General features: G+C 74.4%; 51 protein-coding genes and 1 riboswitch (1 of these 52 cut by a window edge). Of the genes, 47 read left to right on the top strand and 4 right to left on the bottom strand.

The genetic code is table 11. The annotated features are described in order from the left end of the window. From mltG (FRADC12_RS28070) to nusB, 10 genes are all read left to right on the top strand, one after another. On the top strand, positions 1-2,242 hold the 3' portion of the coding sequence (gene mltG / locus FRADC12_RS28070) for an endolytic transglycosylase MltG (RefSeq protein ID WP_052710677.1). Its footprint begins 641 nt before the window's first position; the window shows 2,242 of its 2,883 coding nt (coding positions 642-2,883); its start codon lies off the left edge, out of view; it ends in the stop codon at positions 2,240-2,242. Between the two features lie 79 nt (positions 2,243-2,321). Next, on the top strand, positions 2,322-3,176 hold the full coding sequence (locus tag FRADC12_RS04425) for a shikimate dehydrogenase family protein (RefSeq protein WP_045875667.1): 855 nt from the start codon (positions 2,322-2,324) through the stop codon (positions 3,174-3,176). 114 nt (positions 3,177-3,290) lie between these two features. Beyond that, a complete protein-coding gene (gene mltG / locus FRADC12_RS04420) occupies positions 3,291-4,406 on the top strand; it encodes an endolytic transglycosylase MltG (protein WP_045875666.1) in 1,116 nt (371 codons plus the stop codon). A 91-nt stretch (positions 4,407-4,497) separates the two neighbouring features. Next, positions 4,498-5,280, top strand: a complete 783-nt coding sequence (locus tag FRADC12_RS04415; RefSeq protein ID WP_052710676.1) for a prepilin peptidase — start codon at positions 4,498-4,500, stop codon at positions 5,278-5,280. A gap of 81 nt (positions 5,281-5,361) precedes the next feature. Continuing rightward, on the top strand, positions 5,362-6,561 hold the full coding sequence (gene aroC / locus FRADC12_RS04410) for a chorismate synthase (RefSeq protein ID WP_045875665.1): 1,200 nt from the start codon (positions 5,362-5,364) through the stop codon (positions 6,559-6,561). Continuing rightward, complete coding sequence (locus FRADC12_RS04405; protein WP_045875664.1) at positions 6,558-7,130, top strand: shikimate kinase; 573 nt, start codon at positions 6,558-6,560, stop codon at positions 7,128-7,130. Before aroC ends, FRADC12_RS04405 begins: the two co-directional genes overlap by 4 nt. Then, positions 7,127-8,245: a 3-dehydroquinate synthase gene (aroB, locus tag FRADC12_RS04400; RefSeq protein ID WP_045875663.1), complete on the top strand. Its 1,119-nt coding sequence runs from the start codon at positions 7,127-7,129 to the stop codon at positions 8,243-8,245. The genes FRADC12_RS04405 and aroB overlap by 4 nt, the downstream gene beginning before the upstream one ends. After that, a complete protein-coding gene (aroQ, locus tag FRADC12_RS04395) occupies positions 8,242-8,703 on the top strand; it encodes a type II 3-dehydroquinate dehydratase (protein ID WP_045875662.1) in 462 nt (153 codons plus the stop codon). Before aroB ends, aroQ begins: the two co-directional genes overlap by 4 nt. 133 nt (positions 8,704-8,836) lie before the next feature. Next, positions 8,837-9,400, top strand: coding sequence for an elongation factor P (efp, locus tag FRADC12_RS04390; protein ID WP_045875661.1), 564 nt, complete (start codon positions 8,837-8,839; stop codon positions 9,398-9,400). Beyond that, on the top strand, positions 9,397-9,804 hold the full coding sequence (nusB, locus tag FRADC12_RS04385) for a transcription antitermination factor NusB (RefSeq protein ID WP_045879074.1): 408 nt from the start codon (positions 9,397-9,399) through the stop codon (positions 9,802-9,804). Before efp ends, nusB begins: the two co-directional genes overlap by 4 nt. A gap of 261 nt (positions 9,805-10,065) precedes the next feature. Here the strand turns inward: nusB and bldD are convergent, their stop codons facing one another. Next, positions 10,066-10,563 (bottom strand): transcriptional regulator BldD, encoded by a 498-nt coding sequence (gene bldD / locus FRADC12_RS04380; RefSeq protein WP_013422852.1) that lies wholly within the window; start codon positions 10,561-10,563, stop codon positions 10,066-10,068. Positions 10,564-11,188: 625 nt separating this feature from the next. Here bldD and pyrR point away from each other — a divergent pair. From pyrR to FRADC12_RS04315, 13 genes are all read left to right on the top strand, one after another. Continuing rightward, the gene (gene pyrR / locus FRADC12_RS04375) at positions 11,189-11,782 is read left to right on the top strand and encodes a bifunctional pyr operon transcriptional regulator/uracil phosphoribosyltransferase PyrR (RefSeq protein ID WP_045879073.1); all 594 of its coding nucleotides are present in this window, start codon (positions 11,189-11,191) and stop codon (positions 11,780-11,782) included. A gap of 67 nt (positions 11,783-11,849) precedes the next feature. Next, positions 11,850-12,839, top strand: coding sequence for an aspartate carbamoyltransferase catalytic subunit (locus FRADC12_RS04370; RefSeq protein WP_045875660.1), 990 nt, complete (start codon positions 11,850-11,852; stop codon positions 12,837-12,839). Next, positions 12,836-14,176, top strand: coding sequence for a dihydroorotase (locus FRADC12_RS04365; protein WP_045875659.1), 1,341 nt, complete (start codon positions 12,836-12,838; stop codon positions 14,174-14,176). Before FRADC12_RS04370 ends, FRADC12_RS04365 begins: the two co-directional genes overlap by 4 nt. After that, a complete protein-coding gene (locus FRADC12_RS28065) occupies positions 14,173-15,768 on the top strand; it encodes a PH-like domain-containing protein (protein ID WP_052710675.1) in 1,596 nt (531 codons plus the stop codon). The genes FRADC12_RS04365 and FRADC12_RS28065 overlap by 4 nt, the downstream gene beginning before the upstream one ends. An 87-nt stretch (positions 15,769-15,855) precedes the next feature. Next, positions 15,856-17,007, top strand: coding sequence for a glutamine-hydrolyzing carbamoyl-phosphate synthase small subunit (gene carA / locus FRADC12_RS04355; RefSeq protein WP_045875658.1), 1,152 nt, complete (start codon positions 15,856-15,858; stop codon positions 17,005-17,007). Continuing rightward, entirely contained in the window at positions 17,007-20,330 is a 3,324-nt protein-coding gene (carB, locus tag FRADC12_RS04350; protein WP_045875657.1) for a carbamoyl-phosphate synthase large subunit, read from the top strand. Before carA ends, carB begins: the two co-directional genes overlap by 1 nt. A gap of 101 nt (positions 20,331-20,431) precedes the next feature. Beyond that, on the top strand, positions 20,432-21,217 hold the full coding sequence (gene pyrF / locus FRADC12_RS04345; RefSeq protein ID WP_045875656.1) for an orotidine-5'-phosphate decarboxylase: 786 nt from the start codon (positions 20,432-20,434) through the stop codon (positions 21,215-21,217). Positions 21,218-21,462: 245 nt separating this feature from the next. After that, entirely contained in the window at positions 21,463-21,783 is a 321-nt protein-coding gene (mihF, locus tag FRADC12_RS04340) for an integration host factor, actinobacterial type (protein WP_013422860.1), read from the top strand. Between the two features lie 469 nt (positions 21,784-22,252). Continuing rightward, positions 22,253-22,798: a guanylate kinase gene (gene gmk, locus FRADC12_RS04335; protein WP_045875655.1), complete on the top strand. Its 546-nt coding sequence runs from the start codon at positions 22,253-22,255 to the stop codon at positions 22,796-22,798. 168 nt (positions 22,799-22,966) lie between these two features. Then, on the top strand, positions 22,967-23,251 hold the full coding sequence (gene rpoZ, locus FRADC12_RS04330; RefSeq protein ID WP_045875654.1) for a DNA-directed RNA polymerase subunit omega: 285 nt from the start codon (positions 22,967-22,969) through the stop codon (positions 23,249-23,251). 2 nt (positions 23,252-23,253) lie between these two features. Beyond that, positions 23,254-24,501 carry a bifunctional phosphopantothenoylcysteine decarboxylase/phosphopantothenate--cysteine ligase CoaBC gene (gene coaBC / locus FRADC12_RS04325; RefSeq protein ID WP_045875653.1) on the top strand — a complete coding sequence of 416 codons (1,248 nt, stop codon included), beginning with the start codon at positions 23,254-23,256 and terminating at the stop codon, positions 24,499-24,501. Positions 24,502-24,654: 153 nt separating this feature from the next. Continuing rightward, positions 24,655-25,851: a methionine adenosyltransferase gene (gene metK / locus FRADC12_RS04320; RefSeq protein ID WP_045875652.1), complete on the top strand. Its 1,197-nt coding sequence runs from the start codon at positions 24,655-24,657 to the stop codon at positions 25,849-25,851. A 161-nt stretch (positions 25,852-26,012) separates the two neighbouring features. Then, on the top strand, positions 26,013-28,244 hold the full coding sequence (locus FRADC12_RS04315; protein ID WP_232303605.1) for a primosomal protein N': 2,232 nt from the start codon (positions 26,013-26,015) through the stop codon (positions 28,242-28,244). Between the two features lie 47 nt (positions 28,245-28,291). Here FRADC12_RS04315 and FRADC12_RS04310 read toward each other — a convergent pair whose 3' ends face one another. Both FRADC12_RS04310 and fmt read right to left on the bottom strand, forming a co-directional pair. Further along, positions 28,292-29,752: a transcription antitermination factor NusB gene (locus tag FRADC12_RS04310; protein ID WP_045875651.1), complete on the bottom strand. Its 1,461-nt coding sequence runs from the start codon at positions 29,750-29,752 to the stop codon at positions 28,292-28,294. Then, positions 29,749-30,687 (bottom strand): methionyl-tRNA formyltransferase, encoded by a 939-nt coding sequence (fmt, locus tag FRADC12_RS04305; RefSeq protein ID WP_045875650.1) that lies wholly within the window; start codon positions 30,685-30,687, stop codon positions 29,749-29,751. Before fmt ends, FRADC12_RS04310 begins: the two co-directional genes overlap by 4 nt. Positions 30,688-31,057: 370 nt before the next feature. Here fmt and FRADC12_RS04300 point away from each other — a divergent pair, with 370 nt between their 5' ends. Next, positions 31,058-31,309 (top strand): type II toxin-antitoxin system VapB family antitoxin, encoded by a 252-nt coding sequence (locus FRADC12_RS04300; protein WP_045875649.1) that lies wholly within the window; start codon positions 31,058-31,060, stop codon positions 31,307-31,309. Next, positions 31,306-31,722: a type II toxin-antitoxin system VapC family toxin gene (locus FRADC12_RS04295; RefSeq protein WP_045875648.1), complete on the top strand. Its 417-nt coding sequence runs from the start codon at positions 31,306-31,308 to the stop codon at positions 31,720-31,722. The genes FRADC12_RS04300 and FRADC12_RS04295 overlap by 4 nt, the downstream gene beginning before the upstream one ends. Before the next feature lie 30 nt (positions 31,723-31,752). On the opposite strand, the gene def is transcribed toward FRADC12_RS04295, so the two are convergent. Further along, entirely contained in the window at positions 31,753-32,304 is a 552-nt protein-coding gene (def, locus tag FRADC12_RS04290) for a peptide deformylase (protein ID WP_045875647.1), read from the bottom strand. A 113-nt stretch (positions 32,305-32,417) separates the two neighbouring features. Between def and rpe the strand changes: the two genes are divergently transcribed. The 22 genes from rpe to FRADC12_RS04180 all read left to right on the top strand — a co-directional run bounded on the left by rpe (position 32,418) and on the right by FRADC12_RS04180 (position 57,440). Then, the gene (gene rpe / locus FRADC12_RS04285) at positions 32,418-33,119 is read left to right on the top strand and encodes a ribulose-phosphate 3-epimerase (protein ID WP_045875646.1); all 702 of its coding nucleotides are present in this window, start codon (positions 32,418-32,420) and stop codon (positions 33,117-33,119) included. A 14-nt stretch (positions 33,120-33,133) separates the two neighbouring features. Further along, positions 33,134-33,604 (top strand): cytidine/deoxycytidylate deaminase family protein, encoded by a 471-nt coding sequence (locus tag FRADC12_RS04280; RefSeq protein WP_045875645.1) that lies wholly within the window; start codon positions 33,134-33,136, stop codon positions 33,602-33,604. 208 nt (positions 33,605-33,812) lie between these two features. Continuing rightward, positions 33,813-33,945, top strand: a riboswitch (FMN riboswitch). A gap of 158 nt (positions 33,946-34,103) precedes the next feature. Next, positions 34,104-34,877 (top strand): riboflavin synthase, encoded by a 774-nt coding sequence (locus tag FRADC12_RS04275; protein ID WP_045875644.1) that lies wholly within the window; start codon positions 34,104-34,106, stop codon positions 34,875-34,877. Further along, complete coding sequence (locus FRADC12_RS04270; RefSeq protein ID WP_045875643.1) at positions 34,874-36,412, top strand: bifunctional 3,4-dihydroxy-2-butanone-4-phosphate synthase/GTP cyclohydrolase II; 1,539 nt, start codon at positions 34,874-34,876, stop codon at positions 36,410-36,412. Before FRADC12_RS04275 ends, FRADC12_RS04270 begins: the two co-directional genes overlap by 4 nt. Next, positions 36,409-36,891 carry a 6,7-dimethyl-8-ribityllumazine synthase gene (gene ribH / locus FRADC12_RS04265; protein WP_045875642.1) on the top strand — a complete coding sequence of 161 codons (483 nt, stop codon included), beginning with the start codon at positions 36,409-36,411 and terminating at the stop codon, positions 36,889-36,891. Before FRADC12_RS04270 ends, ribH begins: the two co-directional genes overlap by 4 nt. A gap of 231 nt (positions 36,892-37,122) precedes the next feature. After that, a complete protein-coding gene (locus FRADC12_RS28060) occupies positions 37,123-39,600 on the top strand; it encodes a MinD/ParA family ATP-binding protein (RefSeq protein ID WP_157488688.1) in 2,478 nt (825 codons plus the stop codon). A 45-nt stretch (positions 39,601-39,645) separates the two neighbouring features. Continuing rightward, positions 39,646-40,533: an SseB family protein gene (locus FRADC12_RS04255; RefSeq protein WP_045875641.1), complete on the top strand. Its 888-nt coding sequence runs from the start codon at positions 39,646-39,648 to the stop codon at positions 40,531-40,533. 635 nt (positions 40,534-41,168) lie between these two features. Then, entirely contained in the window at positions 41,169-41,681 is a 513-nt protein-coding gene (infC, locus tag FRADC12_RS04250; RefSeq protein WP_502685226.1) for a translation initiation factor IF-3, read from the top strand. A gap of 56 nt (positions 41,682-41,737) precedes the next feature. After that, positions 41,738-41,932: a 50S ribosomal protein L35 gene (gene rpmI, locus FRADC12_RS04245; RefSeq protein WP_045875640.1), complete on the top strand. Its 195-nt coding sequence runs from the start codon at positions 41,738-41,740 to the stop codon at positions 41,930-41,932. Between the two features lie 237 nt (positions 41,933-42,169). Next, the gene (gene rplT / locus FRADC12_RS04240) at positions 42,170-42,553 is read left to right on the top strand and encodes a 50S ribosomal protein L20 (RefSeq protein WP_045875639.1); all 384 of its coding nucleotides are present in this window, start codon (positions 42,170-42,172) and stop codon (positions 42,551-42,553) included. Between the two features lie 68 nt (positions 42,554-42,621). Further along, positions 42,622-43,506: a TrmH family RNA methyltransferase gene (locus FRADC12_RS04235; protein WP_502685225.1), complete on the top strand. Its 885-nt coding sequence runs from the start codon at positions 42,622-42,624 to the stop codon at positions 43,504-43,506. Further along, on the top strand, positions 43,503-44,726 hold the full coding sequence (locus FRADC12_RS04230) for a sensor histidine kinase (protein WP_045875637.1): 1,224 nt from the start codon (positions 43,503-43,505) through the stop codon (positions 44,724-44,726). Before FRADC12_RS04235 ends, FRADC12_RS04230 begins: the two co-directional genes overlap by 4 nt. A 148-nt stretch (positions 44,727-44,874) precedes the next feature. Beyond that, positions 44,875-45,966 carry a phenylalanine--tRNA ligase subunit alpha gene (gene pheS, locus FRADC12_RS04225; protein ID WP_232303604.1) on the top strand — a complete coding sequence of 364 codons (1,092 nt, stop codon included), beginning with the start codon at positions 44,875-44,877 and terminating at the stop codon, positions 45,964-45,966. A 4-nt stretch (positions 45,967-45,970) separates the two neighbouring features. After that, on the top strand, positions 45,971-48,490 hold the full coding sequence (pheT, locus tag FRADC12_RS04220) for a phenylalanine--tRNA ligase subunit beta (protein WP_045875636.1): 2,520 nt from the start codon (positions 45,971-45,973) through the stop codon (positions 48,488-48,490). Between the two features lie 380 nt (positions 48,491-48,870). Beyond that, on the top strand, positions 48,871-49,953 hold the full coding sequence (gene argC, locus FRADC12_RS04215) for an N-acetyl-gamma-glutamyl-phosphate reductase (RefSeq protein WP_045875635.1): 1,083 nt from the start codon (positions 48,871-48,873) through the stop codon (positions 49,951-49,953). 99 nt (positions 49,954-50,052) lie between these two features. Next, entirely contained in the window at positions 50,053-51,237 is a 1,185-nt protein-coding gene (gene argJ / locus FRADC12_RS04210; protein WP_045875634.1) for a bifunctional glutamate N-acetyltransferase/amino-acid acetyltransferase ArgJ, read from the top strand. After that, positions 51,234-52,223, top strand: a complete 990-nt coding sequence (gene argB / locus FRADC12_RS04205; RefSeq protein ID WP_084010439.1) for an acetylglutamate kinase — start codon at positions 51,234-51,236, stop codon at positions 52,221-52,223. Before argJ ends, argB begins: the two co-directional genes overlap by 4 nt. Before the next feature lie 83 nt (positions 52,224-52,306). Further along, entirely contained in the window at positions 52,307-53,521 is a 1,215-nt protein-coding gene (locus tag FRADC12_RS04200) for an acetylornithine transaminase (RefSeq protein ID WP_045879066.1), read from the top strand. After that, the gene (argF, locus tag FRADC12_RS04195; protein ID WP_045875633.1) at positions 53,518-54,456 is read left to right on the top strand and encodes an ornithine carbamoyltransferase; all 939 of its coding nucleotides are present in this window, start codon (positions 53,518-53,520) and stop codon (positions 54,454-54,456) included. Before FRADC12_RS04200 ends, argF begins: the two co-directional genes overlap by 4 nt. Next, on the top strand, positions 54,453-55,181 hold the full coding sequence (gene argR / locus FRADC12_RS04190; protein ID WP_084010437.1) for an arginine repressor: 729 nt from the start codon (positions 54,453-54,455) through the stop codon (positions 55,179-55,181). Before argF ends, argR begins: the two co-directional genes overlap by 4 nt. A 137-nt stretch (positions 55,182-55,318) precedes the next feature. Further along, complete coding sequence (argH, locus tag FRADC12_RS04185; protein WP_045875632.1) at positions 55,319-56,794, top strand: argininosuccinate lyase; 1,476 nt, start codon at positions 55,319-55,321, stop codon at positions 56,792-56,794. Beyond that, a complete protein-coding gene (locus FRADC12_RS04180) occupies positions 56,787-57,440 on the top strand; it encodes a DNA-3-methyladenine glycosylase (RefSeq protein ID WP_045875631.1) in 654 nt (217 codons plus the stop codon). The genes argH and FRADC12_RS04180 overlap by 8 nt, the downstream gene beginning before the upstream one ends. Positions 57,441-57,671 lie beyond the last annotated feature (231 nt).

Raw genomic sequence — 57,671 nt, 5'->3', positions numbered from 1 at the left:
GGTCGGCCAGACCGGTTACCTGGAGCCGGTGCCCCAGACGGGGTATCAGGAGGCCGTGCACCCCACCGGCTATCAGGACGCGGCCCAGCAGACCGGCTACCAGCAGGGCGTCGGCTACCCGGAGGCCTTCGGGCAGCAGACGCAGGCCGGCGCCTACGACTATCAGACCGGTCGTCCGCAGACCGGGGTCAACCCGTCGACCGGCACGTTCTCGACCGGCGGCTACCAGCAGGCGGTTCCCGCCGTCGAACAGAGCGGGTACCAGCCGGCGGTCGAGCAGAGTGGCTACCAGCAGGTGGTGCCGGCCATCGAGCAGACCGGCGGCTACGGGCAGGCCGCTGCGCTCGACCAGCAGGCCGGTTACCAGGCCGGCTACTCGTCCGGGGCGCCGGCCGTGACTGGCGGTCACGCCGTAATGGGTGGCTACGCCACCGAGCAGTACCTCGCCGACCCGTACCCGCGGACCGGCGGCCTCGCCCGGCCCGCGCTTCCGGCGCAGCCGACGGCGCCCGGGCAGGACCCCAGCTACGCGGCCGCCGTCCCGGCCGGCTACCCCGAAGCGAGCTACCCGGCCGCGGTGGACCCGGCCGGTTACGACGCGAGTGGCCAGGCCGGCGCGTTCGGAACGGCCGCCGCGTTCGGAACGGCCGGCAGTGCCACCGGAGTCGAGGCCTACCCGGCCGCGGACTACCCGCAGGGCTCCGGCGGCTACCAGGCCGCGACGGCGCGCTACAGCGACGGGCTCAGGCCGGCTGGCACCGGGCCCCGTCGTCAGGCCGACCCCCCGGGCCCGGCCGCGGTCTCGCCGCCGGCGGCACCGCCGAGCGAGGGCACGCCCCGTCCGGCGCGCCGCGGGCGTCGTCCCACCGACCGGCGCACCGAGGCGCTGAACTTCCGGATCGACCCGCCCGAGGACCTGTACGGGCCGGCCGACGAGGACTACGCCGACGAGCCGCGTGGCCGGTTCGAGCAGGCCCCCGCGGCTGGCCAGCGCCGGAGCAGGGCCGGCGCGCGCAGCCAGAACGGCAGGTTCGCCGGCGAGCAGGACCACCTCGACAGCGGTCTGGACGACCTCGACGACGGTGCGCAGGACCCGCCGAAGGGCGCCGGCCCCCGGTTCGACCGGCCGCGGCGCGACGAGCACAGCGAGCGCGTCCAGCGCCGCCGCCGCGCGGCGCCGAAGCTGGTCGCGATGCTGCTGGTGCTCGCCGTGCTGCTCGGCGGGGGCATCTACGCCGGCGGCAAGATGCTCGGCCGGATGACCGGCTCCAAGGCGATTCCGGACTACCCGGGCCCGGGCTCCGGCAGCGCCGACGTGAAGGTCGCCCAAGGTGCGACCGCGACGGACATCGCCGGGGCGCTGTTCGCGGCCGACGTCGTGAAGAGCAGGCAGTCGTTCATCACGGCGGCGGCCAACGACCCGAACTCGAGGAAGATCCAGCCGGGCACCTACCGGCTGAAGAAGCAGATGACCGCGGTGGGGGCGCTCGCCGCGCTGCTGGACTCAGGCAACTCGATCTACCGGTTCATCCTGGCGCCGGGCAAGACGGCCGACTTCCTGATCACCGAGCTCTCTCAGCGGCTCGGTGTGCCGAAGCAGACCTACCAGGACCTCCTCGACCATCCGGACGGCAAGCTCGACCTGCCGACCTACGCGCACGGGCGCGTCGAGGGCTATCTGCTCCCGTCCACCTACGACCTCGACCCGACGGCGACCCCCGCGCAGACGCTGAACCTGTTCATCGACGCGTTCAAGGCGCAGGCCGCGAAGATCAACCTTGAGGCGGTCGCGCAGCAGGACGGGATGACGCCGGACCAGATCGTCACCGTCGCGTCCATCATCCAGATGGAGGTGCCGCGGATCGACGACGGGCAGAAGGTCGCCCGGGTGATCTACAACCGGCTCAACGACAAGACGGGCAAGTACCAGAAGCTCGACATGGACTCGACGACCCGGTACGCCGTGCAGAAGCCCACCGGGGCGCTCACCCAGAGCGACCTGAACAATCCCAGCCCGTTCAACACCCGACTGCACACCGGCCTGCCGCCGGGCGCCATCGCGAGCCCCGCCCTCTGGGCGCTGACCTCGGCCCTGCACCCGTACACCGGGCCGCAGGGGAGCGACGGGCAGCCGTGGTACTACTTCGTCGCGCTGCCGAAGTCCAACGTCACGATCTACGCCAGCGAGTCGGAATGGCCGGCGGCGCACGCCCGCTTCGTCGCCGAGGGCGGCGTTGGCTGATCCCGTCCCGGCAGGGCCGCCGGGGGCCGGGTCGCGACAGTCCGACCCGGGCAAGGCCCAGCCGGGACGACAGGCGGCGGTGCTCGGATCGCCGATCGGGCATTCGCTGTCCCCGGTGCTGCACCGGGCCGCCTACCAGGCGCTCGGGCTGGACGACTGGTCCTACACGGCGATCGAGACGGACGAGGCGGGGCTGCCGGGCCTGCTGGCCCGGGTCCGGTCACAGCCGGGCTGGGCCGGCCTGTCCCTGACGATGCCGCTCAAGACCGCCGCGGTGCCGCTGGTAGACCGGCTCGACGCGAGTGTCGAGGCGGTCGGCGCACTGAACACGATCGTCGTCGAGCCGGGCGCCTCGCTCACCGGCTGCAACACCGACATCGCCGGGATCCGGTACGCCGTCCGCCAGGTGCTCGGGGTGGCCGCGGTGCCGCCGGTACGTCCGCTGCTGCTCGGCGCGGGCGGGACGGCGCGGGCCGCGGTCGCGGCGCTGGCCGCCGTCGGGGTGCGCCGGGTCGGGGTGGTCGCGCGTCGCGCCGCCGCGGTCGTCCCGCTGACGGCGATCGGTGCGCGGCTCGGGATCGAGGCCGTCGCGCTGCCCTGGGAGACCGTCGCCGGCGGCCTGCCGCGCGGGGTGGACCTCGTCGTGGCCACCACGCCGGCAGGGGTGACCGACCAGCTCGCCGAATGGGCCTGGCCCGCCGGCTGCCCGCTCGTCGAGCTGCTCTACCACCCCTGGCCGACGGCGCTCGCGGTCACCGCCTACCGCGCGGGCGCCCGCGTCGGTGGCGGGATGGTCGTGCTCGCGGCCCAGGCCGCCGAGCAGGTCGCTCTGTTCACCGGCCGGCCGGTGCGGGTCGACGTCCTGCTGGCCGCCGGGACCCGGGCGCTCACCCGTCGCGCGGCGCTCGACGCGCTCTCCCCGGCGAAGAGCTGATCTCCGGCCCGTCCGCCTGAGTTTTTCCCCTCTCTTCGGAGACCCTGGACCCGGTTCGAGGCGACCATGGAAGGGCATCTCCCGACAAGGTCCCCTCACCACAGAAGAGCGCCGGTGAACTCGTACGACGATCTGGATGACGGTGAGCCGGACTACTACGGCCGGCCGCGCCGGCGCGGCGCGCTGACGAGGCTGCTGGTCCTGCTCGTCGTCGTCGCGGCCCTGCTCGGCGGCGGCATCTACGCCGTCGGCACGCTGCTTCCCCGGATCGGCGGTCAGGCCGCCGAGGACTATCCCGGCCCCGGCACGGGCTCGGTCAACGTCAAGGTGGCCTTCGGTGACAGCTCCAGCGATATCGCGGCCTCGCTGCACAAGGCCGGGGTGATCGCCAGTACGGGCGCCTTCCTGTCCATCGCCCGCAGCGACCCGCGGTCGCAGCGGATCCAGCCGGGTTCGTACCACCTGTCCAGGCGGATGAGCGCACACGAGGCGTTCCTCGCGCTGCTCGACCCGGCCAACAACTACCTGCGGTTGACGATCACCGAGGGCGAGACCGTCCAGCAGGTGCTCAGGGAGCTCTCCAGCCGGCTGGGGGTGCCGGTCGCGGCCTACGAGGCCATCGTGCGTAGCCCGGCCGGGAAGCTCGACCTGCCGAGCTACGCGAACGGCCTGGTCGAGGGCTACCTGTTCCCGGACACCTACCAGCTCGACCCGCAGGCGTCCCCGGCGGAGACCCTGCAGATGTTCGTCGGCGAGTTCTCGGACAAGGCGGCCAGCCTCGGCCTGGAGAGCGGGGCGGCCCGGCTCGGCCTCAGCCCGGCCCAGGTCGTCATCGTCGCGTCGATCCTGGAGAAGGAAGTCAAGAACCCGCCCGAGTACCCGATGGCGGCCAGGGTCATCTACAACCGGCTGGCCGACCCGAAGCACTTCCCGACCCTCGGGATGGACTCGACCACGCGGTACGCCGAGAACAACTACGAGGGCCCGCTCACCCAGAGCCAGCTCGCGTCGAACAACCCGTACAACACGCGCGAGATCCAGGGCCTCCCACCAGGGCCGATCTCGAACCCCGGCGAGCTGGCCCTGACCTCGGCGCTGAACCCGAGCCCGGGGTCGTGGAACTACTTCGTCTCGATGCGGAACGGCCAGACGAAGTTCGCGACCACCAAGCAGGAGTTCGAGCAGCTGCTCGCCGAGTACCACGAGGCCGGCGGGACCGCGGGCGGCTGAGCCGGTACGGTACCCGGACAATCCGTGGCAACAGGCGCGTCGGCGTGCCTGACTGCCGTGCTCGCGCAACGGCGACCGGGGGACGGCGCGCATGGACTACCTCGGCCCCGGCCCGGCGGCGGGCGTCGCCGCGGACGACGGCTGGCTGTCCAGCGTCCTCTACGGCAGCTGGTGGGGCCTGGCCATCGCGGCGGTTCTCGCGATGGCCGCGGTCGTGGCCGCGGTTGGGTTCGGGCCCGCGCTGATCGGGGCGTTCGAGCCGTACGACGGTGAGACCGTGCGCAGGCGGGTCCCGGCCCGGCTGACGATCGCGGTCGTGACGACGGTCGCGGTTGTCGTGGTCAGCCAGGCGCTGCGCTGCTCGGACCTCCCGGCGCTGCCCGCCTTCCTGTACCTGACCGATGCCGGCGTCGTGCTGGCCTTCATCGACGCACGGGTCCACCGGCTCCCGGACGCGATCGTCCTGCCGTCCTACCCGGTCTTCGCCGCCCTGCTCGTTCTCGGCGATGTGGTCGACAGGGCCGCCTGGGGGTTCTGGGGCAACGGCGACTGGACCATCGGCGCCCAGCTGGCGGGTGCCGCCGTCGGAGCGGCCATCTCGCTGCTCTTCTTCGGGCTGCTGCACCTGGTCCCGCGCAGTGGCCTCGGCCTCGGCGACGTCAAGCTCGCCGGCCTGCTCGGCGTGGCCCTCGGCTGGACCGACGACTTCTCCCGCGTCCTGCTCGCCGTCATCCTCGGGATCTTCTCCGCCGGTCTGTGGGCACTCTTCCTGCTCGCCACCCGTCGGGCCCGTAGGACGGACGCGATCCCGTACGGTCCGCACCTTCTCCTGGGCGCGCTCCTCGCTCTGCTCGCCGGTGCCGTCGGGAGCTGACGCCCGGCCTGCCGGCGGGTCCGCGTTCATGATCGCCGTCCCCAGGCCGGGAGAGGCGCGGCGCGTGAAAGACTGGGAGCCATGGTGAGGTGGTTGACGGCGGGGGAGTCGCACGGGCCGGCGCTGGTGGCGACCGTGGAGGGCCTGCCGGCGGGGATCCGGGTGACCAGCTCGGACATCGGGGACGACCTGGCGCGCCGCCGGCTCGGCTATGGCCGGGGTGCCCGGATGAGGTTCGAGCGCGACGAGGTGGAGCTGCTCGGCGGGCTGCGCCACGGGGTGAGCCTCGGCGGGCCGGTCAGCATCGTCGTGCGCAACACGGAGTGGCCCAAGTGGCAGAAGGTCATGTCGCCGGACCCGGTCGACCCCGCGGAGCTGGAGGGGCTCGGCCGTAACGCGCCGCTGACCCGCCCGCGGCCCGGCCACGCGGACCTGGCCGGGATGCAGAAGTACGGGTTCGACGACGCCCGGCCGGTACTGGAGCGGGCGAGCGCCCGGGAGACCGCGGCGCGGGTGGCACTCGGCCGGGTGGCGCGGGCGTTCCTCCAGCAGGCCTACGGCGTCGAGATCCTGTCGCACGTGCTGTCGATCGGAGCGGTCGCCGTCCCGGCGGAGGCGCCGCTGCCGGCGGCCGGCACGCTCGCGGCGATCGACGCCGACCCGTGCCGCTGCGCCGACGCGGCGACGTCCGCCCGGATGGTCGCCGAGATCGACGCCGCCCAGAAGGACGCGGACACGCTCGGCGGCGTCGTCGAGGTGCTGGTCTACGGCCTGCCGCCGGGTCTCGGCAGCTACGTCACCGGCGACCGGCGGCTCGACGCGCGCCTCGCCGGCGAGCTGATGGGCATCCAGGCGGTCAAGGGCGTCGAGTTCGGCGACGGGTTCGAGACGGCCCGCCGGCGCGGCTCGGCGGCACACGACGAGATCGAGGTGCTCACGCCCGAGGGCGGCGTGCAGCGGGTCCGGCGGGCGACCGACCGGGCCGGCGGGGTCGAGGGCGGCATGACGAACGGCGAGGTGCTGCGCGTGCGGGCCGCGATGAAGCCGATCTCGACGCTGTCCCGGCCGCTGTCGACCGTGGACGTGGCCACGGGGGAGACCGCGGTCGCGATCGCGCAGCGCTCGGACGTCTGCGCGGTGCCGGCCGCGGCCGTCGTCGCCGAGGCGATGGTCGCGCTGGTGCTGGCCGACGCGGCGTTGGAGAAGTTCGGCGGCGACTCGGTCGAGGAGACCCGCCGCAACTACGAGGCCTACCTGAAGTCACTGACGGTGCTCTCATGACGCCGGCCGTGCCCGCCGGGCCGGTCCGGCCGGTGGCGGTCCTGGTCGGGTCGCCGGGGGCGGGGAAGACCACAGTCGGCGAGCTGCTGGCCCGCCGGCTTGGTGTCACGCTGCGTGACACCGATGCCGACGTCGAGGCCGCGCTCGGGATGAGCGTCTCGGACATCTTCATCGAGAAGGGCGAGGACGCCTTCCGCGCGGCGGAACGCGACGCCGTCGACGCGGCGCTCGCCGAGCATCCGGGGGTGCTAGCGCTGGGCGGCGGCGCGGTGCTCGCCGAGCGGGCCCGGGCGGCGCTCGCCGGGCACACCGTCGTCTACCTGGACGTCGACCTCGCCGACGCGGCCAAGCGGGTCGGCCTGGCCCGGGACCGACCGCTGCTCGTGGAGGCTCCGCGCACCCGGCTGGCCGCCCTGCTGCGCGAGCGCAAGCCGCTCTACCAGCAGGTCGCGACGATCGTGGTCGAGACGGCCGGCCGGACCCCAGCCGAGATCGCCGACGAGGTCGCGGCCAGGCTGGCCGCCGCCGCGGCGCCGGGACCGGCCGCGGCGACGGGGGGTGCCGAATGACCGGGACGCCGGGCATTCCGGGGGAGCTGGTGCGGGTGCCGGTGGCGCCCGCGGGGGACCGGCCGTACGACGTACTGGTCGGCGACGGCCTGCTCGGGCAGCTCGCCGGCATCGTGGCCGGGCGGACCAGGGCGGCCGTGATCCACCCGGTGGCCCTCGCCACGGCCGCCGCGGGGGTGGTCGCCGACCTGCGTGCCGCGGGCGTCGAGACGCACCCGATCGAGGTGCCCGACGGCGAGGCCGCCAAGGAGCTGGCCGTCGCCGGGCGCTGCTGGGACGAACTGGGCCGCCGCGGGCTCACCCGTGACGACGTGGTGATCGGCTTCGGCGGTGGCACGACGACCGACCTGGCCGGCTTCGTCGGGGCCTGCTGGCTGCGCGGAGTCGACGTCGTCCAGGTGCCGACGACCGTGCTCGCGATGGTCGACGCGGCCGTCGGCGGCAAGACCGGGATCGACACTGCCGCCGGCAAGAACCTGGTCGGCGCGTTCCACCAGCCGCTGGCCGTGCTGTGTGACACGGCGCTGCTCGCCACGCTGCCGCCCGTCGAGGTGGCGGCCGGGCTGGCCGAGGTCGTCAAGGCCGGCTTCATCGCCGACCCGGTGATCCTGGACCTGCTGGACGCGGACCCGACCGGCGCCACCGACCTGCCCGAGCTGATCGAGCGGGCCATCCGGGTCAAGGCCGAGGTCGTCTCCGGCGACCCGCGCGAGGCCGGCCGCCGCGAGATCCTCAACTACGGCCACACCCTGGGGCACGCGATCGAGAAGGCCGAGCACTACCGCTGGCGGCACGGCGCGGCGATCTCCGTCGGCATGGTCTACGCCGCCGAGCTGTCCCGGCTCGCCGCCGGCCTGGACGAGGGCGTCGCCGCCCGCCACCGGGAGCTGCTCGTCCGGGTCGGCCTGCCGGTCGGGTACCCGGAGCGGGCCTGGCCCGAGCTGCTCGCCGCGATGCGGGTCGACAAGAAGTCCCGCGGCCGGATGCTGCGCTTCGTCGTCCTGGACGCGCTGGCCGCGCCGCGGCTGCTCGTCGACCCGGACCCGGCCATCGTCCGCGCCGCGTTCGACGCCGTCGCGACCGAGGCCCCGACGGCTGGCGGCGGGGTGACGTGACCGCGATTCTGGTGCTGTCCGGTGTCAACCTGGGCCGGCTCGGCAAGCGTGAGCCGGCGGTCTACGGCCGGACGACCTACCCCGAGCTGGTCGCCGAAGTCGAGAAGACCGCCGCGCAGCTCGGCGTCGCGGTCGACTGCCGGCAGACCGACGACGAGGCCATGATGATCGGCTGGCTGCACGAGGCCGCCGACACCGGCGCGGCCGTCGTCCTCAACCCGGGTGCGTGGACGCACTACTCCTACGCGCTGCGGGACGCGGCCGCCGCGCTCACCGGGCCACTGGTCGAGGTGCACCTCTCCCAGGTCGCGGCCCGGGAGCCGTTCCGGCACGTCAGCGTCATCGGCCCGGTCGCCACCGGCACGATCACCGGGCTCGGCGTCGACGGCTACCTCCTGGCGGTGCGCGCCCTCGCGGCGCGCGGCTCGGAGGCGATCCCGGCGAGCACGATCCAGTAAGTACACTCGTCCGCGACCTCGACGAAGCGGCTCGCACGGGCCCGCACCCGGCCTCCACCAGTTCAGGCCTGCACCTGGCCTCAGTCTGTACAGGCCCGAACCTGGCCCAGATCTACACAGGAGACACCCACCAGTGGCTACCACGAACGACCTGAAGAACGGCCTGACGCTCGACATCGACGGCGTCCTGTGGAACGTCGTCGCCTTCCAGCACGTCAAGCCGGGCAAGGGCGGGGCGTTCGTCCGCACCACCCTGAAGAACGTCCTGACCGGCAAGGTGGTCGACCGGACCTTCAACGCCGGCGTCAAGGTGGAGTTCGCGACCGTCGACAAGCGGGAGATGACCTACCTCTACCGCGACGGCACCGACTTCGTCTTCATGGACAGCGAGTCCTACGACCAGATCCCGGTCGGGCCGGAGGTCGTCGGCACGGTGGCCGACTACATGCTGGAGAACACGGTCGCGACGGTCGCGCTGCACGACGGCTCGGCGCTGTACGTCGAGCTGCCGGCCAGCGTCGAGCTGACGATCTCGCACACCGACCCGGGCCTGCAGGGCGACCGGTCGACCGGTGGCACCAAGCCGGCGGAGCTGGAGACCGGCGCGACGATCCAGGTCCCGCTGTTCGTCACCACCGGCGAAAAGGTGAAGGTCGACACCCGCGACGGGCGTTACCTCGGCCGGGTGACGAGCTGAGCGCCAGGTCCAAGTCCCGCAAGCGCGCGCTGGACATCCTCTACGAGGCCGACCTCAGGTCGGCGTCCCCGCTGGAGATCCTGGCCGCGCGGTCGGTGCAGAACGATCCGCCGGTCAACGAGTACACCAGTGGCCTGGTCCGTGACGTGACCGAGCACCTGGACCGGATCGACGGCTTCATCGGCGACCACGCCGAGGGCTGGACGCTGGAGCGGATGCCCGCGGTGGACCGCAACATCCTGCGGATCGCGGTGCTGGAGATGATGTGGCGGGACGACGTCCCCGACCGGGTGGCGATCGACGAGGCGGTCGAGCTGGCCAAGACGGTCTCCACCGACCGCTCGCCGGCCTTCGTCAACGGCCTGCTGGCCAGCCTGCTGCACGTCAAGCCGGCCGCCGACTAGCCGAGCCCGCGGTTTTCCCCGGTACGCCGCCCGACGCGGCGCACCGGGTGCCCCCGGCTTGAAGCCTTGCCCTGCTCTGGTGCTGCCGTGCGGCGGCGAAACGCAACCCACGGCGGCGAAACGCAACCCGCGGCCCGACCCTGGACAGGCGCCCACCCGCGCACTTCTCCCCGGCCCCGATTCACGCTAGGGAGGGCGCTCAGCGCCCGAACCAGGCGGAGCGGGCGAAGGGCGCTCCGCGCCCGGTTCCGCCCGATCGCCTCAGACGTCGGACGGGGTGGCCTCCTGGCCGGCCTCCGGGGACAGCACGCCCCAGGAGACGAGCTGCTCGGTCAGCTTGCTCGGCGAGGTGTCGTAGATCACCGCGAGCGACCGCAGGTCCTCGTAGCGAATCGACAGGACACGGCCGTTGTAGTCGCCGCGCTGGCTCTGGATGGTGGCCGCGTACCGGGCGAGCGGGCCGCCCTGCTCCTTGGGGACCTGCGAGAGCCGCTCGAGGTCAAGGACGATGCGGGGAGACTGCTCCAGCGGAGCGACGGTCGAACCCTCGGGAAGAAGCTCCCCTACCGGCACGCCGTAGAACTCGGCGAGCTCGGACAGGCGCTGAACGGTGACGGCGCGGTCCCCACGTTCGTAGGAGCCCACGACGACGGCCTTCCACCGACCGTGCGACTTCTCCTCCACGCCATGCAGCGAGAGCCCCTGCTGGGTGCGTATTGCCCGCAGCCGAGCACCGAGCGCCTTCGCATAGTCGGACATCGGAGTGCCCACTCCTGTCGTGGTCTGAGTCAGATGGAGCCGAGGGCTCTTGCCGACGGCGGTTACCGATAGTAGTGCCCAGGCGGTTGCGACCTGACATGAGGGGGTCGTGTCGCCTCTTTCTTTGTACCACTTTCTGTAGCCCCGTCGTCGCTCCCGGCGCTACTCCTGTGGGGACTTCCGGCTATCGGCCCGCCCTGGCCCGCCGTCCTGCAACGGTAACGCCATGTGATGCGGGTTGAACCAGGGCTTGTCGCGTCCTCACACCCCATCGTCATCCGGATGTGTCAGGTGACCAGAAGCACTTGGCTCGTCATCGAGAGTGCGGACCGCGGCGCGTGAGCGTACCGCCGCCGCGCCCGCGCGTGCACGCTGCGGCACAGGACCGTGTGACATCTCGCGTGCGCCCGGTGGCCCCGGTCGCGACGGCGGGTAGCGGCCGGGCCTGCTGGTACCGTCTTGCGGACCGCTCCTTTAAGGACCGTCCCGTGAGGCGGGGAAGGAGGGACAGGTGGCTAACGCTGCTCGCCGTAACTACGGCTCCCCGGAAGACCCAGAAGCTGGCCCGCCAGACAGCGCCCCGACCGACCCGCACGCCCGGGTCCCCGGGGATGCCGGCACGCGGCTGCCCGGCGCCGACGGCCCCTCGGCCCCCGGCCAGTCTGAGCCCGGCGCCGACGCGACGAGTCGGACGGTGCTCGCCCAGGCCGACATCGCCAGGATCGTCAGCCGGATGGCGCACCAGATTCTCGAGAAGACCTCCGGCGGCGCCGAGGTCGTGCTGCTCGGCATCCAGACCCGCGGGGTGCCGCTCGCCCAGCGCCTGGCCGGCAGAATCCGCGACGTCGAAGGCGTCACCGTTCCCACCGGTTCGCTGGACCCGACGATGTACCGCGACGACCTGCGGCTGAAGGCCGTTCGCCCGCTGCGGGTCACCGACATCCCGGATGGCGGCATCGACGGCTGCGTCGTCATTCTCGTCGACGACGTCCTGTACTCCGGCCGCACCGTGCGGGCCGCGCTCGACGCGCTCGCCGAATACGGCCGCCCGCACGCGGTACAGCTCGCGGTCCTGGTCGACCGCGGCCACCGGGAGCTGCCGATCCGCGCCGACTACGTCGGCAAGAACATGCCGACGTCCCGGCGGGAGACGGTCGCCGTCCGGCTCGCCGAGATCGACGGCGCCGACGCGGTGCTGATCCTGGGAGCGAAGCCGTGAGCGCGTTCTCCCGGCGGCCGGGGCAGGGCTCGCGGCTCCCTTTCGCGCGCGAGGGGGATAGGGCACCATGAACCGCCACCTGCTGAGCACCGCCCAGCTCAGCCGCGACGAGGCGCTGCTGATCCTGGACACGGCCGAGCAGATGGCGCGTCTCGCCGACCGGTCGGTGAAGAAGCTGCCGACCCTGCGCGGGCGGACCGTCGTCAACCTGTTCTTCGAGGACTCGACCCGTACCCGCACATCCTTCGAGCTCGCGGCCAAACGCCTGTCCGCGGACGTCATCAACTTCTCCGCCAAGGGCTCCAGCGTCTCCAAGGGCGAGAGCCTCAAGGACACCGCCCAGACCCTGGAGGCGATGGGCGCCGACGCGGTCGTCATCCGCCACCCGGCCTCCGGCGCGCCGCACCGGCTGGCCGGCTGGGTCCGCGGCACCGTTCTCAACGCCGGTGACGGCACCCACGAGCACCCGACCCAGGCGCTGCTGGACGCGTTCACGATGCGCCGGCGCCTCGGGCGGGTCGACGGGCTCGCGGTGACGATCGTCGGCGACGTCCTGCACTCGCGGGTCGCCCGGTCGAATGTCTGGCTGCTGTGCACGCTCGGCGCCAAGGTGACGCTGGTCGCCCCGCCGACGCTGGTCCCGCACGGGGTGGCGAGCTGGCCGGTAGAGGTGTCCTACGACCTGGACGCGGTGCTGCCGGCGTCGGACGTCGTGATGATGCTGCGGGTCCAGCGAGAGCGGATGTCCGACGCGTTCTTCCCGACCGAGCGGGAGTACAGCCGCCGCTACGGACTGGACGCCGACCGGGCCGCGAAGCTGCCCGACCACGCGCTCGTCATGCACCCGGGGCCGATGGTGCGCGGCATGGAGATCGCCTCCGAGGTGGCCGACTCGGCGCGCTCGACCGTCGTCGAGCAGGTGGCGAACGGCGTCAGCGTGCGGATGGCCTGCCTCTACCTGCTGCTGGGCGGCGCCGACGAGCCCGGCGAGCCGCGGCCCGGCGACCAGCACCCACGTGACCAGCGCCCACAGGAGCAGCGGGAGGATTCTCGATGACGGCGACACCTGCGGCGACCGGCCCCGTGGGCCAGCGGGCCTGGCTGCTGCGCGGCGTCCGGCCACTGGGCGCCGGCCCCGTCGACCTGCTGCTGGCCGGCGGCCGGATCGCCGGCCGCGGCGCGTCCGGCACCCTCGACGCCACCGGCGCCGAGGTGGTCGACGCCGGCGAGCTGTACGCCCTGCCCGGCTTCGTCGACCTGCACACCCACCTGCGCGAGCCGGGCCGGGAGGACGCCGAGACCGTCGAGTCCGGCACCCGCGCCGCCGCGCTCGGCGGGTACACCACCGTCTTCGCCATGGCGAACACCGACCCGGTGGCCGACACCGCCGGCGTCGTCGAGCAGGTCTGGCGGCTCGGCCGGGACGCCGGCCACTGCGAGGTGCGCCCGGTCGGCGCCGTCACCGAGGGGCTCGCCGGCAGGCGGCTGGCCGAGCTCGGCGCGATGGCCACGTCGGCCGCGGCCGTCCGGGTGTTCTCCGACGACGGCCACTGCGTCGCCGACCCGCTGCTGATGCGCCGCGCGCTGGAGTACGTGAAGGCGTTCGACGGCGTGATCGCGCAGCACGCCGAGGAGCCGCGGCTCACCGAGGGCGCCCAGATGAACGAGGGCGCCTGCTCGGCCCGGCTGGGGATGATCGGCTGGCCCGCCGTGGCCGAGGAGGCGGTCATCGCCCGCGACGTGCTGCTGGCCGGCCATGTCGGCTCCCGGCTGCACGTCTGCCACGTGTCGACGGCCGGCTCGGTCGAGATCATCCGGTGGGCGAAGTCCAAGGGCTGGCGGGTCAGCGCCGAGGTCACCCCGCACCACCTGCTGCTCACCGACGAACTGGCCGCGTCCTACGACCCGGTCTACAAGGTGAACCCGCCGCTGCGCACCGCCGAGGACGTCGCCGCGCTGCGGGCCGGGCTCGCCGACGGCACCATCGACGCCGTCGCGACCGACCACGCCCCGCACGCGCCCCAGGACAAGGACACCGAGTGGTCCGCCGCGCGCCCCGGCATGCTCGGCCTGCAGACCGCGCTGTCCATCGTGATCCACACGATGGTCGACACCGGGCTGCTCGACTGGGCCGGGGTCGCAGGCCGGATGGCGCTCGCGCCGGCCCGGATCGGTGGGCTGCCCGACGTGCCGGTTGACGCGTCCAGTTCGATGGACGTCGGCGCCGCCGCGACGCTGACCCTCGTCGACCCGGCGACGCGCTGGGTTGTCGACCCCGCCGGGTTCGCCAGCCGCAGCCGGAACTCGCCCTACCGGGGGATGACGTTGCCAGGACAGGTCTATGCCACCTTCCGCGCCGGGCGGCCCACGGTGCTCGACGGGAAGGTCGTATGAATCTGTCCGCCGGTCACGTCCTCGCCATGGGCGGGGGCTCGGGCCTTCTCGGGGTGCGGCTGCTGCTGTTCTTCGGCGTGCTGCTGCTGATCGTCGCGGTGATCGGCTTCCTGCGGCAGGCGTGGCGGCGGCGGGCGACCCGGGACGAGGAGGACCTGCCCGAGCTGCTCGCGCCGCCCGAGGACCCGGGAACCGTGCTCGCCGCCCCGCTGCGCGGCGCGTACCTGGGGACCGCCGACGCGGGCCACTGGCTGGAGTGGTTCTCGGCCAGCGGCCTCGGCGGCAAAGAGGGCAGCTACATCAGCGTGTACGAGTCAGGGGTGCGGGTCGACCGAGCCGGCCGGTCGTTCTGGATTCCACGGGACGCGGTGCGCGGCGCCCGGTTCGAGCGAGCCCATGTGGGCAAGGTGGCCGCGCCCGGCCGGCTGCTCGTGATCGCCTGGTCGCTGGAGGGCCGGGAGCTGGAGACCGGCTTCCGCGGCGAGGACCGGGTCCGCCAGCCGAAGGTGATGCGCTCGGTGCACGACCTGATCGGCCCGCCGTCGGCGCCGTCGGACGGCGAGATCACCTCGCCGCGCCCGGCGGTGCGCTCGCTGCGCCAGCTGCGTCCGCGCCGCCATCATCCGGCCGGCGCGGGCGTCGGGCCCGCCGCGGGCCCCGGAGCGGATGGCGCGGGGGCGGCGCCGGTCAGCCGTGGCCGGGGCGGGCACCTGGCCCATGCCGGCCGCAGCATCCGGCCGCGCCGGCGGGAACGGCCGCGGTCCCTGGACCAGGAGATCGCCGACCGGCGGGGCGACGACCCGTACGGCACCGGTCCGCGCACGCCGGCCCGGCCCGGCGTGGACCCCTACGTGACGAACCCGCGCAACGTGCCGTTCGGCACCGGCATCGGGCGGCCGGGCCCGGTCAGCCCGCCGCCCGCCGCGCCGGCGGGCCAGCCGCCGTCCGGTCGTCCCCGCGTCGCGGGGCCGCCGTCGGCCCCCGGCCGGGCGCCGGTGACCGGGCAGCATCCGCGCGCCGCCCAGTACCCGCCGGCCACCGGCCCGCGCGGCGGCGCGGCACCTACCGGCGGCTACCCGGCGCCCGGGCCGCGCGGGGGCGGCCAGTACCCGGCGGACCAGTTCCCGGCCGCGCAGCCGACGTCGCCGCGGGCCTACCCCGCGCCGGTGGCACCCCCCGCGCCGCCGAGCGCCTACGGCACGGGTGAGCCCGGCGGCGGCTACCCGAGCGGCCAGTACACCGAGCGACAGCCGGCCCCCGGGTATCCCGGCGCGGGCCAGTACCCGGCCGCCGGGCAACCGGGGCCGGCGGCGGACCGCCCGCAGGACCCGTACGCGGGCGGCCAGTACCCGCCAGCCGGCTGGCGTGATCCATACGCGGCGAGGCCGGGTGCCTCGGCCCCGGCGCAGGACCGGTACCCGCCGGCCCCGGGTGGCCAGCACCCGTGGGAGCCGGAGGCGTACTCGCAGCGGGACCCGTACGCCGACCCGTACGCGGCGGCCGGACCGGGCGGCGCGCCGCAGGCCGAGCCTTACGCGGACCCCTACGGGCAGTACGACGCTGGGCGGCGGCGCCCGCGTCCCGAAGAGTGACCGGGTGACGGCGACCGCGAGAGACGTGGCGAGGACCCGGTTTCGACGACAGAGCTTGCGGTGACGGAGCGGGGAACGAGGGCACAGGTGGGAGCAGGAGAACGGGCCAGGCCGGGGCAGCCGGCCGTGCTGGTCCTGGAGGACGGCCGGGCCTTCGCCGGTGAGGCGTTCGGCGCCGTCGGGGAGACGTTCGGTGAGGCGGTGTTCTCGACCGGGATGACCGGGTACCAGGAGACACTGACGGACCCGTCCTACCACAGGCAGGTCGTGGTGATGACCGCGCCGCACATCGGCAACACCGGGGTCAACGACCGCGACTACGAGTCCGAGCGGATTCAGGTCGCCGGGTACGTGGTGCGCGAACCGAGCCGTATCACGTCGAACTGGCGCTCGCAGCGCGATCTCGGCAGCGAGCTGGCGGACGCGGGCGTCGTCGGGATCAGCGGCGTCGACACCCGTGCGCTGACCCGCCACCTGCGGGAGCGCGGCGCGATGCGCTGCGGGATCTCCAGCCTCGACGTGAGCGCCGCGGCGCTGCTGGAGAAGGTGCTGGCGGGCCCGGAGATGCTCGGCGCGGACCTCGCGCCGGCGGTGAGCACCCGGGACCCATACGTCGTCGCTCCGCGTGACGGCGAACGCCGCTTCCGCGTGGCGGCCCTCGATCTGGGGATCAAGCGCAACACGCCGCTGTCGATGGCGGCCCGCGGCTGCGAGGTGCACGTCCTGCCGGCGACGGCGACCGCCGACGAGCTGCTGGCGGTCGAGCCGGACGGCGTGTTCTTCTCCAACGGCCCCGGCGACCCGGCGGCCGCCGACTACGCCGTGGCCGCCGCGGCCGGGGTGCTGCGGGCCGGGGTGCCGCTGTTCGGGATCTGCTTCGGCAACCAGGTGCTCGGCCGCGCGCTCGGCTTCGGCACCTACAAGCTGGCCTACGGCCACCGCGGCATCAACCAGCCGGTCAAGGACCTCGCGACCGGCCAGATCGCCGTGACCAGCCACAACCACGGCTTCGCGGTCGACGCGCCCAGGGACGGGCCGCCCGTCGACACCCCGTTCGGCCGGGTGGCCGTCAGCCACCTCGCGCTCAACGACGACGTTGTCGAGGGCGTCGCCTGCCTCGATGTCCCGGCGTTCAGCGTCCAGTACCACCCCGAGGCGGCTGCGGGGCCGCACGACGCGAACAGCCTGTTCGACCGGTTCTGTGAGCTCATGGCCTCGGCCGGGAAGGGTGGTGCCTGATGCCGCGGCGCGACGACCTGCGCAGCGTGCTGGTGATCGGCTCCGGTCCGATCGTCATCGGTCAGGCCTGCGAGTTCGACTACTCCGGCACCCAGGCCTGCCGGGTGCTGCGGGCCGAGGGCCTGCGGGTGGTGCTGGTGAACAGCAACCCCGCGACGATCATGACGGACCCGGAACTGGCCGACGCGACCTATGTCGAGCCGATCACCCCCGAGATCGTCACGAAGATCATTGAGAAGGAGCGCCCGGACGCGCTGCTGGCCACCATGGGCGGCCAGACGGCGCTGAACACCGCCGTCTCCCTGTACGACGCGGGGGTGCTGGACCGGTTCGGCGTCCGGCTGATCGGTGCGAACATCGACGCGATCCGCCGCGGCGAGGACCGCCAGCTGTTCAAGGAGATCGTCGCGACCGTCGGCGGCGAGACCGCCCGCAGCGCGATCTGCGTGACCGTCGAGGAGTGCCTGGCCGCGGCCGACGAGTTCTCCTACCCCGTGGTCGTGCGGCCGAGCTACACCCTCGGCGGCGCCGGCAGCGGCTTCGCGCACGACCCGGACGAGCTGGCCCGGATGGCGGCCGACGGCCTCGCCGCCTCGCCGGCCACCCAGGTGCTCGTCGAGGAGTCGGTGCTCGGCTGGAAGGAGTTCGAGCTCGAGCTGATGCGCGACCGCGCCGACAACGTGGTCGTCGTCTGCTCGATCGAGAACGTCGACCCGATGGGCGTGCACACCGGCGACTCGATCACCGTCGCGCCGGCGATGACGCTCACCGACCGTGAGTACCAGGAGCTGCGGGACCTCGCGATCGCGGTGATGCGGGAGGTTGGCGTCGACGCCGGCGGCTGCAACATCCAGTTCGCCGTCGACCCGCGGACCGGGCGGATCGTCGTCATCGAGATGAACCCGCGGGTGTCGCGCTCCAGCGCGCTCGCGTCGAAGGCGACCGGCTTCCCGATCGCGAAGATCTCCGCGAAGCTGGCGCTGGGCTACACCCTCGACGAGATCCCGAACGACATCACCCGCACCACCCCGGCCGCGTTCGAGCCGACCCTGGACTACATCGTCGTCAAGGTCCCGCGCTTCGCGTTCGAGAAGTTCCCCGGCGCGGACGAGACGCTCACTACGCACATGAAGTCCGTCGGCGAGGCGATGGGCGTCGGGCGCAGCTACGCCGAGGCGCTGCAGAAGGCGCTGCGCTCCCAGGAGCGCCCGGAGCGGGTGTTCTCCTTCACGGCCCCGGACCGCAAGGCCGCGGACCTCCTCGACGAGGCCGGGGTACCGCGCGACGGCCGGCTGAAGGTGATGCAGCAGGCGCTGCTGGCCGGCGCGAGCGCCGACGAGGTGGTCGCCGCGACCGGCATGGACCCGTGGTTCGTCGACCAGCTGGTCTTCGTCAACGAGGTCGCCGCCGCGACGGCCGTCGCCGGGCCCGACGACGCGGTGGCGGTGCGCCGGGCCAAGCGGGCCGGCTTCTCCGACGTCCAGCTCGCGGAGATCTTCGGCACGACCGAGCTGGACGTCCGGGCCCTCCGGTACGCGCACGGCATCCGTCCGGTCTTCAAGACCGTCGACACCTGCGCGGCCGAGTTCGCCTCGGCCACGCCGTACCACTACTCGGCCTACGACGAGGAGAGCGAGGTCGCCCCGGGGGACAGGCCTCGGGTGATCGTGCTCGGCAGCGGGCCGAACCGGATCGGCCAGGGCATCGAGTTCGACTACGCCTGCTGCCACGCCGTGATGGCGCTGTCGGACGCCGGCTACGAGACCATCATGGTCAACTGCAACCCGGAGACGGTCTCCACCGACTACGACACCGCCGACCGCCTCTACGTCGAGCCGCTGACGGTCGAGGACGTCCTGGAGGTCGTGCACGCCGAGCAGCAGGCCGGCCCGCTCGCCGGGGTGATCGTCCAGCTCGGCGGCCAGACCCCGCTGGGCATCGCCGCCCGGCTGGAGGCCGCCGGGGTGCCGATCGTCGGCACCTCCCCGGCGGCGATCGACCTGGCCGAGGACCGTGGCCTGTTCGGCGACGTGCTGGCCGCGGCCGGCCTGCCGTCGCCGCCGCATGGGGTGGCGACGTCCTACCTGCAGGCGCATGCCATCGCCGAGCGGATCGGGTACCCGGTTCTGGTCCGGCCGAGCTACGTGCTCGGCGGGCGCGGCATGGAGATCGTCTACGACGACGAGATGCTGCGCGACTACATCGAGCGGGCCACTCAGATCTCGCCCGAGCACCCGGTGCTCGTCGACCGGTTCCTCGATGATGCGGTCGAGATCGACGTGGACGCCCTCTTCGACGGCGAGGACCTCTACCTGGCCGGCGTGATGGAGCACATCGAGGAGGCCGGGGTGCACTCCGGCGACTCGGCCTGCGCGCTGCCGCCGATCACGCTGGGCCGCTCCGAGCTGGACCGGATCCGGGCCTCGACGCTGGCGATCGCCCAGGGCGTCGGGGTACGCGGGCTGCTGAACGTCCAGTACGCGCTGCAGTCCGACGTGCTGTACGTGCTGGAGGCCAACCCGCGGGCGTCGCGGACCGTCCCGTTCGTCTCGAAGGCGACCGCGGTCCCGCTGGCGAAGGCCGCCGCCCGGGTGATGCTCGGCGCGACCGTCGCCGAGCTGCGCACCGAGGGGCTGCTGCCGGCGTCGGGCGACGGCGCCACGCTGCCGCTGGACTCGCACATCGCCGTCAAGGAGGCCGTGCTGCCCTTCGGGCGGTTCCGGGACGCCGGTGGCCACGGGGTGGACACCGTCCTCGGGCCGGAGATGAAGTCCACCGGCGAGGTGATGGGCATCGACAGCGGCTTCGGGACGGCCTACGCGAAGTCCCAGGCGGCGGCGTACTCGGCGTTGCCGACGTCCGGGCGGGTGTTCGTCTCGGTGGCCAACCGGGACAAGCGGGCGATGATCTTCCCGATCAAGCGGCTGGCCGATCTGGGCTTCACCGTCTACGCCACCGAGGGCACCGCCGCGGTGCTGCGCCGCAACGGGGTGAAGGCGGTCGTCCTGGGCAAGCACCGGGCTCCGTCGGACGGCCTGACCGACTGCGTCGACCTGATCAGCTCGCGCCAGCTCGATCTGGTGATCAACACTCCGTGGGGCGTCGGGCCGCGGCTGGACGGCTACGAGATCCGGACGGCCTGTGTCTCCGCCGGGGTGCCGTGCATCACGACGATCCAGGCGGCAGCGGCCTGCGTCCAGGGCATCGAGGCGCTGGTGCGCGGGGAGCTCGGTGTCCGGCCGTTGCAGTCGTACCACGCGGAGCTGCATGCCACCTGGGCTGCGGCGACGGGCGGTGCCGGCTCGCACGCGCCGGAGGACTGATGCCGGCCCGGATTCGGCCCTGAGGGACGCCAGGCCCACGGCCGGCCCCCGACATGGACACCTGACCTGTAGTCGGGCGTAGGAAAGGACAGGGAGCGCAGATGGGTGTCGGGGTGGATGGGGACGTGCGGACCGGGCGGGCCCCTGTGGCGGTCCCCCTGGACACGCCGGACGTGGCGACGGCGCTGCGGTGGGCCCGGGCGGTGGCACCGCACGTGGCTGTTCTCAAGGTCGGGATGGAGCTGTTCTACCGGGAGGGCCCCGCGGTCGTCGACGCGCTGCGCGCCGAGGGCCTGCTCGCCGACCCCAGCGCACCGGGTCCGCCTGACGCGCCCGGGCTCTTCCTCGACCTGAAGCTGCACGACATCCCGGTGACGGTCGCCGGGGCCATACGGTCGGTGGCCCGGCTGCGGCCCCGGTTCGTCACCGTGCACGCCGCGGGCGGGCCCGCGATGCTGCGCGCGGCCGTCCAGGCCGCCGACGAGGTGGCCGCCGAGACCGGGACCGCGCCCCTCGCCGTCGCCGGGGTGACGGTGCTGACCTCTCTGAGTGAGGCGGACCTCACCACCGTGGGCCTCGCGGGGCCGGCTCTCGACGCCGCCCGCAGGCTCGCCCGGCTGGCGGTCGAGGCCGGTGCCACCGCCCTGGTGGCAAGCCCCTGGGAGGCCGCAAAGCTTCGCGAAGAGGTCGGAACCAATGTGACTCTCATCACTCCGGGGGTTCGTCCGGCGGGTGGTGAACGGGCCGACCAGGCGCGTGTCGCAACTCCGGAGGAGGCCCTCGCCGCCGGAGCTGACCTGGTCGTGATGGGGCGTCCGATCACGGGCGCGGCCGATCCTGGAGCGGTCGCCGCCAGCCTCGCGGCGGCCCTCGGCCGCCCGCGCTAGGCCTCTGACCTGCACAGACATGCCAGCCATCCCGGCAGGCACGGTTGTGGTCGCCACGCGGTGCCGTCACGGCGTGGCGGCGCGCTACCGAACCGGCCCGGTCAGTCGCAACCGGGCCGGTCCGGGGCTCCGGTACGCGTTTCGGGACGGTAAACGTGCTTCCGGGTGAGGCGACCCCGGCTAGACCAGCGCGACAGTCCTCGCTAGGTTGCGCGTCGCGATCACCCCATTTGAGGAGGCGTACCGTGCCCCTGCCGCCCCTGACGCCCGAGCAGCGGGCAGCCGCTCTCGAGAAGGCCGCGCTTGCTCGTAAGCAGCGCGCGGATCTCAAGGAGCGACTCAAGAAGGCGGAGACGACCCTGGCCGCGGTCCTGACCCAGGCCGAAGAGGACGAGGTCGTCGGCAAGATGAAGGTTTCGGCGGTGCTTGAGGCGCTGCCGGGTGTGGGCCGCGTGCGGGCCCAGCGCATCCGGGAGCGGCTCGGCATCAGCCCCACCCGCCGGCTGCGTGGCCTCGGTGCCAAGCAGCGTGCCGCGCTCCTGGAGGAGTTCGGCGCGGCGTCCTGACCATCGGCGCCGGCGGCCCGTTCCCGTGTCACAGCGGGCGGGACGCCGGCGGTGGTGGCGGGAACGGGGCGCCCGGCCAGGAACACGGGCGGGGAGCCCTGGTGGGGTGCTGGCTCGGCGAGAAAGAAGGCTCGCGTCGCCCGGCCAGGCCCTGACACCCGCACCAGGCCGGAGCACGCGGGAGCGTCCCAGCGTGATCGGGAGGCTCCCGGGCTCAGGCCGAGTGGCCCCTCCCGGGCCGCGTCCCCCGTGCGGCGCCCTCGGCGCCGCCCGGGACCGGCGCGGTGCCGGGCGGGGGATCTGCTTCGCGCCGTGACGCAGTCACCGGCGGGCCCGGGCCGCCGGCGGCGGCCCGGGCTGGCAGTGCGGCCTCGCGCCCGCTCGCCTCGGCGTGGGTGAGTGGCCGCCCGGGCGCCGCCCGGGCCAGCTGGCGGCCCCGGCTGGTGGATTCACCCCCTAAGGTTGGCCGATGGGACTCACCGTCTTGTCCGGGCCGTCCGGGGTGGGCAAGGGAACCGTCGTCGCCGCGGTGCGCCGCCTGTTCCCCGATGTCTGGGTATCGGTGAGCGCCACGACCAGGGCGCCCCGGCCGGGCGAGACCGAGGGCGTCGAGTACCACTTCGTGGACCGGGACCATTTTCTGCGGATGGCCAAGGACGGCGAGCTGGTCGAGCACGCCGAGTTCGCCGGCAACTGGTACGGCACGCCCCGGGCGCCCCTGGACCAGCGGCTGCGCGCCGGGTGGCCCGCGCTGCTGGAGATCGAGCTGCAGGGCGCCCGCCAGGTCCGCGCGTCGATGCCGTCGGCCCGGTTCGTCTTCCTCACCCCGCCCAGCTGGGAGGAGCTCGTCCGCCGGCTGACCGGCCGGGGCACCGAGGCGCCCGAGGTGATCGAGCGCCGGCTGGACCGAGCCCGCGTCGAGCTGGCCGCCGAGAAGGAGTTCGACGCGGTCGTCGTGAACGACGACGTCGAGGCCGCCGCCGCGCGGTTGGTATCCTTGATGACTGACTCATGACTGGCATTCGCTGCCGCCCGCGGGGGGCGACCTCCGGAGTCCCAGAACACCGCACTACCGGACAACACCGGGTTCCCGCGCCTCCGGAACACCATTCGGTGTCGCCCGCCCCACATTCGTGATCGGGCCGATCGGAAGCCGATCAGCTCGTCCACCGGAAGGAAAACCTTGTCCGGTACGCCGGCCCAGCCAGAGGGCATCACCAACCCGCCGATCGACGAGCTGCTCGAGGCCACCGACTCGAAGTACAGCCTCGTGATCTACGCGGCCAAGCGGGCCCGCCAGATCAACGCCTACTACTCCCAGCTCGGCGAGGGCCTGCTGGAGTACGTCGGCCCGCTGGTGGAGCCCACCAGCGCTCAGGAGAAGCCGCTGTCGATCGCGCTGCGCGAGATCAACGCCGGGCTGCTCACGCACGAGGCGGCCCCCGAGCCGCTCCCGCCCGTCTCCTGACGGTGTCCGGCGCAGCGCCGGTCGGCGGTCGCCCGCGCGTCGTCCTCGGGGTGGCCGGTGGCATCGCCGCCTACAAGGCCCTGGAGGTGCTGCGCCGGCTCACCGAGACCGGGCATGACGTCCGGGTCGTCCCGACGCCGGCCGCGTTGCGGTTCGTCGGCGAGACGACCTTCGCGGCGCTGTCCGGCCACCCGGTGCACACCGACGTGTGGGCCGACGCGGACGAGGTCGCGCACGTGCGGATCGGCCGCGAGGCCGACCTGGTGCTGATCGTGCCGGCGACGGCCGACCTGATGGCCCGGGCCGCGGCCGGCCGCGCCGACGACCTGCTGACCGGGACGCTGCTGACCGCCCGCTGCCCGGTTGTCTACGCCCCCGCGATGCACACCGAGATGTGGGAGCACCCGGCGACCAGGGCCAACGTCGCCACGCTGCGGGAGCACGGCGCGGTCGTCATCGACCCCGCCGTCGGGCGGCTCACCGGGCCCGACTCGGGCGCCGGCCGGCTGCCCGAGCCCGCCGAGATCGCCGCCGTCGCCCGCGCCGTGCTCGCCCTCGGCCCGCGGGCCGCGAGCCCCGACCTGGCGGGCCGGCACGTCGTCGTGAGCGCCGGTGGCACCCGGGAGCATCTCGACCCGGTCCGCTTCCTCGGGAACTCCTCCAGCGGCCGGCAGGGCTACGCGCTGGCCCGCGCCGCCGTCGCCCGCGGCGCCACGGTGACCCTCGTCGCGGCGAACGTGGCGCTGCCCGGCCCGGCCGGCGCCAGTGTCGTGCGGGTCGTCTCGGCGCTCGACCTGCGCGACGCCGTGCACGCCGCCGCGGCCGACGCCGATGTGATCATCATGACGGCCGCGGTCGCCGACTTCCGGCCGGCCAAGCGGGTCGACCACAAGATCAAGAAAGAGGCCGGCGTGCCGGCTCCGGTGGAGCTGGAGGCGAACCCGGACGTGCTCGCCGAGCTGGTCGCCACCCGCGCCACCCGCCGGCCCGGCCAGCTGCTCGTCGGCTTCGCCGCGGAGACCGGCGGCCCGGATGGCGACGTGCTCGCCCTGGGCCGCGCGAAGCTCGCCCGCAAGCCCGCCGACCTGCTGGTCGTCAACGAGGTCGGCGGTGGCCTCGGGTTCGAGGTGGACCACAACGCCGCCGTCGTGCTGGCGCCCGACGGCTCGGCGACCCCGATCGAGCGCACCAGCAAGGACCTGCTCGCCCACCGCGTCCTCGACCTCGTGGCCGCGCGGCTGAGCGGCTGAGCGGCTGAGCCGGGCGGAGATATTTCACGATTGTGAGCGGCGCTGGGCACGGGAGTGAAAGCCTGGCCACCTCCGCCGGGTGCTCTCGGTACCACGTGGCCGCCATCGGTAAACTTCGTCGGAATCTGTCGGATCTTTCAGGGAGACCACCAAGTGGCGACGCGCCTGTTCACGTCCGAGTCCGTCACCGAGGGACACCCGGACAAGATCGCTGACCAGATCAGCGACTCCATCCTCGACGCGATGCTCAAGGACGACCCGAAGAGCCGGGTCGCCGTCGAGACGCTGATCACCACCGGTCAGGTGCACGTCGCGGGCGAGGTCACGACCAAGACCTACGTCGACATCGCCTCGGTCGTCCGCGAGAAGGTCCTGGAGATCGGGTACGACTCGTCCAAGAAGGGCTTCGACGGCGCCTCCTGCGGCGTCAGCGTGTCCATCGGCTCGCAGTCGCCCGACATCGCCCAGGGCGTCGACACGGCGCACGAGAGCCGGGTCGAGGGCTCGATCGAGGACGAGCTGGACAAGCAGGGCGCCGGCGACCAGGGCCTCATGTTCGGCTTCGCCTGCGACGAGACCCCCGAGCTGATGCCGCTGCCGATCGCGCTCGCGCACCGGCTCGCCCGTCGCCTCTCCGCGGTCCGCAAGGACGGCCAGGTCGGCTACCTGCGCCCGGACGGCAAGACCCAGGTCACCATCGAGTACGTCGACGGCAAGCCGGTCCGCCTCGACACGGTCGTCGTCTCCAGCCAGCACGCGGCCGACATCGACCTCGACACGCTGCTGGCGCCCGACGTCAAGGAGTACGTCGTCGACCCCGAGCTGGCGACGCTCGGCATCTCGACCGAGGGTGTCCGGCTGCTGGTCAACCCGACCGGCCGCTTCGAGATCGGCGGCCCGATGGGTGACGCCGGCCTGACCGGCCGCAAGATCATCGTTGACACCTACGGCGGCTACGCCCGTCACGGCGGCGGCGCGTTCTCCGGCAAGGACCCGTCCAAGGTCGACCGGTCCGCAGCCTACGCGATGCGCTGGGTCGCCAAGAACGTCGTCGCCGCGGGCCTGGCCACCAAGTGCGAGGTCCAGGTCGCCTACGCGATCGGCAAGGCGCACCCGGTCGGCCTGTTCGTCGAGACCTTCGGCACCGGCGTCGTCCCGGACGAGCAGATCTCGGACGCGATCACCACGGTCTTCGACCTGCGTCCGGCCGCGATCATCCGCGACCTCGACCTGCTCCGCCCGATCTACGCCCCGACGGCGGCGTACGGCCACTTCGGCCGCCCCGAGCTGGACTTCACCTGGGAGTCCACCGGTCGCGCCGAGGCCCTCGCCAAGATCGTCAAGGGCTGACCAGGCCCGTCGGCGGCGCGCATGACGCCGCCGAGGGCTGATCGGAGCGCGTCAGCGCGCCGCGAGCCCGGTGCCCGGCCCCGGTCCCTGCTCGCAGGGGCCGGGCCGGCCTGCGTAAGGGGCCGGCCGGCCTGTCGCACGGGGCTGGCACGATGGCCGGCATGGACCTGCTGCCCGGGATCGACGTCGAGGACGTCCGCCCGAGCCGCGGGGCGAAGCGGGACAGCCGGCCGCGCCCGGCCAAGCCCGGTCCGGCCAGCCGGGACGCGGAGATCGCTACCGAGCTGCCCGTCGCGCGGGTCGCGGCCATGGTCGGGTTCGCGCATCTGGACCGCCCGTTCGACTACCTGGTGCCCGCCTCGATGGCCGCCGCGGCGGTGCCCGGCGCGCGGGTCCGGGTCCGGTTCGCCGGGCGCCTCGTCGACGGGTTCGTGCTGGAGCGGCTGGAGCGCTCCGAGCATGCGGGCAAGCTCGCCCCGCTGGCCAGGGTGACCTCCCCGGAGCCGGTGCTGACCGCGCCGGTGGCCCGGCTCGCCCGGGCCGTCGCGGACCGGTACGCGGGCACCCTCGCCGACGTCCTGCGGCTCGCGATCCCGCCCCGGCACGCCGCGGCCGAGCGCGCCGCCCCACCGGCGGCGCCGGCCGAGTCCGCGGCGCCGGCCGAGTCCGCAGTACCGGCCGAGTCCGCAGTACCGCCCGAGTCCGCGGCGGCGGCCGAAATGGCGGTCCCGGCCGAGGCCACGGCGCGGCCCGGCCAGGCCGCGCCCACGATCAAGCTGGGCGAACCGGGGGAGTGGCGGCGCTATCCGGCCGGGGCGACATTGCTGATGGCGCTGAGCGCCGGCAAGGCGCCGCACGCCGTGTGGTGGGCGCCGCCCGGCCCGGCCTGGCCCGCCATGATCGCCACGGTCGCCCGGGCGGCGCTGGCGGGCGGCCGGGGGGCGCTGGTGGTCGTCCCCGACCATCGCGACGTCGACCGGGTCGCCGACGCGGTGACCGCCGAGCTCGCCGATGCCGGGTCCGACGCCGGGCTGGTCACCGCGCTGCGGGCCGACCTGGGGCCGGCCGAACGCTACCGGCGCTTCCTCGCGGCGCTGCGGGGCCAGGCCCGAGTGGTCGTCGGCACCCGGGCCGCCGTGTTCGCCCCCGTGGCGAACCTCGGCGTCGTGGTTGTCTGGGACGACGGCGACGACCTGCACGCCGAGCCACTCGCGCCCTACCCGCACACCCGCGACGTCGCCGCGCTGCGCTGCCACCTGGAGGACGCGGCGCTGCTGATCGGCGGCCACGTCCCGTCGACGGACGCCGAGGCGCTGACGAGGACCGGCTGGGCGCGCCCGCTGGTGCTGCCCAAGGACGAGGCCAGGGCGCTCGCCCCACTGGTCCGGCCGACCGGGTCGGACTGGGAGACGGCCCGGGACGAGGCGGCCCGCTCCGCCCGGGTTCCCTCACTCGCGGCCCGCGCGGCCCGGGACGCGCTCGCCGCCGGGTGGCCCGTCCTGGTGCAGGTGCCTCGGCGGGGCTATCAGCCGTCGCTGGCCTGTGCCGGGTGCCGGCGGCCGGCCCGGTGCGCGCACTGCCATGGCCCACTGGGCCGGCCCGGCCGGGAGCGGACGCCGTCCTGCGGGTGGTGCGCCCGTCCAGCGGCCGCCTGGGCCTGTGGTACCTGCGGGGACGGCCGGCTGCGCGCGTCGGTCACCGGCGACCGGCGGACCGCCGAGGAGCTCGGCCGGGCGTTCCCCGGCGTGCCGCTGCGCACCTCCGGGCGCGACGAGGTGCTCGCCACGGTGCCCGCGGCCCCGGCCCTCGTGGTCGCCACCCCGGGGGCTGAGCCGGTCGCCGTGGGCGGCTACGGCGCCGTGCTGCTGCTCGACGGCTGGGCGCTGCTCGGCCGGCCCGATCTGCGCGCCGGCGAGGAGGCGCTGCGCCGCTGGGCGAACGCCGCCGCGCTGGCGACCCCGGGGCCGGCCGGTGGGCGGGTCGTGGTCGTCGCCGACGAGGGCCTCGCCCCGGTGCAGGCGCTGGTCCGGTGGGACCCGGCCTGGTTCGTCGCCCGCGAGTCCGACGACCGGGCCGCGCTCGGCTTCCCGCCGGCCACCCGGCTGGCCGTGGTGGACGGCTCGGCCGAGGTGCTGAGCGCCTTCCTCGAAGCCGCACGGCTGCCGGCCGCGGCCGAGGTCCTGGGCCCCGTCCCGCTGCCGGCCGCGGCCAGGCGCCAGCCGGCCGAGCCGGCGGATGACGCGGGCGGTGCCCGCGAGCGCCTGCTGCTGCGGGTGCCCCGCAAGCAGGGCGGCGAGCTGGCCGGCGCCCTGCGCGCGGCACGCGGCGTCCTGGATGCCCGGCGCGCCGCGGCCGGCCTGCGCGTCCAGCTGGACCCGGCCACCGTCGGCTAGGCCGCGCGGGTCACCCAGCCGGCCACCGCGGTACGCCGCCCGGCCTTTCAGCCGTCCTTGCGCAGCAGGGCCAGGAACATGGCGTCGGTGCCGTGGCGGTGCGGCCACAGCTGGACGAACGGGCCGTCGCCCAGTGCTGGCACGCCGGGCAGGGACTGACGGGCGTCGAGCAGGATGACGGCGTCACCCTGCTCGACGACGGAGGCGACCACCTCGACGGTCTCGGCGGGATGCGGCGAGCACGTCACGTAGGCGACGACGCCGCCCGGCCGGGCCAGGTCGAGCGCGCTGACCAGCAGCTGGCGCTGCAGCCCGGCGAGCGTGGCCGCGTCGCCGGCCAGCTTGCGCCACCGGGCCTCCGGCCGGCGGCGTAGCGCCCCCAGGCCGGTGCACGGCGCGTCGACCAGCACCCGGTCGACCCGCCCCGGCGGCAGTGGCGGATAGCGGCCGTCGGCCCGCACGGCGAACGCCCCCGGCCGCCCGGCCAGCGCGGCGGCGACCAGGCCCGCCCGCGGTGCCCGCGGCTCGAAGGCCAGCAGCGCCGGCTCCGGCAGCCCGAGGGTCTCGCCGGCCTGGCCCGATGTGAGCAGCGCGGCGAGCAGCGCGGCCTTGCCACCGGGACCGGCACACAGGTCGACGGTGACGCCGCTGTCCTGGCCGGCCGTCGGGGTGCGGGCCAGCGCCAGCGCCACCAGCTGGCTGCCCTCGTCCTGCACGGCGGCCCGCCGGGCGGCCACCGCGGGCAGGGAACCGGGATCGCCACCGGCGAGGATGACGGCGAACGGCGAGTACCGGCCCGGCTCGGCGGCCAGGCCGGCCTCGTGCGCCTCGGTGATCAGCTCGTCCCGGCTCAGCTGGTCCGGCGGGGCGACGAGGTGGACGGACGGGCGCAGGTCGTCGGCTTCCAGCGCCACGCGGGCCTCGTCGAGGTCACCGTCGAGGGCGTCAGCGAAGACCTCGACGATCCAGCGCGGATGGGCGGTCACCACGGCGAGGTGGCCGAACGGGTCACGCTCGAACGCCGGCGCGGACAGCATCGTGGCGATGTCGCCGCCGGTCTCGGCGACGCGGTCGGCGACCCGGCGCAGCACCGCGTTCGCGAACCGGACCGGGCGCTCGCCGGCGGTCGCCCGGACCAGGTCGACGGTCGTGCCGACGGCGGCCCGGGCCGGCACCCGGGTGCGCAGCAGCTGGTAGGTGCCCAGGCGCAGCGCGTCCCGCAGGCCCGGGTCGACGGTCGCGACCGGGCGGCTGGTGACCGTGTCGAGCAGGCCGTCGAGCAGGCCCTGGGCGCGCAGCGCGCCGTAGGTGAGCTCGGTGGCGAAGCCGCGGTCCCGGCCGCTGAGGCGGCGCTGGGTGAGCAGGCTCGGCAGCAGCAGGTTCGCGTACGCGCCGCGTTCGTCGACGGCCCGCAGCACCTCCCAGGCGAGCATCCGCGCCTCGTCGACGCGGGCCGCGGGTGGGCCGCCCCCGGCGCCGGGACGTGGCCGGCCGGTGGGGCTGGTCACGCGAAGGCCTCGCCGTCGGCGGGGCGGACGCCGCGGGCCCAGGCCGCGGCCGGCATCGGTGCCTTGCCCTCCGGGCGGACCTCGCCGAGCAGCACCGCGGTCGTCCCGGTGCCGACGGCGACGGTGTCCTTCCCGGCGATGGCGAGCTGCCCTGGGGGCAGCGGGGTCTGGACGGCGCCGGCGGCCGGGCGGACCGGGGCCAGCTTGACCCGGGCGCCGCGGAAGGTCGTCCAGGCGCCGGGCGCCGGGGTGGCGGCCCGGACGAGCCGGTCGACCGCGAAGTCGGGCAGCGTCCAGTCGACCCGGACGTCCTCGACCGTGAGCTTGGGCGCGAGCGTGACGCCGTCGGCCGGCTGCGGCCGCGGTTCCAGGGCGCCGTCCTCGATCCCGTCCATGGCCGCCACCAGCAGCTCGGAGCCGGCGAGGGCGAGCCGCTCGAGCAGGTCGCCGGAGGTGTCGCGGGCGCGGACCCGCTCGGTCAGGGTGCCGAAGACCGGGCCGGAGTCGAGGCCCTCCTCGATCTGGAAGACGCTCGCGCCCGTCACGTCCTCACCGGCGAGCACGGCCCGCTGGACGGGCGCCGCGCCACGGTAGGCGGGCAGAAGCGAGAAGTGCAGGTTGACCCAGCCGTGCCGAGGGATGTCCAGCGCGGCCTTGGGCAGCAGCGCGCCGTAGGCGACGACCGGCGCGCAGTCCGGGGCGATCGCGGCGAGCCGGGCCAGGAACTCCGGGTCGCGCGGCCGGTCGGGCGCGAGCACCTCGACACCGGCCTCGTCCGCCAGCTCGGCGACCGGGGACCGGGCGAGGTGACGGCCCCGGCCGGCGGGCCGGTCCGGCCTCGTCACGACGGCGGCCACCTCGTGGCGCGGGCTGTCAAGCAGCCGGCGCAGGCTGGGGAGGGCCACCGCCGGCGTGCCGGCGAAGACGAGACGCATGGAGCAGCACCGATCCGCCGGGCGCGCGGGGTCACGCCGCTGCTCGGCCCGTTCAGGGTTCATGGACGTCGATCGTGGTGAAAGACGAAACCTAACCTAGCGGCGCCGGCCCATCCCGATGCTCCTCGGACATGCTCGACCTGAGCGTCCCGGCGCCAGGTCCCCAGCGGGGCCGCGGCCTGGAGCGGCATCCGGAGCCGGCGGACCGGCTCGCGCCTGGGCCGTCGGCCGGTCCGTCGCATTTGCTACTGTTTGATTCATCAGTGTCTGACCCATCAGAGCCTGCGCCCCGACTTGAGGTACCATGGTGGAAAGTCTAGCTACCAGGGTGGAACGACACCGTGGAGCACTGGCCCGGGGGTCAGGTGTCATGGCTCTGAACATCAAGAACGACGAAGCGCAACGTCTCGGTCGCGAGCTCGCCGAGCTCACCGGCGAGAGCATCACCACCGCCGTGATCGTCGCGTTGCGCGAACGGCTGGAGCGCGTGCGTGCCGGCAGTGAGCCGCCGCAGCGGCGGGCAGACCGGATCGTCGGCCTCGGCCGCCAGATCGCCGTGGCGCTGCGATCCCACGACCTGACCGTCGAGGACCTCTACGACGACCGAGGCCTGCCCGCATGATCGTCGACTCGTCGGCGCTCGTCGCCATCGCACGGGCCGAACCGGACGCGGGCCGGTTCGCCGCCGCGCTGGCGGCGGCGCGCACACCCGCCATGTCCGCGGTGAACTACGTGGAGGCGGCGGTGGTGATTGACGCCGCCCGCGATCCGGTCGCCAGTCGTCGGTTTGACGAGCTGATCAGGGCCGCCGACATCGAGGTCGTCCCGGTGACCGTCGAGCAGGCGATGCTGGCGAGGCGGGCCTACCAGGACTTCGGTCGGGGCAGTGGCAGTCCCGCGCGGCTGAACTTCGGCGACTGTTTCGCCTACGCGCTGGCGTCGGTCCGCCGGGAGCCGCTCCTGTTCAAGGGAGACGACTTCCCGCACACGGACGTCGCCGCGGCGGATCTCCCCGTTGTGGCGGGGGAGAGCTGACCCGCCGCCCGGTGGCTTGTGGCGGCGGGCCTAGACGGCGCGGCCGAACAGGGGGTGGGGGGAGGCCTTGACGACGGGGGCGGGCTGGTTCGCCCACTCGGCCTCGCGGATGGCCTTCATCGCGGCCTTCTTGGTCTCGCGGTCCAGCTTGTCGATGAACAGGATGCCGTCGAGGTGGTCGGTCTCATGCTGCAGGCAGCGGGAGACCATGCCGGAGCCCTCGACCTGGACCGGGTCGCCGTACATGTTCTGGCCGATGGCGAGCACCCGCTCGGGCCGCCTCAGTTCGAAGGCCAGGCCAGGCAGCGACAGGCAGCCCTCCTCGCCGTCCTGGAGCTCCTCGGAGAACGGGCCGAGCACCGGGTTGATCAGGTGGTCGATCTCGTCGTCGTCGTCGAGGAAGGTGAAAACCCGCAGCGAGACACCGAGCTGGGGCGCGGCCAGGCCGGCGCCACTGGCCTCCCACATCGTCTCGCCGAGGTCGTTGACGAGCTTGCGCAGCTCCTTGTCGAAGGTCGTCACCTGCTCGGCCTTCGTCCGCAAGACCGGATCCCCGAACAGTCGAATGTCACGGACGGCCAAGACGGAACTCCTTCAGCGAGCGGATGGATCCATGCTACGGCGCGCGCCCGCCCGGGCAGGGGTGAGAACCGTGCCCGCGACGGGGCACTGGTTTCGTCTCATACCCTCGCTGGGTGGCTACCGCGCAGATCTATCCCAGCCTGCTCGCCGCGGACTTCGGCCGGATCGCGGACGCGGCCCGGGCGGTCGAGGGCCATGCGGACTGGCTGCACGTTGACGTCATGGACTACCATTTCGTCCCCAACCTGGCCTTCTCCGGCGACACGGTGACCGCGCTGCGGGCCGTGACCGAGACGCCGCTGGACTGCCATCTGATGATCTCCGACCCGGACCGCTGGGCTCCGGGCTTCGCGGAGCGCGGCGCGGCGAACGTGACCATCCACGCCGAGGCGGTCGAGAACCTGCCGCGCACCACCGAGGCGATCCGCGCCGCCGGCGCCCGCACCGGGCTCGCCGTCAAGCCGGCCACACCGGTCGACGGCTACGCCGACGACCTGCACCGCTTCGACCTGCTGCTGCTGATGACGATCGAGCCGGGCTTCGGCGGCCAGACCTTCATGGACAGCGTGCTGCCGAAGATCGAGGCGGCCAGGCGGCTGCTCGACCAGCGCGGCCTGGACCTGTGGCTGCAGATCGACGGCGGGGTCAACGCGGAGACGGTCGAGCGGGCCGCCGCCGCCGGGGTGGACGTTTTCGTCGCCGGCACCGCCGTCTACGGGGCCGCCGACCCGGGCGCGGCCATCGAGGCGCTGCGGGCGCAGGCGCTGCGCGCGGCGCCGCGGCTCTCGCCGCCCGGCCGCGAGGCGACGGTCTGAGATGGCGGTCTGAGATGGCGGCGGAGGCGGGCGCAGCCGACGTCGACGGGCGCTGGCTGGGGTACGCCGTGGAGCTCGCGAAGCGGTGCCCGCCGGCCCAGACGGCCTTCTCGGTCGGCGCTGTGATCGTCGGCCCGGACGGGGAGACGGTGCTGGCCGAGGGCTGGTCCCGGGCGGGCGACCCGCGCGACCACGCGGAGGAGGCCGCCCTGCGCGGCTTCGCCGCCGGCGACCCGCGGCTGGCCGGTGCCACCCTCTACAGCTCGTTGGAGCCCTGCAGCGCCCGCGCCTCCCGGCCGCGGACCTGCACCGAGCTCACGCTGGCGGCCGGCATCGGCCGGGTCGTGTTCGCCTGGCGCGAGCCGGCGCTGTTCGTCGACTGCCAGGGCGCCGAGCTGCTCGCCGCCGCGGGTGTCACGGTCGTCGAGCGGCCGGACCTCGCGGCAGGGGTACGCGCGGCCAACGCCCACCTGCTCGCCGACTGACGGCGGCGGCGACCCGCCCGCATGGCCCCGAGTGAGATTGGTCACCCGGCCGTCGACCTGGAACCTCGCAAACGTGTCTACTACGGCATATCTGGCCGGCGAGCTGCCGCGTTGGCCCGGCTTGTGTGCCTAGACTTACCGCCAGGCAACTTCCAACAACTCCCAGCCGCGGCCAGAACCGTACCGTCGGCGGGGAGACCACAGCAGCACGCGCGCTCCGGGGTCGGTGAAATTCCGAGCCGGCGGTTACAGTCCGCGACCCGTCCCACCTGTTGGTGGGCGGTGGACCTGGTGAAATTCCAGGACCGACGGTGAAAGTCCGGATGGGAGGCAGCGCGCGGGGCCCGTGGCGCCCGGGCGGACCCGTTCCGGCCGGCGTGCGTCGCGGCGTCGGCGTCCGGCGTTGCGCCGGATGACCCGGCGCCGCCCGTGGACCCTGCGTGACGACCTTCCTCGCTTCCCCCCGGCTCGGGCGCCGGACGGGAAGGACGCAGGTCGGATGTTCACCGGCATCGTCGAGGAACTCGGCACTGTCGCCGCGGTCACCGAGCACGCGGCCGCGGCCGAGCTGACCATCGGCTCCACGGCCGTACTGGAAGACGTGCGCCGCGGCGCGTCGATCGCCGTCAACGGCGTCTGTCTCACTGTCACCTCCTTCACCCCGCCGGGTGAGGTCGACCCGCGCACCGGCACCCGCGTGTTCACCGCCGATGTGATGCTGGAGACGCTGCGGCGCTCGGCGCTCGGCGCGCTGACGGCCGGCGACCGGGTCAACCTGGAACGGCCGGTGCGCCTCGCCGACCGGCTCGGCGGCCACCTCGTCCAGGGGCACGTCGACGGCGTCGGCACGGTCGTCGACCGGGCGCCGGACGAGCACTGGGAGGTCGTGCGGATCGCGCTGCCCGAGGGGCTCGACCGCTACCTCGTCGAGAAGGGCTCCATCACCGTCGACGGCGTGAGCCTGACCGTCGTCGACGTCACGCCCGCCACCCCCGAGGCTCCCGCGTCGTTCACCGTCAGCCTGATCCCGACGACGCTCGCCGACACGACGCTCGGCACCCGGAATGTCGGGGCCCCGGTGAACCTTGAGGTCGACGTCGTGGCCAAGTACGTGGAGAAGCTCGCCGCTCCCGTCCTCGGCCAGCTGTCGACCACGGTGGGGCGCCTCGACCCGGCCCCGCCGTTGCCCGCACCACCCGTCGGCCCACCGCGGGCGAGCGCGCCCACGGCCGCCCGGCAGACGGCCGCCAGCGCGAAGGGAGCCGGCCGATGAGCGCTACCAGCGTGTGCGCGACGCCGCCAGCCGAGGATCTGACCAGCGCCTTCGGCATGGTCGAGGACGCGCTGGCCGCGATCCGCGCCGGCCAGGCCGTGGTCGTCGTCGACGACGCGGACCGGGAGAACGAGGGCGACCTGATCTTCGCCGCCGAGATGGCGACGCCGGAGCTGGTCGCGTTCATGGTGCGGCACACCTCCGGGGTGATCTGCGCGCCGCTGACCGAGCAGGAGACCGACCGGCTCGACCTGGGCCAGATGGTCCCGACGAACACCGAGCGGATGGGCACGGCCTTCACCGTTTCGGTCGACGCCCGCGAGGGCGTCAGCACCGGGATCTCCGCGGCCGACCGGGCCCACACCCTGCGGCTGCTCGCCGGCGCGACGACGGTGAGCACCGATCTGTCTCGTCCCGGCCACATCTTCCCGCTGCGCGCCCGCGAGGGCGGCGTGCTGCGCCGGCCCGGCCACACCGAGGCGGCCGTCGACCTGGCCCGGCTCGCCGGCCTGCGGCCCACCGGGGCGATCTGCGAGATCGTCAACGACGACGGCACGATGGCCCGGCTGCCCGAGCTCGTCGTCTTCGCCCGCGAGCACGGGCTGGTGCTGATCTCGATCGCGGACCTGGTCGCCTACCGGCGGCGGACCGAGATGCAGGTCGTCCGCGTCGCCGAGGCGAGCCTGCCGACCAAGTACGGCGCCTTCCGCGCGATCGGCTACCGCGGCACGCTCGACGGCGTCGAGCACGTCGCGCTCATCCGCGGCGAGATCGGCGACGGCGCGGAAGTCCTGGTCCGGGTGCACAGCGAGTGCCTGACCGGCGACGTCTTCGGCTCGCTGCGCTGCGACTGCGGCACCCAGCTGGACGCCGCGCTGCGGATGGTCGCCGCCGAGGGCCGCGGCGTCGTGCTCTACATGCGCGGGCACGAGGGCCGCGGCATCGGCCTCATGCACAAGCTCGCCGCCTACCAGCTGCAGGACGCCGGGCATGACACCGTCGACGCCAACCTGGCGCTGGGCCTGCCGGCCGACGCCCGGGACTACGGCGTCGGCGCACAGGTCCTCGTCGACCTGGGGGTGCGGGGGATGCGGCTGCTGACCAACAACCCGGCCAAGCGGGCCGGGCTGGAGGGCTACGGCCTGAGCATCGTCGAGCGGGTCCCGCTGCCGGTCGCCCACACACCGGAGAACCTGCGCTACCTCACGACCAAGCGGGATCGGATGGGCCACGACATCCCCGGGCTGCCGGAGCTGCCCGAGGTGGTCGCCGAAGCGGTCGCGGAGGCGGTCGCCGTCGCGGTGCCCGCCGTCCCGGTCAAGGTGGTCGCGCAGGCCGTGGCCGACGCGGTCGCCATGGCTGCCGACGTCCTGGACGCCGACGCCCACGGCGAGGCGGCCGACGGCCAGGTTCCCGGGCGTGGGAACGTCAACGGCACCAATGTCGGCGGCACCAGTGGCAACGGGCGAGCTCGCGGGCGGCACACCGGTCACCGCCGGGTGGCCGAGGCCAGCGCAGGAGGGGACGGTCGGTGAGTGGGAGCGGGGCACCACAGGAGGTGCTGCCGGAGGCGTCCGAGGTGCGGCTCGGAATCGTCGCCACCCGGTGGCACAGTGAGATCACCGACGCGCTGCTGGAGGGCGCGCTGCGCGCCGCGCAGGACGTGAAGCTCGTGGTCGAGCCGACCGTGGTCCGAGTGGCGGGCGCCGTCGAGCTGCCGGTCGTCGCCGACCGGCTGGCGGCCCACCACGACGCGGTCGTCGCGCTCGGGGTGGTCATCCGCGGTGGCACCCCCCATTTCGACTACGTCTGCAAGTACGTCACCGAGGGGCTGCTGCGGGTCAGCCTGGACAACGGGGTGCCGGTCGGCTTCGGCGTGCTCACCTGCGACACGGTCGAGCAGGCCAGGGACCGGGCCGGTCTGCCTGGATCCGTCGAGGACAAGGGCCGTGAGGCGGCCCTCGCGGCGCTGGAGACCGCCCTCGTGCTCACCGAGCTCCAGCCGCTCGCCTGAGGCCGCCTCCCTGCCTCCTTCGCCACGCTTTCGGTACACCTTTCGCCGCTGGACGCCGTGACCGGGACAACGCGGACGCCGTCGGACTTGTCTGACGAGGTGTGACGAGAGACCGTGTTGTCTCGGTGTATCGGTCTCCTTGTGTTGCGGCACTGAACGTGGGTCAGCGGAGATAGTTGACCCCGTGGTTGCGCTGGGGGCGGTATCGGCTGGGGAGCGGGGTGACGTGGCGTGCGCGTGGCGCCGGTGACGGGCGACGGCGAGGGCGAGCCGGCCTCAACCACGTCCGGCCAGGTCAGACCAGGCGAGTACGGGTCCGCCGAGCCCGCGGGTGAGGCGGGTGACGCCGCCGACGCGTCGACCGTGACGGTGCCCGCTCCGGGCGGGGGCGGTGACGCTCGCCCGGTCTCCTTGCTGGGCATGCGTCTGCAGGAGGCGAGTGGCGAGCGCGCGATGGTCCGCCGGCCGTCGGCGCGGGCCCGTGCCACCGCCTCGAACCCCCGGCCCGGGGACCGGCGCCTCGCGGCCGTGCCCCCCGACCGCGACCCGTCGTCCACCGCGCCCCGTCCGGCGCCGACCGCGCCCCGCCGGGCGCCGACCGCGTCCCACACGTCGCCGACCGCGTCCCACACGTCGCCGGGCTCGACGCCGGCGAGGCCGGCCCGCCCTGGGGTCGCCGCGCCGGCTCGGTCTGTCTCGCCAGCGCGGGCGGCGTTGCCGCCGCCGGCCGCGGCGGCGCCAGCGGTCCCGGCTGTCGCGAGCCCGGCCCCGGACGAAGCCCCCGCGAGCGCGGAGCCGTCCGCCTGGGTGGACGAGCCGCCCGCGCCCCTGGTCGTCGGCGGATGGGTTCCCGATGTCGGGCTCGTCGCGGCTCCGGTGGCCCCGCCGCGCGGTTCCTGGTGGGGCCCGCCCGGCCCGGCGCGGCCCGGCGGCGCCGATGCCGCCGCCGCGCCGGCCGCCTGCTCGGACGAGCCGGCCCCGTCGCCTGATCCGTTGTCTGATCCGTTGCCACCGCCCGGCCACGCCGCCCTGGGCGGCGCGGCGGCCCCGGACGCCGTCGTCGAGCCTGGCCGGGCCGGTTCGCCCGATCTCGCGTCGTCGCCCGATCCTGCGTTGCCAGGTGCCGAGTCGCCGGCGAGTGCCGCGCCGCGACGGGAACCCGCCGGGCCGGCCGGCCCGGACGGGTGGCGCGACAACCTGGACCAGAGCGGCTACGCCGCCTGGCTTGAGCCAGGGGACCGCGAGCTGCCCGCGGCGAACGCCTGGGCACGGCCCAGCGAGCCCGGAGCACCATGGGTCGGCCAGCCGGCCCCGGACCGGCCGGCCTCAGACCAGCGGCCCCAGGCCGGTGCGGTCACGCCGGGCACGGCGGGCCCCGAGGACCCGCCGCGGGTCTGGTTCGGCTACGGCCCGCCCCGCCCGTCGTTTCCGCCGCCGGGGGAGGCGCCCGACGGGCGGGGCGGGCCGCCCGCGCCCGTGTCTGAGCCGGACCGGCCGGGCCCGGTCGTCTACCCACCCGCGGCCGTCGCGGCGCCCGCACCCGCCTGGCCCGCACCCGGGTCGCCCGGAGCTGTGCCCGTGTCCGCCTGGCCCGCGCCGCTGGTGCCTGCCTGGCCTGCTCCAGGTGGGCCCGCGCCCGCCTGGCCTCGGCCGGCGTCGCCGGGTGCCGCGGGGCCGACGGAGGCGTTCGCGGCCGCCTGGCTGCGTGGGATGGAGCTCGCCGGGCTGGGGGTGCTCGCCCCGGTCCCGGCCACCCGGGTGGACGGCCGACGGGTGCTCGTCGGTGGGTTCGGCGGCGGCAGCGGGCGGACCACCGTCGCGGTCGGGCTCGGGATGGCGCTGGCCGCGCTGCGGGGCGGCCGGGTGGTCGCCGTCGACGCCTGCCCCGACCAGGGCGGCCCGCTCGCGGACCGGGCCGGCGTGCCCGGCCGTGGCGTCGGGCTGCGTGAGCTCGCCGCCACCCCGTCGGTCGGATCGGTCACGGAGGCCCGACGGTTCCTCGCCACGGCCGGCGACTCCGGTCTGGAGGTGCTGCCCGGACTGCGTGACCTCACCGGCCCGGGGCTCACCGCCGCCGAGACGGCCTGGGTGGTCGACCTGCTCGAACGGCTCTTCCCCACCCTGGTCATCGACGGGCCGCCCGGCTGGACCCAGCCCGTGCCGGCGGTGCTGCTGGCCCGGGCGGACACCGTCGTGCTCACCGCCCGCGCCGAGCCGGCCACGCGCAGCCGGCGCGCCCTGGCCCGGCCGGCTGGCCCCGAGCCGACGCGGTTCACCGAGGCCGGCTGCGTCCAGGACGCGCTGACCGCGCTGGCCTCCGCGCGGGCCGACCTGCCGGGTGGCGCCGTCGTCGTCCACGTCGAGACGACGCCGGGGTCCGCCGGACCGGCGTCGGCCCGGCACGCGGCCCGTGCCCGGTCGCGGGGCGGGGCGGCGGACCGGCCGACGCTGGTCGAAGCCGTCTACGCGACGGTGACGATCCCGTACGACCCGGCGCTCGCTGGCGGCGCTCCGCTGGTCTGGGAGAAGCTGCGCCCACGGACCCGGGAGGCGTTCACGCTGCTCGCCGAGATGGTCGACGAGGCCCCGCTCGGCCCCGTGGACCCGGCCCAGGCCCACGCTCCGGCCATCCCCGGCCCGCCGGCGCGGTCCCGGGCCCGGATCGACCCGCCGGACACGCCTACCGTGCCCAGTCCCCGCTCCGACTGAGGTCACGGCGCCAGGTGGTCGGCGCGCGGACCGTAGGGTTGGCCGGTGGCAGTCGATCTGATGACCCCGCCGGGGCAGGGCGACGCCGGCGAGGCGGACCCGCGGCTGCGCGCCGCCCTGGAGGCGGGTGACGAGGCCGCCGTCGCCGGTGCGCTCGCCGGTGCCCGGGTCTTCGTGGGCATCGAGTCCCGGCTGATCGCGCTCGCCGACCCGGCCGACCCCGAGCCCGGCCCGGATCGGGGGCCTGCGGCGGCCGGCGGGCACCGGCACTCGCCCAGACCTGGACTTCGCGGCGAGAAACAGTCGGAGATGGTGCTCGCCACCCTGCGGCTGCCGTCCGGGGCGACGGCTTTGCCGGTGTTCAGCAGTGCGGCAGCGCTCTCGGCGTGGCGTTCGGCGGCCAGGCCGGTCCCGGTCGCCGCCGCGGACGCGTGCGCCGAGGCGGCCCGCCTGGGCCATCTCACCGTGGTCGTCGACGTGGCCGGCCCGGTGACGGCCACCCTGGACGTCAGCGCCCTCGCCGGCCCGCCTGACGTGCGGGTGCGGGCGCAGGTGGGGAGCCCGTCCACCGGGCTGCGCCCGCCGGCCCGGCCGTGGGACGCGGGCGTCAGGTCGCGGGTCGCCGCCGAGCTGGACGCGTTGGCCGCTGACGGGCTCGCCCGCGGCGCCCGGCTCTGGCAGGTCGACCTGGTGACCGGCCCGGATTCGGCGGCGGCCGGCCCGGCCGTCGCCGTCGCGGTCCCGGCGGCCGGGCCAGGCGATGATGCTCGGTTCGACGAGATCGCCCGCCGGCTGCGGGCGGCCGTCGTCGTGGACCCGGGGCCGGCGCCGCCGGTCGTGTTCGTCGACGCGACGCAGGCCGCCGCGCTGCGTGGGAGCCTCGGTCGCGGCCTCGCGGCGCGCCGCTGGCGCCGCCGGGACGCTCCGGGCTGAGCGGGCAGGGCGTTCGTCCTGACCGAACGGCCAGGCCGCCGTCAGCCTCAACCTCGGGCAGCCGGTTTGCTACGCTGGCTCAGACCGCCTGCCGACGGTCGGCATAGGGTTCCGCTTCCGGGTGTTCGAGGCCTGGTGACGTCAGGCACGGTCGCTCAGCTGATGAGGCTGAGCAGCCGTCGCCAGCGCACCAGCCACCTGAGCGTCTCAGGTGAGCGACCTGCACATGTCGCGCCAGCGCCCTCACCGGGGCGGCGCCAGGGACAGCCCGCACGGGTTGCCCCCGGCGGTCGGCAGGACCAAGCGGGGGTTCGCCCTCCACCCGAGTCACCGCTCGGCATTCAGGTGCCGGGTCCGGCTGATCGAATCGTCGATCAGCCCCTGTAGGTGACCGGGTCGCCGGTCGGTCGAGCTGTTCCCTTTGGGGGGCGGCTGTCGGCCGGAAGCCCGGATTTCGGGCTTGGTGCTCCGCTGCGGTGAGGTCATGCCGAGTCGGGCGTGCCAGCTCGCTGGCCGTTGGCCAGCTTCGCTGGATGCCCGCTATGTATGCCCGGGGGTGGCCCCCGGACCCCCGCGCGTCGAGCCATGGAGGAAACCAGATCAGCACAGAGTCACGCATCAACGACCGCATCCGCGTGCCCGAGGTTCGCCTCGTCGGCGCGGAGGGCGAGCAGATCGGCATCGTCTCGATCCAGGAGGCCATGCGGCTGGCGCAGGAGGCAGATCTCGACCTCGTCGAGGTCGCGCCGACCGCCCGGCCGCCCGTCTGCAAGCTCATGGACTATGGGAAGTTCAAGTACGAGTCCGACCAGAAGCGGCGCGAGGCTCGGAAGAACCAGGTCCAGACGGTCATCAAGGAGATGAAGCTCCGACCGAAGATCGACCCGCACGACTACGAGACCAAGAAGGGTCACGTCGTGCGCTTCCTCAAGGCCGGCGACAAGGTCAAGATCACCATCATGTTCCGTGGCCGGGAGCAGTCGCGGCCGGAGCTCGGTATCCGTCTGCTGCAGCGGCTCTCGACCGACGTCGCCGAGCTCGGGTACGTCGAGGCCCAGCCCAAGCAGGACGGCCGGAACATGACGATGGTCATGGCCCCCCACAAGGGCGCGAGCCAGCGGCGGCCCGAGCCCGAGCCGGTCCGCTAGGGCGGCTCGGACCCAACCCCCATCAGGTCCCCCTACCTCAGGACACGAGACACGACATGCCCAAGATGAAGCCGCACAGCGGCGCCTCCAAGCGGTTCCGCGTCACCGGCTCCGGCAAGATCATGCGGCGCCGGGCCAACCGCGCACACCTTCTCGAGCACAAGACGAGTCGTCGCACCCGTCGGCTCAACGACGAGGTCGTGCTCGCCCCCGCGGACAACCGTCGCATCTCGCGCATGCTGGCCCGCTAGGCGGGACGGGCGAACCCTGGTCTCGAGGCTCGGGGCCCACTGCTCGTCGCGGTGATCCGGCCCAGCTGGGCGGGTTGAGCGCGTTGGGCTGATCCGCTTGTCATCCGCTCGGACCGAGCCATCGGCCGGTCCGGCCGCGGGGCGAGCGCGACCGCTAGGTGACCGGTTGGCTGTTCCGGGTGCTCCCGTGGGAGGCCCGGCTGCCGGCCACGAAGAACGTTAGGAGACAGTGCCCTCATGGCACGCGTGAAGCGGGCAGTCAACGCCCAGAAGAAGCGCCGCACCACCCTTGACCAGGCGAGCGGCTACCGCGGCCAGCGGTCCCGGCTGTACCGCAAGGCCAAGGAGCAGATGCTCCACTCGATGAACTACGCCTACCGGGACCGTCGCGCCCGCAAGGGTGACTTCCGGCAGCTGTGGATCACCCGCATCAACGCGGCCGCGCGCGCCAACGGCATGACCTACAACCGCTTCATCCAGGGTCTGAAGGTCGCCGGCGTCGAGGTCGACCGGAAGATCCTCGCCGACCTCGCCGTCAACGACCCGGCCGCGTTCACCGCGCTCGTCGAGGTCGCCCGCGCCGCCGTGCCTCCGGTGGCCTCGGAGTCGTCGGCGGCCTGACCACCGCGTCGGCGGTGACAGTGTCGTTTAGGGGGGCCCAGCCACTGGGTCCCCGAGCAGCCGGTGTCGTGGCGGCCCGGCGGCTGCGTCGCCCCTCGGCCCGCCGGGCCGAGGGGCGCTTTCTCGCCGAGGGCTTCCAGGCCGTCGAGGCGGCGCTCGCGGCCGGCCGGCTCACCGACCTGTTCGTCGGCGATTCGGCCGCCGCGCGTCATGGTGGGCTCGTGGCGAAGGCCGCCGCCGCCGGTGTGCCGGTCCGTCCCGTGACGGCCGCCGCGGCCGCGGCGCTGTCCGAGACGGTCACGCCGCAGGGCCTGGTCGGCGTCGCCACGCTTCGCGCCACCAGGCTCGCCGATCTCACCAGCCTGCCTGGCCGGCCCGGTACCCCCGGCCGGGGCCGCCCGGCGGTCGGGACAGGACAACCGGGACAGGCTGGCATGGTCGGCCCGGCCCTGGTCGCGGTCTGTGTCGCAGCGAACGACCCGGGCAATGCGGGCACCGTCATCCGGACCGCGGACGCGGCCGGGGCGGACGCCGTCATCTTCGCGGGCGACGGGGTCGATCCCTTCGGTGGTAAGTGCGTCCGCGCCAGCGCCGGCAGCCTCTTTCACCTGCCCGTCATCACCGAGCCGGACCTCGGCGTGGCCGTCGACTGGCTGCGCGCCGCCGGCTGCCGGGTGGTCGCCACCTCGGGCTATGGCACCCGTGACCTCTACGACGCCGCCGACGCGGGCGACCTCGATGGCCCGACCGGGTGGCTGTTCGGCAACGAGGCACACGGTCTGTCCCCGGATGCTCTGGCCGCCGCGGACGCGGTGCTTCGGGTGCCGGTGTACGGTCAGGCCGAGTCGTTGAATCTTGCGGTCGCGACGGCTCTCTGTCTTTACGCGTCCGCCCGGGCGCGGAGAATGGCCAGATCCGGTACGCACGGCACCGGGGGAGGTGAACGACGGTGACGCATACGGTCACCTCAGCACCCACCCGCGTCGGTGGGCAGACCGCCGGCCCGGATGACGCCGCGGGCCAGGCAGCCGAGCCCGGCGGCGCGGACGCCGGCCTCACGACGGCTGGAACGCCCGACGCCGCGGCGGCCACCGACTCGTCCGGTGCCCCGGCCGGGTCGGTGACTGCCGCGTCGGCCACGGCGTTCGACGGGCTCCCGGACGCGGTCGTGCTGACCGACGCGGACGGCGTCGTGCTCGTCTTCAACGCCGCCGCGGCGGCCCTCACCAGCCTCGACGCCCAGGCGGTCGGCGGTCGGCATGTCACCGAGGTGCTACCGCTCGTCGACGAACGCGGCAACGACTGGTGGGAGGCGTCGACCGCGGGCCGGCGGCTGCCCCGGGTCACCGGCCAGCCGGAGCGGCGCCTGACGTACGCAGGCCCGACGCGCGACCACGACTTCAACGTGACGGTGCGCTACACCCGGCACGCCGGCCGGCTCCTCCAGGTCGCGCTGTGCCTGCGCGACACGGCCAGCCGGGAGCGCATCGAGCGCAACCGCTCCGATCTCGTCGCCACGGTCGCGCACGAGCTGCGGTCCCCCCTGACCAGCGTCAAGGGCTTCACCGCGACGCTGCTGGCCAAATGGGAGCGCTTCACCGACGAGCAGAAGAAGCTCATGCTCAACACGGTCAACACGGATGCCGACCGGGTCACCCGGCTGCTGACCGAGCTGCTCGACGTCTCCCGGATCGACGCCGGCCGGATCCAGCTGCGCAAGCAGATCGCCGACCCCAAGGTGATCCTCACCCGGGTGCTCCAGGGCAAGGTGGCCGCCGGTGCCGCCGGCTCGGACCGGTTCGTCGTCCACATCGATGACGAGCTGCCGGAGATGTGGATCGACCCGGACAAGATCGAGCAGGTGCTGCACAACCTCGTCGACAATGCCCTGCGCCATGGAGCGGGTACCGTGACTGTCGAACTGCGCGGCACGGAGACGGGAGCCGAGGTGAGCGTGGCCGACGAGGGTGACGGTGTGCCGGAGGCCAACGCGGGCCGGGTCTTCACCAAGTTCTGGCGCGGGGCCAGCCGGGGCAACGGCACCGGGCTCGGGCTCTACATCGCGAAGGCGCTGATCGAGGCGCACGGCGGCACGATCGTGGTCGGACGGGCGCCCGGCGGTGGCGCGGAGTTCCGATTTTCCCTGCCCGCCGGTGCCCCGGTCTTCGGCTGAGCCGACGAACCGCGAAAGGCCCGGCGGGCTGCGCTGGACGAACCGGAACCCTGGTCCGACCCCCGACGTGGATGATCCGCGTGCCGAAGGGCCGGGCCACCCCCGATCAAGAGGCTGACACCGGACTCGAATGACGATGACCGACACGATGACCGATCCGCAGCCCGCCGCAGGCGGTCCGCTCACCCCGCCAGCCCTTGATGCCGCCGTCGCCGAGGCGCTCGCCGCTCTCGCGGCGGCCGGCGACCTCGCCGAGCTGGCCGCGGTCCGCGCCGCGCAGGTCGACGGCCGGTCGGCGCCGCTGATGCTGGCCCGCCAGAAACTCGGCTCGCTGGCCCGCGAGGACCGCGCCGACGCGGGAAAGCGGCTCAACGAGGCGCTCGGCGCCGTCCGCGACGCACACACCGCCCGGCTCGCCGAGCTCACCGCCGACCGTGACGCCCGCGTCCTGGTCGAGGAGCGGGTCGACGTCACATTGCCGGCCAGCCGTCGGCGTCCGGGTGCCCGCCACCCGCTCGCGCTGCTGTCCGAGCGGCTCGTCGACACGTTCGTCGCCATGGGCTACGAGGTCGCCGAGGGCCCGGAGGTCGAGCACGACTGGTTCAACTTCGAGGCGCTGAACTTCGACCCGGACCACCCGGCGCGCAGCGAGCACGACACCCTGTTCGTCGAGCCCGAGGGCACCGGCCGGCTGCTGCGCACGCACACCTCGCCGGTGCAGATCCGGGCACTGCTGTCGCGCCCGCTGCCGGTGTACGTGGTCGCCCCGGGGCGGACCTACCGCAACGACACCGTGGACGCGACCCACTCGCCGGTCTTCAGCCAGCTGGAGTGCCTCGCCGTCGACGAGGGCATCACGATGGCCGACCTGCGCGGCACCCTGGACACGTTCGCGGCGGCGCTGTTCGGCACCGGCCTGAAGACCAGGCTGCGCCCGCACTACTTCCCGTTCACCGAGCCGAGCGCCGAGCTCGACGTCCAGTGCTTCAACTGCCGCGGCGAGGCCGCCCGCCAGCCCTGCCGGGTCTGCTCGGACGAGGGCTGGATCGAGGCCGGCGGCTGCGGCATGGTCGACCCGAACGTGCTGCTCGCCGCGGGTGTCGACCCGGCCCGTTACAGCGGCTTCGCGTTCGGGATGGGCCTGGAGCGGGCCGCGATGATGCGCCACGGCGTCCGCGAGATCCGTGACTTCGTCGAGGGCGACGTCCGGTTCAGCCTGCCGTTCGGAATCGAGGGCTGACGCGATGCTTGTCCTGATGTCCTGGCTGCGGGAGCAGGTCCCGGGCCTGCCGCCGGCAGAGGTGGTCGCCGACGCGCTGATCCGCGCCGGCTTCGAGGTCGAGGGCCTGGAGCCGGTCGGCGGCCTCGGCGGCGTCGTCGTCGGCGAGGTGCTGGCGATCGAGGAGGTCGCCGCCAAGAAGAAGAGCGTCCGCTGGTGCCAGGTCCGGGTCACCGAGGCCGTCTCGGCGGACCCGGGGTCCGGCGTGCGCGGGATCATCTGCGGCGCGTCCAACTTCGAGGTCGGCGACCGGGTCGCCGTCGCGCTGCCCGGCGCGATGCTGCCGGGCGGCTTCGAGATCACTGCCCGCAAGACCTACGGGCACGTCTCTGACGGGATGATCTGCTCGGAGCGCGAGCTGGGGATCAGCGACGCCCACGAGGGGATCCTGGTCCTCGGGCCGGACACCCCGCTGGGAGCGCACGTCGCCGAGCTGCTGGACCTGGCCGACGACGTGCTCGACATCTCCGTCACCCCCGACCGCGGGTACGGCCTGTCGGTCCGCGGCATCGCCCGCGAGGCCGCCACGGCCTTCGGCCTGCCCTTCGTCGACCCGGGCGCTCCGCCGCCGCCCGCCGCGACCGCGGGTGACGGCTACCCGGTCACCGTCGAGGACACCGCCGCCTGCGACCGGTACGTCGCCCGTGTGATCACCGGCGTCGACCCGGCGGCGGCCACCCCGCTGCGCTGGGCCCGGCGGCTCACGTTGGCCGGCATGCGGCCGATCTCCGCGGCCGTCGACATCACGAACGCCGTCATGCTCGGCCTCGGGCAGCCGTTGCACGCCTTCGACAAGGCCAGGCTCACCGGCCCGATCGTCGTCCGCCGGGCGCGGGCGGGGGAGCGGCTGCTGACCCTGGACGGGGTCGACCGGGCGCTCCACCCCGAGGACCTGGTCATCGCCGACGACTCCGGCCCGATCGCGCTGGCCGGCGTCATGGGCGGGGCGAGCACCGAGATCTCCGCGGCAACCACCGAGATCGTGCTGGAGGCGGCGCACTTCGCCCCGCTCGCGGTCGCCCGCACCGCCCGGCGCCACCGGCTGTTCTCCGAGGCGTCGCGGCGTTTCGAGCGCGGCGTCGACCCGGCGCTCGCGCCCGCCGCGGCGCACGAGGCGATCCGGCTGTTCGGCGAGCTGGCCGGCGGGCGGCCCGCGCCCGGGGTCACCGACGTCGACAACCGGCCCGCGCCGACGACGATCCGGTTCCCGCTGTCCGAGGTGACCCGGCTGGGCGGCCGGCTCTACCCGGACGAGGTCGTGCGGACCCGCCTCGCCGACGTCGGCTGCGCGGTCGAGCCGGCCGGTGGCGAGCCGGCCGACGAGGACATCGTGGTCGTCACGCCCCCGTCCTGGCGGGCGGACCTGACCAGGCCGGCGGACCTCGTCGAGGAGGTCATGCGGCTGGAGGGCTTCGACACCATCCCGGTCACGCTGCCGCGGCTGCCGGCCGGGCGTGGGCTGACCGAGTCGCAGCGGCTGACCCGCGCGATCGCCCGGTCACTCGCGTACGAGGGCCTCACCGAGGTGATGACGCTGCCGTTCGTCGGCGCCGGCGTGGCTGACGCGCTCGACCTGCCGGCGGACGACCGGCGCCGGGCGGCGGTGCGGATCGCGAACCCGATCGCCGAGGACGCGGCCTACCTGCGGACCAGCCTGCTTCCCGGGCTGTTCGACGCGGCGGTCCGCAACCTCGGCCGCGGCCAGGCGGATCTGGCCCTGTTCGAGATCGGCCAGGTGTTCCGGGAGCTCCCGGCGCCGGTCGAACCGGTGCCGACGCCATCGGTCTTTGACCGGCCGACCGACGACCAGATCGCCGCGCTGGACGCGGCGCTGCCCGAGCAGCCCCGCCGGGTCGCCGGGGTGCTCGCCGGCCAGCGCGAGCCGGCCGGGGTCGCCGGCGGTGCGCTCACGCCGGGCCGGCCGGCGGACTGGGCCGACGCCGTCGCGGCGGCGCACGCGGCCGCCCGCGCCGTCGGCGTCGAGCTGACCGTCACCGCCGACGAGCACGCGCCCTGGCACCCGGGCCGGTGCGCCGCGCTGCACGTCGACGGCGAGCTGGCCGGGCACGCGGGTGAGCTGCACCCGCGGGTGATCGCGAACCTCGGCCTGCCCGTGCGGGCGGTCGCCTTCGAGCTGTCCCCGGACGTCCTGATCGCGGCCGCGCTGCGGCACGGCGCGGCGCCCGCGCCGGTCGTCTCCTCGTACCCGCCGGCGGACCGGGACGTCGCGCTGGTGGTCGACGCCGCGACCCCGGTCGCCGAGGTGTCGACGGCGCTGCGCGACGGCGCCGGCGACCTGCTGGAGTCGCTGACCCTGTTCGACGTGTTCGAGGGCGCGCAGGTCGGCGCCGGGCGCCGCTCGCTGGCCTTCGGCCTGCGGCTGCGGGCGACCGACCGCACCCTGACGGCCGGCGAGGCGAACGGCGTCCGCGATGCCGCCGTCGCCGAGGCTGCCCGGCGTACGGGCGCCGCCCTGCGAGCCTGACCTGGCGCGGGGCAGGCATTCGCGGGCCAGACGAGCCGCTCAGCGTCGACAGCCCGATGCCATGCGTCACCACCGGCACACCCAGGTCCGTCGGTGCGGCCCGCGCCACCGAGCCGAGGGTGACGTTCTCCGCGATCACCTCGACGAACCCGAGATCGGCCCGGTCGGCGAGCACGGCGGCAGCTCGGGCCGTCACCCGGCCCCGAAGCCGGCCACCGTGGTCATCCACCGATCGTGGCAGGTACCAGGGCTCCCATCAGGGACAACGCCTCGGCCCGCGTGACCGGGTGGTCGGCGTCGAGGTCGAGCACAGCGGAGCGCTCGGAGCGGCACCGGAAAAGACTGGATGATCATGCGTCTTCGTGCATAGAATTGCGGCCATGGGCATGACAGCGGCGGTCATCGGCGGCAGCGGCTACAGCGGCGGCGAGCTCCTGCGCCTGCTGCTCGCGCATCCGGAGATCGAGATCGGTGCCGTGGCCGCGCACACCAACATCGGCGAGGAGATCGCCGACCTCCACCCGCACCTGCCCGCGCTGTCTGGGCGGACGTTCGTGGACACGGCCGCCGCGGCCGCCGCCGGCGCCGACCTGATCTTCCTGGCACTCCCGCACGGCCGCTCCGCCGAGGTCGCGGCGACCATCCCGACGGGCACCAAGGTCGTCGACCTGGGTGCCGACTTCCGGCTCGCGAGCGCCGACGCCTGGGCGAAGGCCTACGGCGGCGCGCACGCTGGCACCTGGGCCTACGGCCTGCCGGAGCTGCCCGGCGCCCGCGCCGCGATCGCCGCGGCGGAGCGGGTCGCCGCCCCCGGCTGCTACCCGACCGCGGTGACGCTCGCTTACGCCCCGCTCGTCGCCGCCGGCGTCGTCGACCCGTCGGACCTGGTCACGGTCGCCGCCAGCGGTACCTCCGGCGCCGGCCGCGCCGCCAACGCCAGCCTGCTCGGCTCCGAAGTGATGGGCGACGTCACGGCCTACAAGGTCGGCCGCCACCAGCACCGCCCGGAGATCGTCCAGAACCTGGCCAAGGTCGCCGCCGACGGCGTGCCGGGGCCGGCGGCGACGGTCAAGCTGTCGTTCACCGCCACTCTCGCCCCGATGCCGCGCGGCATCCTCGCGACCTGCACCGCCCGGCCGGCGGCCAGGGCGTCCACCGACGACCTCGGGGTGGGGCTCGGCTTCGGCGCGGGCCTGGTCACCGGCATCCTGCGCGCCCACTACGCCGACGAGCCGTTCGTGACGGTCCTGCCTGCCGGCCGCTGGCCGCGCACCTCGGCCACGCTCGGCAGCAACGCCGTGCACCTGCAGGCGACCTACGACGAGGACGCCGACCGGGTCGTCGTCGTCTCGGCGCTCGACAACCTGACCAAGGGCGCCGCCGGCCAGGCGATCCAGTGCGCCAACCTGATGCTCGGCCTGCCGGAGACCATGGGCCTCCCGCTGACCGGCCTCGCCCCCTGACAACGCGAAACCCGCCGAAGAATCGAGGACCGCGACGTGAGCGCAGAAGCAAGCGAGCGGAGTGGCCGGCCGAGCGAAGCGAGGCCGGCCGCGGAGCGAGTGCGGCTTCGGAGTGAACTTGGGGTACAGGGCGTCACCGCCCCGAAGGGGTTCCGGGCCGCCGGAGTCGCGGCCGGGCTGAAGCCGTCCGGACGGCCGGACGTCGCGCTCGTCGTCAACGACGGGCCGTCGGATGCCGCGGCCGCCGTGTTCACCACCAACCGGGTGCAGGCCGCGCCGGTCCAGTGGACCCGCCAGGCGCTGGCCGACGGCCGGCTGCGCGCGGTCGTGCTCAACTCGGGTGGGGCCAACGCCTGCACCGGCCCGGACGGCTTCGCGGACACGCACTTCACCGCCGAACACGTCGCGAAGGCGCTCGACCTGGGCGCCGGCGACGTCGGGATCTGCTCGACCGGCCTGATCGGCGTCCGGCTGCCGATGGACCTGCTGCTCAACGGCGTCACCCGGACCGTCGCCCAGCTCTCCACCGACGGCGGCCCGGCCGCCGCCGAGGCGATCCGGACCACCGACACCGTCAGCAAGCAGGCGGTCCGCTCCTCCTCCGACGGGACGGTCACCGTCGGCGGCATGGGCAAGGGCGCGGCGATGCTCGCGCCGTCGCTGGCGACCATGCTCGTCGTGGTGACCACCGACGCGGTCGCCGACGCGGCGACGCTGCACCGGGTGGTCAGCGAGGCGACCCGGCTGACGTTCCAGCGGATCGACTCCGACGGCTGCCTGTCGACCAACGACACCGTGCTGCTGCTCGCCTCCGGGGCCTCCGGCGTGACGCTCGCCGAGGCGGAGCTGACCCAGCTCGTCACCGACGTCTGCATGGACCTCGGCAAGCAGATGATCGGCGACGCCGAGGGCGCGACCAAGGACATCGCCATCACGATCAAAGGTGCGGCCAGCGAGGACGACGCGCTGGAGGTCGGCCGGGCCGTCGCCCGCAACAACCTGCTGAAGTGCGCGCTCTACGGCAAGGACCCCAACTGGGGCCGGGTGCTCGCCGCGATCGGCACCACGAAGGCCGCCTTCGAGCCCGACGAGCTCGACGTCGCGATGAACGGCGTCTGGGTCTGCAAGGCCGGCGCCCCAGGCGACTCCCGCGACCTGGTGGACCTGTCCGGCCGCGAGATCGCCATCGTCGCCGACCTGCACGCGGGCGACGCGGAGGCCACCATCTGGACCAACGACCTCACCGACGGCTACGTCTACGAGAACTCGGCCTACTCCACATGAGCGTGTTGAACGGCGCTGAGGCTGCGGCCGTGCAGCCGCGGGGGCCGGCGGCGACCGCGCGGGGGCACGCGGCGTTGCCGAAGACCCAGGTGCTTGTCGAGGCGCTGCCGTGGCTGGCCCGGTTTCACGGCGCCACTGTCGTCATCAAGTACGGCGGCAACGCGATGGAGAGCCCAGAGCTCCGCGAGGCCTTCGCGGAGGACGTCGTCTTCCTGCGGCTGGCCGGGATCCGGGTCGTCGTCGTGCACGGCGGCGGCCCGCAGATCACCGCGCACCTCAACCGGCTCGGGGTCCAGTCGAGCTTCGTCGGCGGCCTGCGGGTCACCACCCCGGAGACGATGGAGATCGTCCGGATGGTGCTGGTCGGCCAGGTGAACCGCGACGTTGTCGGCCTGATCAACAACCACGGCGCGTTCGCCGTCGGCCTGTCCGGCGAGGACGCGAACATGTTCACCGCCCAGCGGCGCCCGGCGATCGTCGACGGCGAGGAGGTCGACATCGGCCTCGTCGGCGACGTCGTCGAGGTGGCCCCGGAGACGATCAACGCTTTGCTGGACGCCGGCCGGGTCCCGGTCGTCGCGACGGTCGCCCGCGGCGAGGACGGCAACGTCTACAACCTCAACGCCGACACCGCCGCCGCCGCGCTCGCCGTCGCGCTCGGCGCCCTCAAGCTGGTCGTGCTGACCAACGTCGAGGGCCTGTACGCGGACTGGCCGAACTCGGACGAGGTGGTCAGCGAGCTGGCCGCCGACCAGCTGCAGGACATGCTCCCGACCCTGTCCGCCGGGATGATCCCGAAGATGGAGGCCTGCCTGCGGGCCGTCGACGGCGGCGTGCCCCAGGCGCACGTCCTCGACGGCCGGGTGCCGCACGCGGTCCTGCTGGAGATCTTCACGGACGACGGCATCGGCACCCTGATCACCCCCACCGTCAAGGACGGCGCCGGCCTGCCCGCCGCGCCCCCGAGCCCCGGAGGAACCCCGTGACCCCCAGCACCGCCGCCGCGACGCTCCCCACCGCGGGACCGGCCGGCGCCGAGGACCTGTTCGACCGGCGGGACAAGGTCATCATGGGCACCTACGGCCGCCCGGCCGTCGCGCTCGCCCGCGGCGAGGGCACCCGGGTCTGGGACGTCGACGGCAACGAGTACGTCGACCTGCTCGCCGGGATCGCGGTCAGCGCGCTGGGCCACGCCCACCCGGCCGTGCGGGCCGCCGTCGCCGCGCAGCTCGGCCAGCTCGGCCACACCTCCAACCTGTACGTCAACGAGCCGCAGGTCCTGCTCGGGGAGCGGCTGGTGCACCTGCTCGGCGCCGACGCCCGGGTGTTCTTCGCGAACTCGGGCGCCGAGGCCAACGAGTGCGCCATCAAGATCTCCCGCAGGACCGGCCGCACCGAGATCATCGCCGCGGAGCACTCCTTCCACGGCCGGACCCTGGGTGCCCTGTCGATCACCGGCCAGCCCGGCAAGAGGGCTCCCTTCGAGCCGCTGCTTCCTGGCGTGACGTTCGTGCCCTACGGCGACGCCGCCGCGCTCGAGGCCGCGGTCAGCGAGCGCACCGCCGCCGTCTTCCTGGAGCCGACCCTCGGCGAGGCCGGCGTCATCGCGCCCCCCGCCGGCTACCTGGCCGCCGCGCGGGCGCTGTGCGACCGGACCGGCGCGCTCCTCGTCCTCGACGAGGTGCAGAGCGGCGTCGGGCGGACCGGCGCCTGGTTCGCCCACCAGCACGAAGGGGTGCTGCCCGACGTGCTGACCCTGGCCAAGGGCCTCGGCGGCGGCCTGCCGATCGGCGCCTGTATCGGCATCGGCACGGCCGGGCGGCTGCTCGGGCCGGGCGAGCACGGCAGCACCTTCGGCGGCGGGCCGGTCGTCTGCGCCGCCGCGCTCGCGGTCCTCGACACCATCGAGTCCGAAGGGCTGCTCGCCCACGCGACCGCCGTCGGCGAGCGGCTCGCCGCCGGCGTCCGGGCCGCGGCCGGCGCCGGCGTACCCGGCATCGCAGGCGTCCGCGGCGTCGGCCTGTGGCGGGCGATCGAGCTCTCGACCCCGACCGCGGCCGCCTTCGAGACCGCGGCCCGCGAGGCCGGTTTCCTGGTCAACGGCATCGCTCCGGCGACTGTTCGGATTGCGCCGCCGCTGGTCCTCGGCGAGGCGGACGTCGACGCGTTCCTCGCCGCGCTGCCCGCCATCGCGACCGCCTCAGCGACCGCCTCAGCGACCGCCTCAGCGGCCGTCTCAGCGGCCGTCGAGGCGCTGGCGGCTGATCGTAAGGTCGGGCCATGACGATCCGCCACTTCCGCCTCGACACCGACCTGACGCCCGCCGAGCAGGAAGCGGTCCTCGACACGGCCGACTTGCTCAAGGCGGCGCGGCGGACCCCGACGCACCCCAGGCCGCTCGCCGGCCGGTCCGTGGCTCTGATCTTCGAGAAGCCGTCGGCCCGTACCCGGGTCTCCTTCGAGGCCGGCGTCAGCGAGCTGGGCGGCCACCCGATCGTCCTCGACGCGAACACGATCGGCCTGGGCAAGCGGGAGTCGATCGAGGACGTGGCGAAGGTGCTCAGCCGCTACGTCGACGCGATCGTCGTCCGCACGTTCGGCCAGGACCGGGTCGACCGGCTGGCCGCGGCCGGCTCCGTGCCAGTCGTCAACGCGCTGTCCGACTTCACCCACCCCTGCCAGGCGCTCGCCGACCTGCAGACCGTGCGCGACCACCTCGGCACGACCAGGGGCGTCACGCTGACCTACGTCGGCGACGGCAACAACGTCGCCCACTCGCTGCTGTACGCGGGCGCGATGGCCGGCCTCCACGTCCGGATCTGCGCCCCGAAGGGCTACGAGCCGGACGCGGGCGTCGTCACCCGATCCGCCGAGCTGGCCGTGGGTTCCGGCGGCTCGGTCGCGGTGCTCCACGACCCGGCCGAGGCCGCCGACGGCGCCGACGTGCTCTACACCGACGTCTGGGCCTCGATGGGCCAGGAGGCCGACGCGGCCAACCGCGCCGCCGTGTTCCGGCCCTACCAGCTCAACGAGGCGCTGATCGGGGCCGCGAAACCGGGCGTGAAGGTCATGCACTGCCTGCCGGCGCACCGCGGCGACGAGATCACCGACGGGGCGATGGACGGACCCGCCTCGGTGGTCTTCGACCAGGCCGAGAACCGCCTGCACGCCCAGAAGGCGCTGCTGGCATTTCTGTTCGGCGCCCTCGAAACCCGATGACCTCGCCGACCCGTCCGGTGACGCCCCTGACCAAGCGGGCCCGGCACGCCCGGCTCGCCGCGCTCATCGCGGCGCATCCGGTCCGCTCGCAGACCGAGCTCGCCCGGCTGCTCGCCGGCGAGGGCGTCCGGGTCACCCAGGCCACGCTGTCGCGCGACCTGGACGAGCTGGGCGCGACGAAGGTCCGCGGCCAGGACGGCCAGCTGACCTACACGGTCGACCCGGGGCTCGCCCCGGCCGAGTCGGTGCGGCTGCCGCTGTCCCGGCTCTGCGAGGACCTGCTGGTCTCCGCCGAGGCGAACGGCGACCTCGTCGTTCTGCGCACCCCGCCGGGAGCGGCGCAGCTGTTCGCGTCCGCGCTCGACCGCGCCGCCCTCCCGGAGATCATGGGGACGATCGCGGGTGACGACACCATCCTGGTGGTCTGCCGCCTGTTCCCGGTGGCCGACGAGCCGGAGGCGACGCCCGGGACGCCGGCTCGGGCCGTCGCGACGGGGCCGAGGCTGGCCGCACGGCTTCTCGGCCTCGCCGAGGGCCGCGCGGTACGGCCGGTCGGCGACGGTCCCGACGGTCCCGGCTCCGGGAGCGCTGAACCGGACGGTGGCGCCCCCGTCACCCCCGCCGCCGCTGGCCCCGCTGGCGCCGCCGGTGACGAGGACGAGCTAGGCGTTCGACCGGCCCCGGTGCGGTTCCCGGCAGTCCGGGAAGGCGCCGCCCGTGCCTAGAAGTGGCCCGCGCCGCCCGTAGGGTGACGCGGGTCCAGGAAACGGGCACGACCGTGACACAGGATCGCGGCCATAGAGAACCGCGTGACGCGGGCCGCGTGGACGTGCGGCCCGCGTGGACATAGGGAGCATCTTCGGTGAAGACGACCGGCAGCCCGGCCGGCACGGGCGAAACGGCTGGCAACGAGGCCAACGGGGCCGGGGGAGCGCCGCTGCGGCTCTGGGGCGGCCGGTTCGCCGGCGGCCCGGCGGAGGCGCTCGCGAAGCTCTCGGTGAGCGTGCACTTCGACTGGCGGCTCGCGCCGTACGACCTGCTCGCCTCCAAAGCGCACGCTCGCGTGCTGCACCGGGCCGGCCTGCTCGACGACGCCGAGCTCGCCGCGATGCTCGGCGCGCTGGACGACGTCGGCGCGGACGTGGCCGCCGGCCGGTTCACCGCGACCATCGAGGACGAGGACGTGCACACCGCCCTCGAACGGGCCCTCGTCGAACGGCTCGGCACCCTCGGCGGCAAGCTGCGCGCCGGCCGCAGCCGCAACGACCAGGTGGCCACCGACCTGCGCCTCTACCTGCGGGCCGCGGCCCGCCACGTGGCCGCGGTGCTCACGGAGCTGTCCGAGGCACTCGTCGACGTCGCCGAGGAGCACGTCGCCACACCGGCGCCCGGCATGACCCACCTGCAGCACGCCCAGCCGATCTCGTTCGGCCACCAGATCCTCGCCCACGTGCACGCGTTCGCCCGTGACGTCGACCGGCTGCGCGACTGGGACCGGCGGGCCGCCGTCTGCGCCCTGGGTGCAGGAGCGCTCGCCGGCTCGTCGCTGCCGCTGGACCCGGAGGGCGTCGCGGCCGAGCTCGGCTTCGACCGGGCGTTCGCCAACTCGATCGACGCCGTCTCCGACCGCGACTTCGCCGTCGAGTTCCTCTTCGCGGCCGCCCTGATCGGGGTGCACCTGTCCCGGCTGGGCGAGGAGATCGTGCTGTGGACCAGTCGCGAGTTCGGCTGGGTGGAGCTCGATGACGCGTTCGCCACCGGCAGCTCGATCATGCCGCAGAAGAAGAACCCGGACGTCGGCGAGCTGGCCCGGGGCAAGTCGGGCCGGCTCATCGGTGCGCTGACCGGCCTGCTCGCCACCCTGAAGGGCCTGCCGCTGGCCTACGACCGGGACCTCCAGGAGGACAAGGAACCGGTCTTCGACGCCGTCGACACCCTGCTGGTGGTGCTGCCGGCGGTGACCGGGACCGTCGCGACGATGAAGGTGCGGGCCGAACGCCTGGAGGCCGCGGCGCCGGACGGCTTCTCGCTGGCGACCGACGTCGCCGAGTACCTCGTCCGCCGGGGCGTGCCGTTCCGGTCGGCGCACGAGGCCGTCGGCGCGCTGGTCGCCTGGTGTGTGGCGCACGACGCGGATCTCGACGAGGTCTCCGACGCCCAGCTCACGGCGATCAACCCCGCCTTCACTCCCGACGTCCGGGACGTGCTCTCCGTCGCCGGCGCGCTGGAGGCCCGGTCGGCTCCCGGCGGCACCGCGCCGGCCCGGGTCCGCGAGCAGATCGCCAACCTGCGCCCGGCCCTGGCGGACGACCGCAAGTGGGCCATCGGTAGTGCCTGACTCCGGCTCGTCGGCGGCCCCGGAGCCGCTTCCTGCGGACTTCTACGCCCGGCCCGTGCTGGCCGTCGCGCGCGACCTGCTCGGCGCGACGGTCCGGCACAGGTCGGTCTGCGTGCGCCTTACCGAGGTCGAGGCCTACATGGGCCTGGATGACCCCGCCTCGCACGCCGCCCGGGGGCCGACGCCACGCTCGGCGGTGATGTTCGGCCCGCCAGGGCACGCCTACGTCTACTTCGTCTATGGCATGCACTGGTGCCTGAACCTCGTCTGCGAGCCGGCTGGGACGCCTTCGGCGGTGTTGGTTCGCGCTGGCGAGGTGGTCGCTGGACTGGACCTGGCGCGCCAGCGGGCACCCCTGTTGACCGACCGCGACCTGGCCCGTGGGCCTGGCCGGCTCGCCCGGGTGCTCGGGGCCGACGGACGCCTGACGGGGTCGCCCGTCACCGGTGGCGGGCCCCTGCTCGTCGAGCGGGGGAGCGAGGTCGACGACGCCCAGGTGCGCACCGGGCCCCGGATCGGCCTGCGGGTGGCGGTCGAGCGGCCGTGGCGGTTCTGGGTGGCCGGGGACCCGACCGTGAGCGCCACGCGGGGCCGGCCCGGCCAGGTGACCTGCGCTGGGGCCGGCAGACCAGACTCCCATACCTGATGAGATCGTCTAGCTGCACCCCAGCATGTGTGACGTAGCTCACAGCGATTTAGGTCGTCTGCGTTTGACGCTCGCCGTCGCGCGACCGTAATGTTCTCCCTACGGCGCCGAACGCGGCGGGCCGGAACACCCCACGGGGAGTTCCTGGAGTTTGGTCGCGGAGCGGCCAGAGGCTCCAAACCCGCCTTCGGTGCCCATAAGATCCCAAACTGGGGCTTCTGGGGCGTGGCG

The sequence above is a fragment of the Pseudofrankia sp. DC12 genome (genome assembly GCF_000966285.1).
Lineage (GTDB): Bacteria > Actinomycetota > Actinomycetes > Frankiales > Frankiaceae > Pseudofrankia.
Note: the sequence above shows the minus strand (reverse complement) of the source record. Positions and strands in the feature narration are given on the sequence as shown.

What these genes read in the sequence shown, in the direction of transcription:
- FRADC12_RS04415 (WP_052710676.1), top strand. Translation starts at nt 4,498, where the DNA reads ATGGACTACCTCGGCCCCGGCCCGGCGGCGGGCGTCGCCGCGGACGAC.
- aroC (WP_045875665.1), top strand. Translation starts at nt 5,362, where the DNA reads ATGGTGAGGTGGTTGACGGCGGGGGAGTCGCACGGGCCGGCGCTGGTG.
- FRADC12_RS04405 (WP_045875664.1), top strand. Translation starts at nt 6,558, where the DNA reads ATGACGCCGGCCGTGCCCGCCGGGCCGGTCCGGCCGGTGGCGGTCCTG.
- aroB (WP_045875663.1), top strand. Translation starts at nt 7,127, where the DNA reads ATGACCGGGACGCCGGGCATTCCGGGGGAGCTGGTGCGGGTGCCGGTG.
- bldD (WP_013422852.1), bottom strand. Translation starts at nt 10,563, where the DNA reads ATGTCCGACTATGCGAAGGCGCTCGGTGCTCGGCTGCGGGCAATACGC.
- FRADC12_RS04370 (WP_045875660.1), top strand. Translation starts at nt 11,850, where the DNA reads ATGAACCGCCACCTGCTGAGCACCGCCCAGCTCAGCCGCGACGAGGCG.
- FRADC12_RS04365 (WP_045875659.1), top strand. Translation starts at nt 12,836, where the DNA reads ATGACGGCGACACCTGCGGCGACCGGCCCCGTGGGCCAGCGGGCCTGG.
- FRADC12_RS28065 (WP_052710675.1), top strand. Translation starts at nt 14,173, where the DNA reads ATGAATCTGTCCGCCGGTCACGTCCTCGCCATGGGCGGGGGCTCGGGC.
- carB (WP_045875657.1), top strand. Translation starts at nt 17,007, where the DNA reads ATGCCGCGGCGCGACGACCTGCGCAGCGTGCTGGTGATCGGCTCCGGT.
- pyrF (WP_045875656.1), top strand. Translation starts at nt 20,432, where the DNA reads ATGGGTGTCGGGGTGGATGGGGACGTGCGGACCGGGCGGGCCCCTGTG.
- gmk (WP_045875655.1), top strand. Translation starts at nt 22,253, where the DNA reads ATGGGACTCACCGTCTTGTCCGGGCCGTCCGGGGTGGGCAAGGGAACC.
- FRADC12_RS04315 (WP_232303605.1), top strand. Translation starts at nt 26,013, where the DNA reads ATGGACCTGCTGCCCGGGATCGACGTCGAGGACGTCCGCCCGAGCCGC.
- fmt (WP_045875650.1), bottom strand. Translation starts at nt 30,687, where the DNA reads ATGCGTCTCGTCTTCGCCGGCACGCCGGCGGTGGCCCTCCCCAGCCTG.
- FRADC12_RS04300 (WP_045875649.1), top strand. Translation starts at nt 31,058, where the DNA reads ATGGCTCTGAACATCAAGAACGACGAAGCGCAACGTCTCGGTCGCGAG.
- FRADC12_RS04295 (WP_045875648.1), top strand. Translation starts at nt 31,306, where the DNA reads ATGATCGTCGACTCGTCGGCGCTCGTCGCCATCGCACGGGCCGAACCG.
- FRADC12_RS04280 (WP_045875645.1), top strand. Translation starts at nt 33,134, where the DNA reads ATGGCGGCGGAGGCGGGCGCAGCCGACGTCGACGGGCGCTGGCTGGGG.
- FRADC12_RS04275 (WP_045875644.1), top strand. Translation starts at nt 34,104, where the DNA reads ATGTTCACCGGCATCGTCGAGGAACTCGGCACTGTCGCCGCGGTCACC.
- FRADC12_RS04270 (WP_045875643.1), top strand. Translation starts at nt 34,874, where the DNA reads ATGAGCGCTACCAGCGTGTGCGCGACGCCGCCAGCCGAGGATCTGACC.
- rpmI (WP_045875640.1), top strand. Translation starts at nt 41,738, where the DNA reads ATGCCCAAGATGAAGCCGCACAGCGGCGCCTCCAAGCGGTTCCGCGTC.
- rplT (WP_045875639.1), top strand. Translation starts at nt 42,170, where the DNA reads ATGGCACGCGTGAAGCGGGCAGTCAACGCCCAGAAGAAGCGCCGCACC.
- pheS (WP_232303604.1), top strand. Translation starts at nt 44,875, where the DNA reads ATGACCGATCCGCAGCCCGCCGCAGGCGGTCCGCTCACCCCGCCAGCC.
- pheT (WP_045875636.1), top strand. Translation starts at nt 45,971, where the DNA reads ATGCTTGTCCTGATGTCCTGGCTGCGGGAGCAGGTCCCGGGCCTGCCG.
- argC (WP_045875635.1), top strand. Translation starts at nt 48,871, where the DNA reads ATGGGCATGACAGCGGCGGTCATCGGCGGCAGCGGCTACAGCGGCGGC.
- argB (WP_084010439.1), top strand. Translation starts at nt 51,234, where the DNA reads ATGAGCGTGTTGAACGGCGCTGAGGCTGCGGCCGTGCAGCCGCGGGGG.
- FRADC12_RS04200 (WP_045879066.1), top strand. Translation starts at nt 52,307, where the DNA reads ATGGGCACCTACGGCCGCCCGGCCGTCGCGCTCGCCCGCGGCGAGGGC.
- argF (WP_045875633.1), top strand. Translation starts at nt 53,518, where the DNA reads ATGACGATCCGCCACTTCCGCCTCGACACCGACCTGACGCCCGCCGAG.
- argR (WP_084010437.1), top strand. Translation starts at nt 54,453, where the DNA reads ATGACCTCGCCGACCCGTCCGGTGACGCCCCTGACCAAGCGGGCCCGG.